At 42.3% G+C, this 40,387-nt stretch carries 31 protein-coding genes and 7 pseudogenes; 22 read left to right on the top strand and 16 right to left on the bottom strand.

Annotated elements, in window-relative coordinates:
- Positions 1-106: 106 nt before the first annotated feature.
- Positions 107-544, top strand: coding sequence for a MarR family winged helix-turn-helix transcriptional regulator (locus JCM14108_RS08415; RefSeq protein ID WP_035180131.1), 438 nt, complete (start codon positions 107-109; stop codon positions 542-544).
- Between the two features lie 66 nt (positions 545-610).
- Here JCM14108_RS08415 and JCM14108_RS08410 read toward each other — a convergent pair.
- The 5 genes and pseudogenes from JCM14108_RS08410 to JCM14108_RS08390 form a co-directional block, all read right to left on the bottom strand.
- Positions 611-1,596, bottom strand: a pseudogene (locus tag JCM14108_RS08410) (choloylglycine hydrolase family protein).
- A gap of 61 nt (positions 1,597-1,657) precedes the next feature.
- Positions 1,658-2,587, bottom strand: coding sequence for a YczE/YyaS/YitT family protein (locus JCM14108_RS08405; RefSeq protein ID WP_035180130.1), 930 nt, complete (start codon positions 2,585-2,587; stop codon positions 1,658-1,660).
- A 228-nt stretch (positions 2,588-2,815) separates the two neighbouring features.
- A complete protein-coding gene (locus JCM14108_RS08400) occupies positions 2,816-3,484 on the bottom strand; it encodes an amino acid ABC transporter permease (RefSeq protein ID WP_420805529.1) in 669 nt (222 codons plus the stop codon).
- Positions 3,485-3,490: 6 nt separating this feature from the next.
- Positions 3,491-4,335, bottom strand: a pseudogene (locus JCM14108_RS08395) (transporter substrate-binding domain-containing protein).
- A gap of 319 nt (positions 4,336-4,654) precedes the next feature.
- The gene (locus tag JCM14108_RS08390; RefSeq protein ID WP_035180126.1) at positions 4,655-5,671 is read right to left on the bottom strand and encodes an aldose epimerase family protein; all 1,017 of its coding nucleotides are present in this window, start codon (positions 5,669-5,671) and stop codon (positions 4,655-4,657) included.
- Positions 5,672-5,861: 190 nt separating this feature from the next.
- Here JCM14108_RS08390 and JCM14108_RS08385 point away from each other — a divergent pair, with 190 nt between their 5' ends.
- From JCM14108_RS08385 to JCM14108_RS08340, 10 genes and pseudogenes are all read left to right on the top strand, one after another.
- Complete coding sequence (locus JCM14108_RS08385) at positions 5,862-6,044, top strand: hypothetical protein (RefSeq protein WP_035180121.1); 183 nt, start codon at positions 5,862-5,864, stop codon at positions 6,042-6,044.
- Positions 6,045-6,141: 97 nt separating this feature from the next.
- Positions 6,142-7,241: pseudogene (locus JCM14108_RS08380) on the top strand (GntR family transcriptional regulator).
- Positions 7,242-7,476: 235 nt separating this feature from the next.
- Positions 7,477-8,849 (top strand): annotated as a pseudogene (locus JCM14108_RS08375) (sugar porter family MFS transporter).
- A 79-nt stretch (positions 8,850-8,928) separates the two neighbouring features.
- Positions 8,929-10,353: an L-arabinose isomerase gene (gene araA, locus JCM14108_RS08370; protein WP_035180119.1), complete on the top strand. Its 1,425-nt coding sequence runs from the start codon at positions 8,929-8,931 to the stop codon at positions 10,351-10,353.
- A 488-nt stretch (positions 10,354-10,841) separates the two neighbouring features.
- The gene (locus JCM14108_RS08365) at positions 10,842-11,402 is read left to right on the top strand and encodes a sugar O-acetyltransferase (protein ID WP_035180117.1); all 561 of its coding nucleotides are present in this window, start codon (positions 10,842-10,844) and stop codon (positions 11,400-11,402) included.
- 14 nt (positions 11,403-11,416) lie between these two features.
- Positions 11,417-12,274, top strand: coding sequence for an aldo/keto reductase (locus tag JCM14108_RS08360; protein ID WP_035180116.1), 858 nt, complete (start codon positions 11,417-11,419; stop codon positions 12,272-12,274).
- Positions 12,275-12,675: 401 nt separating this feature from the next.
- Positions 12,676-13,032, top strand: a complete 357-nt coding sequence (locus JCM14108_RS08355) for a hypothetical protein (protein WP_152536928.1) — start codon at positions 12,676-12,678, stop codon at positions 13,030-13,032.
- A 152-nt stretch (positions 13,033-13,184) separates the two neighbouring features.
- Entirely contained in the window at positions 13,185-13,865 is a 681-nt protein-coding gene (locus JCM14108_RS08350; protein ID WP_081759881.1) for a histidine phosphatase family protein, read from the top strand.
- A gap of 160 nt (positions 13,866-14,025) precedes the next feature.
- Entirely contained in the window at positions 14,026-15,651 is a 1,626-nt protein-coding gene (locus tag JCM14108_RS08345; RefSeq protein ID WP_035180109.1) for an ABC-F family ATP-binding cassette domain-containing protein, read from the top strand.
- Positions 15,652-16,074: 423 nt separating this feature from the next.
- Positions 16,075-17,292, top strand: a complete 1,218-nt coding sequence (locus tag JCM14108_RS08340; RefSeq protein ID WP_035180108.1) for an ArgE/DapE family deacylase — start codon at positions 16,075-16,077, stop codon at positions 17,290-17,292.
- 12 nt (positions 17,293-17,304) lie between these two features.
- Here the strand turns inward: JCM14108_RS08340 and JCM14108_RS15335 are convergent, their stop codons facing one another.
- Both JCM14108_RS15335 and JCM14108_RS08330 read right to left on the bottom strand, forming a co-directional pair.
- Complete coding sequence (locus JCM14108_RS15335; RefSeq protein ID WP_035180106.1) at positions 17,305-18,075, bottom strand: DUF2705 family protein; 771 nt, start codon at positions 18,073-18,075, stop codon at positions 17,305-17,307.
- 2 nt (positions 18,076-18,077) lie between these two features.
- A complete protein-coding gene (locus JCM14108_RS08330) occupies positions 18,078-18,995 on the bottom strand; it encodes an ABC transporter ATP-binding protein (RefSeq protein ID WP_035180105.1) in 918 nt (305 codons plus the stop codon).
- Between the two features lie 135 nt (positions 18,996-19,130).
- On the opposite strand from JCM14108_RS08330, the gene JCM14108_RS08325 reads away from it, so the two are divergent.
- The 3 genes from JCM14108_RS08325 (at position 19,131) to JCM14108_RS08315 (ending at position 22,186) form a co-directional block, all read left to right on the top strand.
- Positions 19,131-19,808, top strand: a complete 678-nt coding sequence (locus tag JCM14108_RS08325; RefSeq protein WP_035180103.1) for a response regulator transcription factor — start codon at positions 19,131-19,133, stop codon at positions 19,806-19,808.
- 12 nt (positions 19,809-19,820) lie between these two features.
- A complete protein-coding gene (locus tag JCM14108_RS08320; RefSeq protein ID WP_152536929.1) occupies positions 19,821-20,708 on the top strand; it encodes a sensor histidine kinase in 888 nt (295 codons plus the stop codon).
- 317 nt (positions 20,709-21,025) lie between these two features.
- Positions 21,026-22,186: an RNA-guided endonuclease TnpB family protein gene (locus JCM14108_RS08315; protein ID WP_035180099.1), complete on the top strand. Its 1,161-nt coding sequence runs from the start codon at positions 21,026-21,028 to the stop codon at positions 22,184-22,186.
- A 70-nt stretch (positions 22,187-22,256) separates the two neighbouring features.
- Here JCM14108_RS08315 and JCM14108_RS08310 read toward each other — a convergent pair whose 3' ends face one another.
- The 3 genes from JCM14108_RS08310 to JCM14108_RS08300 all read right to left on the bottom strand — a co-directional run bounded on the left by JCM14108_RS08310 (position 22,257) and on the right by JCM14108_RS08300 (position 23,866).
- On the bottom strand, positions 22,257-22,520 hold the full coding sequence (locus JCM14108_RS08310) for a hypothetical protein (RefSeq protein ID WP_152536927.1): 264 nt from the start codon (positions 22,518-22,520) through the stop codon (positions 22,257-22,259).
- 68 nt (positions 22,521-22,588) lie between these two features.
- On the bottom strand, positions 22,589-22,837 hold the full coding sequence (locus tag JCM14108_RS08305) for a hypothetical protein (protein WP_035180096.1): 249 nt from the start codon (positions 22,835-22,837) through the stop codon (positions 22,589-22,591).
- 303 nt (positions 22,838-23,140) lie between these two features.
- Positions 23,141-23,866: a surface layer protein SlpC gene (locus JCM14108_RS08300; RefSeq protein WP_235807193.1), complete on the bottom strand. Its 726-nt coding sequence runs from the start codon at positions 23,864-23,866 to the stop codon at positions 23,141-23,143.
- Between the two features lie 266 nt (positions 23,867-24,132).
- Between JCM14108_RS08300 and JCM14108_RS08295 the strand changes: the two genes are divergently transcribed.
- Together JCM14108_RS08295 and JCM14108_RS15330 are read left to right on the top strand one after the other, a co-directional pair.
- A complete protein-coding gene (locus JCM14108_RS08295) occupies positions 24,133-25,425 on the top strand; it encodes an N-acetylmuramoyl-L-alanine amidase (protein ID WP_237745773.1) in 1,293 nt (430 codons plus the stop codon).
- Positions 25,426-25,448: 23 nt separating this feature from the next.
- Positions 25,449-25,991, top strand: a complete 543-nt coding sequence (locus tag JCM14108_RS15330; protein ID WP_237745772.1) for a hypothetical protein — start codon at positions 25,449-25,451, stop codon at positions 25,989-25,991.
- Positions 25,992-26,101: 110 nt separating this feature from the next.
- Here JCM14108_RS15330 and JCM14108_RS08290 read toward each other — a convergent pair whose 3' ends face one another.
- Positions 26,102-26,671, bottom strand: coding sequence for a DNA-3-methyladenine glycosylase I (locus JCM14108_RS08290; protein ID WP_035180133.1), 570 nt, complete (start codon positions 26,669-26,671; stop codon positions 26,102-26,104).
- 327 nt (positions 26,672-26,998) lie between these two features.
- On the opposite strand from JCM14108_RS08290, the pseudogene JCM14108_RS08285 reads away from it, so the two are divergent.
- A pseudogene (locus JCM14108_RS08285) lies at positions 26,999-28,158 on the top strand (RNA-guided endonuclease TnpB family protein).
- A 264-nt stretch (positions 28,159-28,422) separates the two neighbouring features.
- On the opposite strand, the gene JCM14108_RS08280 reads toward JCM14108_RS08285, so the two are convergent.
- From JCM14108_RS08280 to JCM14108_RS08265, 4 genes are all read right to left on the bottom strand, one after another.
- A complete protein-coding gene (locus JCM14108_RS08280) occupies positions 28,423-29,016 on the bottom strand; it encodes an NAD(P)H-dependent oxidoreductase (protein WP_035180093.1) in 594 nt (197 codons plus the stop codon).
- Entirely contained in the window at positions 29,013-29,588 is a 576-nt protein-coding gene (locus JCM14108_RS08275) for a TetR/AcrR family transcriptional regulator (RefSeq protein WP_081759880.1), read from the bottom strand. Before JCM14108_RS08275 ends, JCM14108_RS08280 begins: the two co-directional genes overlap by 4 nt.
- 113 nt (positions 29,589-29,701) lie before the next feature.
- Positions 29,702-31,096 (bottom strand): DHA2 family efflux MFS transporter permease subunit, encoded by a 1,395-nt coding sequence (locus JCM14108_RS08270; RefSeq protein ID WP_035180092.1) that lies wholly within the window; start codon positions 31,094-31,096, stop codon positions 29,702-29,704.
- 101 nt (positions 31,097-31,197) lie between these two features.
- Complete coding sequence (locus JCM14108_RS08265; RefSeq protein ID WP_035180091.1) at positions 31,198-32,061, bottom strand: DegV family protein; 864 nt, start codon at positions 32,059-32,061, stop codon at positions 31,198-31,200.
- Between the two features lie 203 nt (positions 32,062-32,264).
- Between JCM14108_RS08265 and JCM14108_RS08260 the strand changes: the two genes are divergently transcribed.
- Both JCM14108_RS08260 and JCM14108_RS16025 read left to right on the top strand, forming a co-directional pair.
- Positions 32,265-33,611 carry a glycerophosphoryl diester phosphodiesterase membrane domain-containing protein gene (locus JCM14108_RS08260; RefSeq protein WP_304607840.1) on the top strand — a complete coding sequence of 449 codons (1,347 nt, stop codon included), beginning with the start codon at positions 32,265-32,267 and terminating at the stop codon, positions 33,609-33,611.
- Between the two features lie 26 nt (positions 33,612-33,637).
- Positions 33,638-34,078: a glycerophosphodiester phosphodiesterase family protein gene (locus JCM14108_RS16025; protein ID WP_369385532.1), complete on the top strand. Its 441-nt coding sequence runs from the start codon at positions 33,638-33,640 to the stop codon at positions 34,076-34,078.
- 131 nt (positions 34,079-34,209) lie between these two features.
- Here the strand turns inward: JCM14108_RS16025 and JCM14108_RS08255 are convergent.
- Positions 34,210-35,953, bottom strand: a pseudogene (locus JCM14108_RS08255) (phospho-sugar mutase).
- 193 nt (positions 35,954-36,146) lie between these two features.
- Here JCM14108_RS08255 and JCM14108_RS08250 point away from each other — a divergent pair.
- The 3 genes and pseudogenes from JCM14108_RS08250 to JCM14108_RS15880 all read left to right on the top strand — a co-directional run bounded on the left by JCM14108_RS08250 (position 36,147) and on the right by JCM14108_RS15880 (position 40,331).
- Entirely contained in the window at positions 36,147-37,142 is a 996-nt protein-coding gene (locus JCM14108_RS08250; RefSeq protein ID WP_035180090.1) for a LacI family DNA-binding transcriptional regulator, read from the top strand.
- Positions 37,143-37,659: 517 nt separating this feature from the next.
- Positions 37,660-38,226, top strand: a pseudogene (locus tag JCM14108_RS15885) (MMPL family transporter); the annotation flags it as partial.
- Between the two features lie 5 nt (positions 38,227-38,231).
- A complete protein-coding gene (locus JCM14108_RS15880; RefSeq protein WP_272944525.1) occupies positions 38,232-40,331 on the top strand; it encodes an MMPL family transporter in 2,100 nt (699 codons plus the stop codon).
- The last annotated feature ends 56 nt before the right edge of the window (positions 40,332-40,387 follow it).

Below are 40,387 nucleotides of genomic sequence, written 5' to 3'. Positions count from 1 at the left end.
GCATTTTCCGATTTTGAAAAATGGCGGGGGCTTGTTTTACTTTAACTTATTTTAAAATAACAAATTTTCATTTATAATATTGGCATATGGATGGAGGGGTATTCGCGTGAATGATGTTGAGGCTAATCAAATCAGTAGATATGCCAGTATTATTAAGAGATCGGCTTTTGTAGAATTGAAGCGGCAACTGGATCTGGAGGGGTTAACGGCTGCCAATGTTAACTTATTGCTTTTTATCAAAGATGAAAAACGGATAACGGCGCGAACCATTGCCAGCCGGCTGGTGCTTAGTAAAGCAGCGGTTAGTCGGGAACTGAATCGGTTACTTAAAAACGGTTATATTCAAAAGGAACCTGACCAGAAAGATCGAAGAAACAGCTGGCTGACGGTGACGGATAAGGGCGAACAGGTTTGTCGAAAAATTAACAAGCTGATGGCAGCTTGGTGGCGGTCAAAGTTTAAAAGGGCCGGCATCAAAAGACCACAAGTAATGTATCATGAATTGGACAAGCTTGTAACGGCAATTTTAGAAAAAACGGTTTAGAAATGATTATAACCGAAAATAAAAACCACACGCTTCGATTGGGAAGGTGTGGTTTTTGACTGCTGGTTAATTTAATTGATGATAGGTTTGCTCGTGTTCCAACGGGAATTCCACGGGCTGATCCGCATTCATTAAATCGTCGGTCAACGTAACCTTTGAAATGGTTTGATTATCGTAAGGCTGCATGTAATAAGTCAGATTGGCTGAGTCCATATAGCCACGATACTGCGTATAATCAGCTTCCCCATTTTCTTTGAGCTTAACGCCCTTGGGAATTTCAACAGCGTTTAGGATATGGCTCAACACATTAACGGCGTCTTTGCTTTGAGCGCCGGTTGTGTACTGGCGCATAAAGGCAGTTCGGATAAAGCGGGAAGTTGAAGTGTAATCGCCCGGCATTCCCAAGGCACCACTGCCCGGGCCATAAGATGAGATTCGATAACCATGGTAGTCCCGGTCCGGGTGCGGTCCGGGCTGTAACTCGGTATAGTTGTTAAGATTCTTTAAATGCCATTCAAAATCAGGGGAATTAGTCATAACGCCCACGGGATCTTTAAGATAATGAACGCCATCAGCCTGATTTCCAAGACTCGGCAGTCACCGTAACGATCTGAAACGATCCAATGTAACGGTACGACCGTCCCCATTAATTTGATGGGGACATTTACGACGTTCAGTTTTTTGATCAGGTCAGCAGCGTCCGCGCAACTATCTGCATTTCCCAAAAGCCAATTGAGAACTTCATAAGAAGCTAAATTGGTGTGATTAGGCTTGATTTGATCGGCGTAGCTGGCTTCACCGCTGAAATATAGAGCAGCGCCGCTGAATCCTCGTTCATTAACGCCATCGACAAGAATATAACCACTGCCCAAGTTACGTCCCGCACCAACAAATGCCAGCCTGGTATCATAACCGTTTGGGTCAGCGGCAGAGTCGAAGTGTTGGCGACGGGGAATGACAACTGGCCGACCATCTAGTTCAAATGCGAAATCCATTGTCCTGGCGAGAAAATTATCGCCGGTTTCTGATAAAAAGGTTACACTCGTGCACATATTTGATCCCTCCATGTATTGGTAACATACAGAGATTTTGCCGGACAAGTCAAGTGAGTGGTTAGTGTTTCTTACGCTTATCTGCTTCACCCTGCAATAATCTGAGCTGTTTTTGGGTGTTTTCATAGACTTGACCAAGTTCTTTGGAACGACTTCGGGTTCGCGCGATTCGTTCGTTCAACTCTTCGTTTGAATAGTTTGATAATTGTCGTTGGGTTTGTTCGGTTAATTCGTAGGCGTGGCGAACAGTATAATAACCGCTTTTGCCAACGCTTGCTAATTGTCTGCCAGCAGTTGAAAAGCTGGGTGTGGAACTGAAATTAGTGATGCCCTGTTTTATCTTTTCGCTTACATGATCATCCCAATAGGCAATCAGTGGGCCTGTAAAGAAAGCCACGATAATCGTTGCGAAACCAACCGCACCACCAACAAAGAAGGCCGTTGCCATAAATACAACATCCTGGGTTATTCTAGCAGAGCGGTACTTGATGTGCAATCTGGTTGAGGCAATCGGCGCAATGGCATCATAGGGTGCAACGCCCAAATTAGCGCCCATGTAAAGGGATGAGCCAAGCGTAAATAACAGTAGACCAATGATTAAGTCAGTAACGGTTGTAAAGACGTTAACGGTATTGGGTAAAACCATTTTGTACACCGCGGACAACCATTGGATTTCGTAACCAACCAGGGTCATATTAAGAATTGTGCCGATACCGATTTTTCTACGATCCAGAATCAGAATAAAGATGAAAATGACCAGATTGGCCATTAACTGCGCGTTTCCGAGGCCGGTGCCGAACTTGGCCGCTAAACCGGTATTCATGGCGGTAAACGGATCCAAACCAACATTTCCCTCGCGAAGCAGGGTTGTTCCGGATGATAGAATCGCGATCCCAACAAAAGCCATTAGGGTTCGCAAACCAACATCCGCAAATTTATTGAGATGGGTTGAATCACTATCTGAAGAATTTTCTTTGGTGTTACTTAACATCAAACGCTTCCTTTCAAGCTTTCTGAGAGAAATTCTAAATTAGTGTTGATTATAACATTTAACTGAGGTTGTGCAACCGATTGAATGATTCGGGAAGTTGGTTGTTAACGCTTTAATTGTGATAAAAACGGGCAAAACAAACGACATCAAAATCAATTTGTTCCAAGTCGATTTTGATGCCGCTTATGTGACAAAATATTAATTAAAAAATAATTAACAAGCTCAAAATTATGAAGCCAGGTATCGTTCCAGTAGGGACTGTCCCAATGTCAGCAGCCAACAGAAGAACCAATAAATAATTGCCATTACGATGTAAATACTCATGTAGTCCTGGTAGGCACCTGCAATGATTTTAGCGTCCATAAACATCTCACTAACGGTAATCATTGCTGCCAATGACGTACTTTTGAACAGATCCAGTAAAATATTTCCCAGTGCCGGAATTGCAATTCTAAAAGCCTGTGGGAAAATTACTTTGGCGACAACCGTGCGATATGGCAGCCCCAGTGAGTATGCCGCTTCCCATTGACCGCGGTTAACGGCATTGAATGATGAACGGAATACTTCGGAAACAAAGGCGCTGCAATTAATTGTAAAAGCAATCACCGCAGCTGGCAGGGCATTGGCGCCAAAGCCAAAGTAGATAATGAACAGTAGGACCAGCATTGGGACGCCGCGCATAAACGAAATAAAAGCCCTGGCAGGCCAATGCAGCCACTTGACTTGACTCATCTGAGCCAGGGTAAGAAATAGGCCCAGAATCAAAGCCCCAATGAAACTCACACCGGTTAAATAAAAGGACATTGGTAATCCGGCCAGAATTTTTGGGATGGCGTGAAAAGCCAAAGGCGCGTTAAAAAAGTTGGGAATGGAAAAGTAATTGAGAATATTCACTATGTTCACCTATTTGATTGTGAAAGTTTTTGAAATATGGACTTTAGGTTGTTTAGAGACGTCGGCGTGGTAATACTTCATGGACAGCTTTTTCAAGGTACCGTCTTTTTTTAGCTCACTTAGGACTTTATTAACTTGTTTTTGCAATTTGGTATTTCCTTTTTTCAGGATAATTCCGGTTCCCTTGCCGTCCTCATTGGTCTTGAAATACATATTATTAAGAATTTTTAAGCCGTTATTCGGAACTGCAGCCAATGCTAATTTTTGCAGATAATAATCGTTCATGATTAAATCGGTCTTGCCGTTTTTAACGTCTTTCATATAGATATCGTTTGAAACGTTATCATAATTGACCGTCTTGGCATCCAGCTGCTTGGCTAGCCGTTGATAATTTGTACCGGCTTCACCAGCAGCTCGTTTTCCCTTTATATCGGCCCAAGTGTGAATTCCCGAATTGTCTTTTCGGCGAACGATGATGCTGTCAAATGAGTGCTTATAGGGTGTTGAAAAAGTGAACTGCTTTTTCCGGACGGGCGAAACAGCAAAATCGTTGGCGGCCATATCGCTTTGCCGGTTTTAACAGCGGTTAACTGGCCATCCACACTCATTTCTTTAAATGTCACTTTTCGGTTCAATTTTTTAGCAACGGCTCGGACAATTTCAACGTCGTAACCGGTTAAACGGTTACTTTTTTCATCATGAAACGAGGTTGGATATAATGTTCCTGAAGTCGCACAAATAATGGGCCCCTTTGCGTTAGATGCGGATTTGTTTTGACCACAACCAGTTAACAAAATGGTAATAGCGCCTAAAGTACCCAATAACCCCAATAAACGAATCGTAATTTTCTTCAAATTTAATTCCTCCCAGACTAAAAATTAGATAATGTAATTTAATTATAAGGTGATGAAACCGATTTCACAAGCGAGGCCGATTTATTTTAAACAACGGCCATGGTTTGCTGAAAAAGTATTTGCATGATGGTATTTTGCGGCCAAAAAAGATTTGAAGGTTAGTACGGTAAAGATTGTGATTTAGAAATGGATTTTAGAGAATAAAAAACGAATCGTTTGCTGCCCAAGCCGCAAGGACGATTCGTTTGATTAGTTTAAAAGTCGGGTTATTTTCACCTTTATCAAAGCGAAAATAGGAATATTTTTTGTTCAGGAGGGATTAAAACTCAGCTTTATAGCTGATACTGTAGTGCTTTTCTTCGCCTGCCGGTAATAAAATATTACCAAAGCCTTCGTGATTAGGCGTGTCTGGTAAAGTTTGGGCTTCCAAGGCAATGCCCATGTGAGCGACACCGGCGCCCCGTTCAAAGTTAATGCCATTCAGATCATCCGGCGTAAAGACAACCAACGCATTTCGTTTTGAGAAGATTGAAACTTTGCGGCCTGATGTCGGATCGGCCAGGGTTGCAATCGGTGCGTCAGCGGAATGGTCGTTAATGACATAAACTTCATCATAAGTGTGACCGACACTGGCTTTCATGTCGTCAATTCCGTGCTTGATGTTTTGGCCGGCACGAAAATCATAAGCCGATCCGGCAACACTGACCATCTTGCCGGAAGGTGTTTTATCTTTGTTTAATGCCAAATATTTATCAGCATTAATTGTCAGCGAATGATCGTAAACGTTATCGGTGTCTCCTAAATTAAAGTAAGCGTGTTGGGTCGGATTAAACAACGTATCGGCATCACTTTTAGCGCTATAAGTAACAGTGGCAGTATTATCGTCATCCAAGGTCCAAGTGATCTTAACGTCGATATTTCCCGGGAACGAATCGTCTGATGAAGTAATGTGTTTTTCCAAAACAATTTGGTTATCTTCAATTGCGCCGTTCCAAACCTGGGTATTGAAACCGTGAGGACCACCATGAAGCGTGGTGGTACCTTCGTTTTGGGCAACATGGTATTCATGTCCTTTAATGGAGAATGTCCCATTGGTGATTCGACCGGCAGTTCGGCCAATTGCCTGGCAGAAATATTGATTGGCCATAATTTCTTTACTGGAAGCCTGACTTAATAAAACGTTGGCTGATTTACCGGTCTTATCCGGAAAGTTAAAAGCCTGCCAGGTTGCCCCCAGCGAAATGACAGCAATCGATACGCCATTGTCATTGGTTAATGTAAATTTTTGAATATCTTGATTATTATACGTATCAAATAATTCTTTTTTTGCTTGCATTATCGTGAATCGCTCCTTAAAAAAATAAATTTAAGCTTTGAAACCGCTTTTATATGTATTATAATATTTTTTTGTACGGAGGTGCAAGCCGATTTTTAACATTTATCCGTACAATTCTATGTTATTTCTCTTAGAAATATGATATTTTATTGGTAGGGATATTCTAAGGGAAAAAGTGAGAGGGTTTATTATGCAAAACATACTGTACGTTTTATCCGGCATTTCAGACTTAAGTTTAATTGTACTGATCTTTTTGTGGGGATTTGATTTTGCCCGCAAGGAAAAGCCAAAGCATAACCATCATTACGGTCTTTGGACGTTGGCAACGCTGACTGTAACGGTTGTGTTAATGATGGCCGCCAGTGCATCATAGCCTCTTGATAATTTTAATAATTTGAAGAATGCTTCGATCAGAGCGTGCGGCCAAGGCTCTTTTAAAGCTCTATTTAATCGAGTGGGGGGATATAGCAATGGAAACCAAGTATGTAATGGTTAAAAAAAATATTAAGCACCATATTATTAACGGTAAGTACAAGATTAATGAAAAAATCCCCACCGAATCTGAATTAATGGCAATTTATTCTGTAAGTAGATATACGATTCGACGAGCGGTAGGCGACCTTGAACATGAGGGATATATCTATCGCGTTCAGGGCGGTGGGATGTACGTTAATGACTGGATTAACAATAAAGTTCGTTCAGAACGGTCGAATCAAAGTATCGGGGTCATTACGACGCATATCGCAGATATATTTTTCCCAATATTATCAGTGGCATTGATCAGGTTATTTCTGATGCCGGCTACTCATTATTATTAGGGAATACACATGATGAGCACAAGAATGAACGACACAATTTACTTAATATGTTGGATAATGATGTTTTAGGATTTATTATCGAGCCAACTAGAAGTACGTTGGAAAATCCTAATTTGGATGTCTACCAGATGATTATTCAGTCTGGTAAGCCAGCTGTCTTCATTAACGCGCATTACCCGGAGCTGGACTTCCCACATGTTGAAGTCGCTGATACGGCTAGTGAAAAGAAATTAATGGATTATCTTTTGGATCATGGCCATGAACGGGTATTAGGTGTGTTTCAGGTTGACGATATGCAAGGGGTTAATCGAATGAATGGTTTCATCCGGTCTTATCAGACTCACCCACACGTTGCGTCATCCGGTGACATTATGATGTATCGATCGTCTGATAATATTAACGATGTTCTGCGAAAAATCAAGAACCGGGTAGAAGTACCGGATAATGCACAGCCGACAGCCATTGTCTGCTATAACGACCAATTAGCAATGGAAGTTATTGGCATGTTGGGCAAAGAAGGTTTTGATATTCCAAATGATATTTCGGTTGCCGGTTTCGATGATTATGAAATTTCGAAGTATATTAATCCAGGAATTACAACGATGATTCATCCCAAGCGGCATTTAGGAGAAACAGCGGCAGAAATGTTAATTGATATGATTAATAAAAAAGACCGCGAATCTAAAGTCTTTGATGCCGAATTAGTGATTCGAGATTCTACAAAAGCAGTTAATACAACTAAGACCCGTTAATGTTTTTTGAAATCTAAAATAGCGAAAAGGTGGTGATGCTCCTAGTGTTAAGCTCCTTTTCGACTTTTTTTGCAAAAAAATTTTATGCTAATAAATAAAATATGTGTTGATTTATGCGGATAAATATTTTATACTTCACTTGTAAGCGATGTCAGAAACCGTTTACAAGTGCGCGCATTAAGTTTTTGCAATTGTTTTATTAATCTTATTTAAAAAGTCGAATGGGGTGCTTGTTTTGAAAAAAGTTTCCAATGGATTCATATATAGTTTCGGCGCCTTGGGCGGATTGCTTTTTGGTTACGATATTGCATCGATTTCAGGTGCGATTCTGTTTATTGAAAAGCAACTCCACCTAGGACCATGGCAACAAGGAATGGTTGTTAGTTCAGTTTTAATTGGTGCCATTATCGGTGCCTTGGCAACCAGTAAGTTTTTGGATACGTATGGTCGTCGTAAATTACTTGTTTGGGCGTCAATTATCTTCTTCGTTGGTGCCATCACATCCGGATTTGCACCGGATTTCTGGGTATTGTTGATTACTCGAATTGTTTTGGGAGTTGGTGTTGGGATTACCTCAGCTTGATTCCTGCTTACCTGCATGAACTTGCACCAAAGAGCATGCACGGTGCGGTTGCAACAATGTTCCAGTTGATGATCATGATTGGTATTTTATTAGCTTACATCTTGAACTACACGTTTGCTCATATGTATACCGGCTGGCGTTGGATGTTAGGATTTGCTGCTTTACCGGCAGCTATCCTGTATGTCGGTGCTTTGTTCCTGCCGGAAAGTCCACGATTCCTTGTTAAAATTGGTAAGAAAGAAGAAGCCCATGCGGTTTTGATGAACACAAACAAGGGTGATGTCAACGCTGTTAACAAAGCGATGACTGAAATTGAAGAAACAGCCAAGCAAAAAACCGGTGGCTGGAAAGAATTGTTTGGAAAAGCTGTTCGGCCAGCTTTGATTACCGGACTTGGCGCCGCAGTCTTCCAGCAGGTTATCGGTTCAAACAGTGTTATCTTCTATGCGCCAACAATCTTTACTGATGTTGGTTGGGGAGTCATTGCTGCCTTGCTTGCCCACATCGGAATTGGTGTGATTAATGTGGTTGTCACGGTTGTCGCTATGTTATTGATGGATAGAGTTGACCGTAAGAAGATGTTGATTTTCGGTGCCAGTGGCATGGGGCTTTCATTAATTGTCATGTACACCATTTTGAAATTTGATAACGGATCGCAAGCTGCCGCAATGGTTAGTGCGATTGCGTTGACGGTTTACATTGCCTTTTATGCATGTACTTGGGCACCAATTACTTGGGTTCTGATTGGTGAAGTCTTCCCACTTAACATTCGTGGTTTGGGAACGTCACTTTGCTCAGCAACCAACTGGTTGGCTGATATGGTTGTTTCATTAACCTTCCCAATGATGCTTAGTGCATGGGGCCTTGATAACGCCTTTCTATTCTACGCAGTTGTCTGTGGTATCGCTATCTTCTTCGTACACGCTAAATTCATTGAAACCCGTGGTAAGTCACTTGAAGAGATCGAACTTGACCTTCACAAACGTGCTGGTATCAAGGAATCCGATACTTCAACTATTAAATAGTTATCAATGTTTGAGATTTTGATCTCAAATATTAATAAAAATGTTTCATTATATTTTATCAAAGAGGAGAGAAAATACTATGTTACAAGTTCCTGATTATGAATTTTGGTTTGTTACCGGTAGTCAGCATCTTTATGGTGAAGAACAATTGAAATCAGTTGAGAAGGATGCCCGTGATATCGTTGATAAGCTGAACGCTACCAACAAGCTTCCTTACCCAGTCAAGTTCAAGTTGGTTGCAACCACTGCCGACAGCATCACACAATTGATGAAGGATGCCAACTACAACGATAACGTTGCCGGTGTGATCACTTGGATGCACACATTTTCACCTGCCAAGAACTGGATTAGAGGGACTAAATTACTTCAGAAGCCATTGCTTCATTTAGCTACCCAATATTTGAACCACATTCCATATGACACAATTGATTTTGATTACATGAATTTGAACCAAAGTGCCCATGGTGACCGTGAATACGGCTTTATCAATGCTCGCCTTCGTAAGAACAACAAGATTGTTTACGGCTGGTGGGGTGATGAAGAAGTTCAACAGGAAATCGCTGATTGGGAAGACGTTGCAGTTGCTTACAACGAAAGCTTCAAGATCAAGGTTGCCCGTTTTGGTGACAACATGAGAAATGTTGCTGTTACTGAAGGTGACAAAGTTGAAGCTCAAATTCAATTTGGCTGGACCGTTGACTACTATGCTTTGGGTGACTTGGTAGAAGCAGTTAATGCCGTTCCTGAAAGCGACATTGATGCTAAATACAAAGAATTACAAGACAAATATGAATTTGTCCAAGGTGATAACGATAAAGATAAGTATGAACATTCAGTTCGTTATCAAATTCGTGAGTACTTCGGTATCAAGAACTTCTTGGATAAGAATAACTACTCTGCATTTACAACTAACTTTGAAGACCTTTATGGTTTGGAACAATTACCTGGCCTGGCAGCTCAGTTGTTGATGGATGAAGGTTATGGTTTCGGTGCTGAAGGTGACTGGAAGACAGCTGCTTTGGATCGTTTGATGAAGATCTTGACCCATAACCAAGCAACTGCATTCATGGAAGACTACACCCTTGAATTGCAAAAGGGCAAAGAAGCCATTCTTGGTTCACACATGCTTGAAGTTGATCCTGGCATTGCCAGTGACAAGCCACGGGTTGAAGTTCATCCATTGGACATTGGTGGTAAAGCTGATCCTGCCCGTCTGGTATTTACTGGCCGTGAGGGTGACGCATTTGATGTTACCATTTCAGACTTTGGCAACGAGTATCGCATGATTGGTTACGCTGTTGAAGGTCATAAGGCACCAAAGCCAACACCACATCTGCCTGTTGCAAAACAAATGTGGACACCAAAGGTCGGCTTAAAAGCCGGTGCTACCCAATGGATTCACGATGGTGGCGGACACCATACTGTTTTGACATTTGCTGCTAGTGAACAACAAATCGCAGACCTTGCAACAATGTTTGATCTCCCATTTGATGATATTAAGTAGTGAGCGAAGCAGTTTTAGTTTTTAAATCTGCAAACCACTAAAAATGAATGAGGTTAAGGCAATCAATTCGGTTGTCTTAACCTCATTTTGGTATGAAGTGTGCGGAGCAAAACGGGTAATGCCCGGAATATAAGGCGTGAATCTTGGAAATCCCGGATCTGGATTTTTAAGATTTATCCCTTATATGCAGTGGCATTGTTTTGTGGAGCAGTCCTCAACCAGTGTGCGGAGCTAACCTGGGATAAACCGGAATGTAAGGCGTTCATTTCGGAAATCCCGGGCTTGGATTTTTGAAATGAATCCCTTACATGCAGGTTTATGGTTAGCGTAGCAGTCCTCAACTAGTGTGCGAAGCAAAACGGTTAGCACCCGGAGCATAAGGCGCCAAAGCGGGGAATCCTGGGTTTGGATTTTTCAAAATTCAACTTGTCGGCATTTGCTATAATAGATTTAACGAAGAATAACGATAAAGACGGAGGCCCGAGTTAATGGAAATGACTGAAAAGCAAAAAATGCTTGCGGGAATGAAGTATCTGAACACAGATAAGGAACTATCAGAAGATCGTTGGAAAACCCGAAAGCGGGTTAATGAATTTAACGATCTTTCCAAAGAAACACCTGATGAAGCGATGAAGCTGTTAAGCAACGTATTCAAAAAGACCGGTAAAAATTTTAATGTAATGGCCCCCTTTCAGTGTGATTATGGTTACAGTATCACGGTTGGTGATAATTTTTTTGCAAACTACGGTTGTATATTTATCGACGTAGCACCGATTACGATCGGTGATAATTGTCTGTTGGGCCCAAACTGCCAAATTTATACGGTCGATCATGCATTTGATGTTGAAGAACGGAATCGGGGAATTGAGATCCCGGGTAAGGTAACGATCGGCGATAATTTATGGGCCGGTGGCAGTGTGGTAATTACACCTAATGTGACGTTGGGGAACAATGTTATAATTGCGGCAGGCGCTGTTGTCACAAAATCATTTGGTGATAATGTTTTGATTGGCGGTAATCCCGCCCACGTCATTAAAAAGTTAAAATAAATCGGAGGAATTTGATGACTAAGCAAAATATCGGTTCAAAAGTTAAATTGGCAGATGGCAATGAAATGCCCGTGCAAGGTTTGGGCGTTTATCGGATGACGGATGAAAACCAGGTAATTAATTCGGTAAAATCAGCATATCATGATGGCTACCGGTTATTTGATACTGCTCAGATGTACAAAAACGAAGCGGCAGTCGGGAAAGCTGTTAAGGATTTAAATGTTAATCGTGACGATTTGTTTATCACAACCAAGATTGCAGAGGAAAATCAGGGCTACGATAAAGTTATGAGTTCGTTTGAAGAATCATTAAAAAAACTTCAATTAGATTATGTCGATATGTTGCTGGTTCACTGGCCGATTCATACCCATTTCTTTGAGACTTGGCGGGCATTTGAAAGCTTGAAAGAACAAGGGCTGGTTAAGTCAATTGGGACCAGTAACTACGGAATGCTTCATCTACAGTATTTGGCAACCAAGGCTAATGAAATGCCAGTGGTGAATCAATTAGAAGTTCATCCGTACTTATCCCAACAGGCGATGGTCGATTTTGATCGGGAAAATCATATTGTTACGCAGGCATGGGCACCGCTTGGCCGGGGACGGATTTTTGATGATCCGGTAATCGTTAAAATTGCTGAAGCCCACGATAAATCGGCAGCTCAGGTTATTTTGCGTTGGCACCTGCAACGGGGCGATACCTTTATTCCCAAGTCGGTTCACCCACAACGAATTCAGCAAAATGCCGATATCTATGATTTTGAGTTAAGCGATGATGAAATGGAGCAGATAGCTGGTTTAAATCGCAACACACGGATCAGTCAGGAACCGGAAATGGTCTATGAAATTGGGCATCAATATCCACACCATTAATTCACAACCATAAAATAAGTCGATTGACTGTCGCCCCCCCGGGTAACCGATAACGTTATCATGGGGCGATTTTTGGATAGTTAATTTTCTTCATTGGATCAAGTAAGGTTGGCTATCAGATTTACATGTATGCAAGAATCAAGTAAGTCTCGGAAAATGGTGAGTAACAAGTAACAAGTTACAAGTAATAAGTAATAAATTACTTGTAACTGGGAAACGTTGTAATTATGGCTTTCAGGTGGTGAAAGTAATTGGATTTGAAAGTAATTAAAATAATAGTATTGGACTGGCTGTTATTTTTATTAAGTCCAATTCTGATTATTTTGCTCAATAGCATGACTTTGTTTAAAGTAGTTAAAATTGGTAGTGACGTATCGGGCACCTATCAACCCTTTGGAGGAATGATAGTTATCTTGCTGGACAGTGCTGTTGGGTTAGGCGTGATTTTTTATTTCGGTGTTTGGCGATTCACTAAGTTAACCAGGGAACAGTTTGATCGAAAGTCGTTTTACACTAAGGTAACGGTTATTTATTGCCTGTTTGTACTTTTCAGTTTGGGTTTTGTTGATTTGGCCAGGTTTTCAAATGCAAGCGTGGTATTTCTTGACCTAACGGGGGTGCTGGGATTCTCCTGGCTGTTATTTTTAACTTTTGAAACACTGCTGACAGCGAATAAAACGGTAATGGGTTTTCTGATTATTAGTCAGGTCTTGAGTGTTCTTTTGGGATTGAATTCCTTTTATATTTGGAATATATAAAGTCCGAGTATGCTAATAATGCCATTTCCTTTCGTTCATATCAGTCAAAGTGGTGATCGGGTGATCATATCCGTCAATAAGTAATTGCATTTTGATGAATCTTTATCAATGTTTCGCTATACTTGAAGTGTAAGTAGTTGAAAATATAGGAAATGAGGCTGATTCGTGTGAAAAAAGTCACTGCATATCTCGTTAGACACGGACAAACGTATATGAATTTATATAACAAAGTTCAGGGATGGATTGATTCACCGTTAACTGAAAAGGGAATTCAGGATGCCAAAAATGCCGGTGAACGGCTAAAAGACATTAATTTTAACGCCGCGTTTTCCAGTGATTCCGGAAGGGCGATCGATACTGCTCGGCTTATTTTGCGGGCCAACCCTCATAACATGAATATTGTCAGCTATCAGTATCCGGAATTACGGGAGCAGTTTCACGGTTATTTTGAAGGAAATGACCTGAACCAAATGTGGCAGTTCGTTGGTGCTCAAGTTCAAAAAACGTCGGAAAAAGAAGTTTTGAAAGACTTTGGCTTGGAACGGGCCAGAGATCTGATTCATCGAGCGGATTTGTATAATAATGCCGAAAACAACGCAATGTTTTGGGAACGCCTGAATTTTGGGTTCGACAAAATTCGTCAAAATACGGAAGATGGTCAGAATATTCTCATCGTTTCACATGGGATGACGATTCGCTCGATTGTAGATCGATACGCACCTGATTTGGATACGGGTGTGCCGATCGCAAATGGTGCGATTACCAAATTAATTATTACCGATGATGATATTAAAGTTGAATGGGCGAATAAACTGGATGCCATCGATCAGTAATTTGAAATGGTGGCCTTTATTCTAATAAGAAGGCCGTTTTAGGATTGCTAATCCGGCATATGTATGATAGATTAGCTTAAGATGATTGAGGCTGGGACAAGTAAAGTTGCCGCAGCCTCTTTGCTTGATAACGATAGTGAAACGTGAGGAATAAAAATTAATGATTACAATTTCAGAGATGGGTTTACAGCTCTCAGGCAAAAAGCTGTATGAAAATGTGAATTTAAAGTTTACGCCGGGGAACTGCTACGGTGTAATCGGCGCAAATGGTGCCGGTAAATCCACCTTTCTCAAACTTTTGGAAGGCAAACTATCCCCGACTACGGGTGATATTCACGTTGATAAAAACGAACGAATTTCCAGTTTAAGTCAGGACCATTATGGCTTTGAAGATCAAACCGTGATGCAGACGGTTATTCAAGGCTATGAACATTTGTATGATGTCATGCAGGAAAAAGATGCCTTATATGCCAAAGCGGATTTTTCCGACGAAGATGGCATTAAAGCAGCCAATCTGGAGGCAGAATTTGCTGAAATGGACGGTTGGAATGCCGAATCGGATGCGTCACAGCTATTACAGTCCTTGGAGATTGCCGAGAGTCTTCACGAGCAATTGATGAGCGAATTAACAGAAGGGCAGAAAGTGAAAGTCTTATTGGCCCGGGCACTTTTCGGTGAACCGGACATTCTCTTGCTTGATGAGCCGACTAATGGATTGGATGTTTACACAATCGACTGGTTGGAAAATTTCTTGGCTGACTATCCTAAGATTACGATTATTGTTTCTCATGATCGCCACTTCTTGAATCAGACTTGTACGATGATGTGCGATGTTGATTTTGGTGAAATCAGAATGTATGTGGGAAATTATGATTTTTGGCTGCAGTCCAGTCAATTGGCTGCCAAAATGAAAGCTGATTCAAATGCCAAAAAGGCTGAAAAAGTAAAGGAATTGCAAGAGTTTATCGCCCGCTTTAGTGCCAATGCCTCTAAATCCAAACAGGCAACTTCCAGAAAGAAACAGCTTGAAAAAATCACCCTTGATGATATTAAACCATCGTCAAGAAAGTACCCATTCATTAAATTCGAGCAGGAGCGGCCACTTGGAAATGATTTATTGCGGGTGGATAAGCTGTCAAAAACAATCGATGGCGTTAAAATTTTGGATAACGTTACTTTTACGTTGCGTCCCGGCGATAAGACGGCATTTGTAAGCCGAAATGATTTGGCAACCACTACGCTGATGCAGATTTTGGCGGGAACACTGCAACCGGATACCGGTGAGGTTACCTGGGGACAAACCGTTAAAATGTCGGCAATGCCAAAGGACTTTGCTTCGGAATTCAACAATAACGATTTACGGATTATCGACTGGCTGCGTCAATACGCGCCAAAGGGCAGTGATGATGACGCCTTTCTTCGCCAATTTTTGGGTAGAATGTTGTTTTCCGGTGATGATGTTAACAAAAAAGTTAAGGTCTTATCCGGTGGTGAAAAAGTGCGGTGTATGTTGTCCAAGATGATGTTGGAAAAAGGCAATACGCTGTTGTTGGATGACCCCACCAATCATTTGGACTTGGAATCCATTACATCGTTGAATGACGGTTTGGTAGGTTTTCCGGGTGCGATTCTATTCACATCCCACGATCATGAATTTATCCAGACGATTGCCAACCACATCATTGAAGTATCGAATAATGGCCTAATTGATAAGGCTGATACGACTTACGATGCGTTTATTAACCATCCGGATGTTCAGAAGAAATTAGCAGATTTGTATGATTAATTGATTTTTATTTTAAAATTGTCATCTTTGCACCTTCTATTGGGATTCTTTGGTTGACAAATTCGCCAGTAAGGCGTATCTTTTGCTTAACATAAATTGCGATGAAGAGAAGAGTAGTTAACTGAGTAGAAGAGAAAGCGACCGTCAGTTGGTGAAAGGGCGGCTTTGAAAGGTTAATGAAGATGAACTCCGAGCATTAGACACGTGAAAGCGATGCTACGTGAGGACACGTTACGTTCCCGAACTTACACAGCTTAAGTGTGAGTTGCTGAGGTGACGACTGTAAAGTGGTCACGATGAAGGGTGGTAACGCGGAAAATCCGTCCCTGTATTTATTAAAAATACAGGGACGGATTTTTTGCATTTGCAATTAAAATGAGTGAGAAACCGGCAGAAGCGGCAGGTATTTGGAGGCTGACAGCAATGAGAAAAGACGAACAACTTCAAGTTTTAAAAGATTTAATTCAAATTAACACTGAAAATGGTAACGAGCTTGAAACCGCGACGTATATTGGGCGTCTTTTCAAAGCGCATCAAATTCCTTATCGAATTGACCGTTTTGACAATAACCGGGCTAACTTGGTTGCCGAAATCGGATTGAAAGAAACTGATGACGTGTTGGGAATTACCGGCCATCAGGATACCGTTAACGTGAGTGATCAATCAGCATGGACGCATGCCCCGTTTGCGGCTGAAGTTGCGGGTGATAAATTATATGGCCGTGGAGCCGCCGACATGAAAAGTGGTTTGGCTGCCCAAGTGATTGCACTCATTGAATTACATGAACAGCGAGAAATTAAGGGCACACTTCGGTTTATTGCCACTGCCGGCGAAGAATACGGTACTCCCGGCGCAAACCGGCTGTTGGCACAAGGTGTTGCTGACGACTTATCCGCTCTGCTGGTGGGTGAAGCAACCGATGGGCAGGTTGTTTACGCGCATTCCGGTAGTTTGAATTATCGAATTAAAAGCTATGGCCAGTCAGCGCACAGCGCCCGGCCAGCGCAGGGAGTGAATGCCATTTCGGGGTTGTTACAGTTTGCTGCTGAAGAGAAAGCCCTCTTTTATCAGGCACCAAGCGATCCGATTTTAGGAGCTGTAAGGCATAGTATTACAGTTATTGGCGGTGGCGAACAGGTGAATACGATTCCTGATTATGCAGAATTATCGGGAAACGTTCGACCAACGCAAAGCTTTGATAACCAGCAGGTGATTGCATTAATCCAAAATGCAATTGCGCAGATCAATCAACAGACAACTTACCATCTGGAATTCGAATTAATTCACAGCTTTCGACCGGTTGAAACAGCACCAAATAATTCTTTCGTCAAGTTGGTTAACCAGGCAGCAGCCGATGCGTTTGTGGGCCGAAAAGTCGGGTTGGAAATCACAAATGGCGCTACTGATGCCAGTGTCTTTATTAAAGGAAATCCAACCATGCCGGTTGTGATTTTGGGCCCCGATGAAAAAGCGGTTTCCCATCAAGTGGATGAGTATACGACCCTAAGTGGCTTCTATCAGGTGATTGCCGCTTATGAAGATGTGGCGGTCAAGTACTTCAAAGCTGCCAGTCGAACAGATCGCTTAGCAAGGTCTGCTGCTGATCAGCAGGTTCATTCCGCAAGGCAGGCTGCTAGCTAGCCCTACAATTACTCATAGTTCTTTTCGCTTGATGATAGTTAGCGCCAATCCAAAACAAACGGCTAGAATCGCAAAGCTTGTCCAGATATATGGCTGAAATTGATTGACGGTGATTTCTTTTAAACTGATCTTAACAGTAACACTAAAGAAATCAATGTATTTTAACCAGCTCCAGTTAGTGATTGAACTGAGAATCGTAATCAGCATGGGGAAAGCAACGATAAAGACCGCACTTCCAATCAATGAACCCGTTAAAATTAAAATAACAATTGCCATGCTGAAAACGACACTGATGAAGAAAGCAACGATAATGGCCGTTAATAAGGTTGTACTAAAAAGGTTTCCCCAGTCGGTACCGGTTTTTCGACCCATGGCAATGCCGGTAAGAATCCCCGCAATATAAAAGACCAGTACTTGGAAAAAAATATCCAGCAGCATTGTCATAAACTTGGCGATAATAAATCCGGAGCGGGAAATCCCTGAAACAAGGGTGTTTTTGTAGGTTTGCTGGCTAAATTCGTAACCGATTACCATGATAAAAATGCTGATAAATGCATACATTAGTACACTGGAAGAGATGGTTAATCCCCGGGTTCCGGATAATAAAGTCCATTTCATGCCGGCTAAGCGACCCAGGTAATCCTCGGGCGCGCTAACCATAATACCACCAACATTTTTGGAGTAAACAGTGATAATACTGAAAGCGGCGACTAACACCATCAGTAAATAATGCCCAAACGTATGGGTCTGCCGGTAAAAATCAGCTCTTAATTGATTAATCATGGTTATTTACCTCCTTGGTGTTGCAACAGCCGGGTGTAATATTGCTCCAACGAGCCTTCTTGGCGGGTAATTCCGGCAACTGCAATTCCACTGGTTACCATTGCCTGATTGAGTTGAGCGGTATCAATCGAAAGATCATGAAGGAGGACCTGATGATCATTTAGGACTGAAAATGTTCCTACATGATCATTGTCCAGTAACTGAGCGGCCATTTTAACGTCATTGACATCTATTAGAATGCCTGACTGATTTTCTTTATCTAACGCTTCTTTGGTGACTTCTTTAATAAATTTACCATGATGGATAAAGCCAAACTTGGTTGAAACTTGATATAATTCGGATAAAATATGGCTGGAAATAAGAATGGTCGTGTTTCGTTCCTGACTTAATTCTTTTAATAATTTTCGAAAAGCAACAATTCCGGATGGATCCAAGCCGTTGATCGGTTCATCAAGAATCAGGAAATCCGGTTGCGGCAACAGAGCTAGGGCGAGTCCGAGCCGTTGACGCTGGCCCAATGATAAATGACCAGCCTTCGTTTTTTGCTTAGCTGACAACCCTACAAAAGCCACTGTTTGGTCAATCAACTTTTTATTTTGAATGCCATGTTGAATGGCTGCCAATTTAAGATTTTGGCGAACAGTTAGCTTCTTAAAAGCGGCCGGCGTTTCAATAACAGCGCCCACGTGTTTAAGTGCCTGTTGATAATGGGTAGCCGGTTCGCCAAGGAGCGTGATTTTACCTTCAGTAAGTGGTGAAAGGTGGGTAATCAGGCGCATCAGAGTTGTTTTCCCAGCCCCGTTTTCGCCAATTAACCCGTAAATATCACCGCGATTGATTGAAAATGTGACATCATTCAAAGCTTGAAAATGACCAAAATGCTTGCTGACGTGGTCAATCGTCAAAATTGTGGTGTTCATGAGCTTCATCTCCTTTTCAATCTCTATCATACGGGTGGATTCTTAAGTCTGATCATAAGGAAACCTTAATTAAACCTAAATTGTGGCAATCACCCTAAAGCGGTACACTTAACTTATATAAAGGGGGATGTGCTTATGGCTGCTGCAACCATATTGATTGTTGAAGATCATCGGGATATTCGGGATTTATTACGAGATGTTTTAGCTCAGGACTATCAGATAATTGAAGCCGTTGATGGTGTTAGTGCCCTTTCCAAGTTTCGCGAGACACAACCTGACTTGGTAATTCTGGACCTTATGTTACCGGGAATTATGGGAGAAAGTGTCCTAAAAACGCTTCGCAAGACATCTCAAGTTCCCGTTTTGGTATTAACGGCAATTCAAGAGAAACAAAAGATTGTTGAACTACTTGAAAACGGTGCTAATGATTATTTGACCAAGCCCTTTGATATTGATGAGCTGATCGCCAGAGTTAAGGTACAATTACGGTCTAATCGGGCTTCTCAGCCACAAGCTGCCGTATTGACGTATGGGAAGGTTTCTTTGAATCAGAAAACGCATCAGGTATTGGTTGCCGGTCATGAACTAATTCTGCCTAAAAAAGAGTTTGCGCTACTTCAAATTTTAATTGCCCACCCCCATCAGGTTTTTCAAAAGGCGCAACTTTACGAGACGGTATGGGGTGAACCTTACGTGAATGCTGAGAATACGTTGAATGTCCATTTGAGTAATTTACGGACAAAAATTAGTGACTTATTAACTGACTCCCAATATGTAAACGCTATTTGGGGGATTGGTGTTCGGTTTGATTAGGGGGTAGCGATGATGATCATAATTTTGGGGATTATTTGCCTGGGCTTGGCCGGCGCTTTGTTGCTCATTATTATTGATGTTCGGCGGGTAACGAAGGAGCTGATCTATATTAATGAACATACAACAAATGGTTTTGTAACGGCTAATACAAATTTTCCGATTATTCGTGACCTGATTAAGGCGAGTAATCTTAGTCTCAAAGTCAGTCGGGAGCTACAGCAGGACCAAGCCCATCAGGAAAATCAAATTCGAACAATGTTAACTAACTTGACCCATGATATTAAAACCCCATTAACTGTTTCAATGGGGTATGTTCAGTTGATGGCTAAATCGGCAACTTCAGTTCAAAAACCACGCTTAAAGCGAATCGAAAGTAATTTGGAAGCCGTTAACTATTATTTGCGGTATTTAATGGATTTTAACCTCATGCGGGAAAAAAGTATCGTTCTTAAATTAAAATCGGTAAACATTTCGCAGTTATTGGAAAACGAACTGTTTAATTATTATGATGAGTTTACGAAACGTTCCTTGAAAATGACGCTCAACATCAAGCCGAATGTTGTACTACAAACTGATGCAACCTTATTTACCCGAATCTGTCAGAATTTAATCGGAAATATTTTAAAGTACGGCCAAAAACAGGCTCAAGTGACCTTGGCGCCTGTTGATGATACGCATATTAAAATTGAATTTGCAAATTTGGGGGACCATTTGCCTGAGGATCCCGCCCAATTACTGAATCGGTTTTATACGGCTGATCAATCCAGAACCAATCAAAGCGTTGGTTTGGGTTTTAGTATTGTCCAATCATTGGTAACAACGCTTGGTGGGCGACTACATTTAACGAGTGAAGATGGCTGGTTTCGGGTGACAGTGACATTAAAATCATTGCAGACTTGAGAAGTTTGAATTATTTTTTGATATAAGGAAAGGAAACACGTTCTTTTAAGGACGTGATGAATTGCCCTTTTTCGCATTTAAAAAGCGGTTCTAATAATTACTGAATCAATAAAAGTTGAAGATATTCTAAAATATATGTGTGTATCAACAATGACTATATGTTATAATAGTTAAGCTAAGCTTCCTTAGATTAACTAAATAATCGCTTATCGGGATCCGCAATTAAAAGCGTGATATTGGTAAGGGACCAGTCATGATCAAGAATCTTAATTAGCAAGGTCAGCAAGCAAAAAATAGAGAGGAGGTTCGTTCCCCGTATGACGACAGTAGTTAAAGGGATTAAACTACGCTTATACCCCAACCAACCGCAAATCAATTTATTGTGGCAAATGTTTGGCAATGATCGGTTTGTCTGGAATCACATGTTAGCGATGGCTAACCAGCGTTATGAAAATAATCCGGCCAGTCGGTTCATTGGCGAATATGACATGAACTATCTGCTAAAACCGCTCAAGAAAGAGTACCCCTTTTTAAAGTTAAGTGACGCCACCAGCTTTTTGGTGGTTGACCATAACCTCGCGACGTCTTTTCAGAACTTATTCCAACATCGGGGTGGCCATCCCCGGTTCAAATCCCGGCACAGTGCCAAGCAAGCCTATACGGGCCGTTCAACCTGTTTCGTGGAAGCCAGGCGGCGGTTGAAATTACCGAAAATCGGCAGTATTCGGACCAGTAAGACGAGCCGTTTGGCCAACGGTAAAATTAAGCGCTACACGATTAGCCATGATGCCACCGGGCGTTACTATATTTCCCTACAGGTCGAAACTGAAGTTCACGACCTGCCGAAAACCAATCAGCAGGTCGGTTTAGACTTGGGCGTGGCTGATTTAGCGATTGATTCCACCGGGGTGAAGTATGGGACGTTCAATGCGCAGTGGCTGAAAAAGCAAGCCCAGCGATGGCAGGCCAAGTTCGGCCTACGCAAGCACCAGGCTACCGTTGCGATGCGCCAATGGAATCACCATCATAAATTGCTTAAGATGGAACTTAATGATTATCAAAATTGGCAACGGGCGAAAATGACTAAAGCTCGGTATCAGGCTAAAATCGCCAACCAACGCAAGGATTACCTGCACAAGCTCACGACGGCCTTAGTTCGGAAGTACGATGTGATTGTGATTGAAGATTTGAAAACCAAAAATCTGATGCGCAATCACCACCTCGCTAAGGCCATTGCTAACGCCAGTTGGTGTCAATTCCGGACCATGCTTGAATATAAGTGTGACTGGTACGGGAAACAATTAGTGGTGGTCAGTGCCAACAACACTTCCCGAATCTGCTCAGCTTGCGGGCACAATGGTGGCGCCAAACCCTTAGCAATTCGAGAATGGACGTGTCATCAGTGTCAAACCCATCATGATCGGGATATTAATGTGGCAGTTAATATCCCGAAGCGCGGCTTAAAAGCTACTGGTTAGGGACTAGCATGGTAAAAGAGCGGGGTTCTGTAAGTTAGGTGTTCGGCATACCGATGTAACAGCCTAAATACTACTTCGTGTTCCCAGAAGCTCGGCCATTCATGGCCGAGTAGTTCACATAAACCAGCTTGTACGTGCCGTCAGCTTCGCCGGTGCTAAGCAAAACCGGACCACGGGCAACAACTTTCTTTTTGATTGTGTAATCGTAACCCTCAGACTTGTTGATTAGCGTACCGGTTGTTTTCATCATCCGTGGATAGAAGAATATAGCGGCTCGATGCCCGGATTTCACTTTAAAAGTGTATGTCGCTAACACAGCTTTACTGGTTTTCAATTGAATTGTAGTGCCGGCCTTAATAGCGTTTTGTGCAGCTGGATTGCCAACACTAAAATCGGGTTGGATTACGAGGTTGTGGGCGGAAATTGTTTTTGGTCCCTGAACATAATGGGTAACTTGTCTAGGTTTGCTTGGTAAGTTGTGTGGCTGGTTTCTTTATAGGAATATGAACTAACCTGCGGCACATCAAATTGATGACTGATGTGGAAGTCAGCCTTTGCGCTAGCCGTATCCAAATAGAAATGGCCGCCGGTAACTAAAACACTAATCGCTAAAAAGCTGAGAAAAATCGCTTGGTTTCGGATTGGTTTCATTTAACTCTCCTCCAAATTAGTAAGATTGTTTCTAAAATCGTAACACGATGGTACCAATAATTGAAGGTGGCGTTAATTGTTTCTCCTTGATTTTTAAATGCAAACCAAGTTGCTGGTTTCCGATTTTTGAAAACTCGGGATTTTGACCTTGTAAATTAGCGGGACTGGGACAAGCGTAATTTTGTCCCAGTCCCGTGTGTGTAATCACAATGATTATCGGGCAAAAACGCGCACCAAAAGGCAACCTTTTATGCTCGGGAAGCCAACCGACTTTCGTCCCACTCTTAACGCTTACGAATTGTTTCAGTAATTAAAATTTGGTTTAACAGTTGTTACTGCGGATGCTTTCACCCAACCGTTAACTTGAGGGTGGGCAGTGTCCGTTACGTAATAATAGGTTGCGTTACCGTCACGGTTGTTCTGCTTGGTTCCCATTTGCGTGACTTTCAAAGCATCATTTACATAAGCAGTAGTTGCGTTTAGATTGCGACCAACTTTATATTGTGTCCAATCAGGTGCTGTATAAGTTAACGTTGAGGCCTTCGGTGTTGTGAAGTAGAAGGTAGTATCTGTAATAACCGCTGAGGGAGCTTGAGTTTTAAAAGTTTGGACCGGATTTACCCCCTCGGTTACGTGGCTTGAATCGGTTGTTGGATTGGTTGTACCAATGTAGATCCAGCCGCGATAGGTTTTATCGAATGAAACAACTTTCATATAAAATTTACCGTCGCTAGTCTGGGCAACCCGATAACCACGAAAATAGGTTTGTCCCTGATCAGTCGCTGTGGCCTGTGCTTTTAGGTTGGCTGCTTTAACACTGATTTTAGCACCTTGCTGTCCGGGAATTTTGTTATAAAGTGGCTGTGTTCCGGTTGGCAGGTAGTTACGGGTGTTGGTAGCCGTTTGTAACGGCTCGTTTGAGATCACTGTTGATGACGCGGCTGCAGTGGTAGAAAATCCATAACCAGTTACCAATAGAAATACAATGGTAGTTAGGATTACTTGCATACAGGTTAAATGTTTTTTCAAAAGATCTCCTCCAATCCAAATGATAATTATGCCAAAAGTATACACTGAATTTGAATCGAAAGCTATTTTAAATTAAAAGAATTTAATTTTAGGGGCTAATCTACGTCAGCTTACATAACATTTAGGATGCCTGTAAAACCACTTTATCCCCGAAAAATTAAAAACATTCTAATTTTGAATGTATTTTTGAATGAAATCGGTGTATCCTAGTTTTAAACAATCTGGAGTTGTTTAACGGATATCTATTCAGAAAGCGGGGCGTTTTTTTGACAGAAGACAGCGTTTTAAAAAAATGGTATTTAGTTTTTGGCGGCATGTTATTAGGGATAATTTTAATGGTTGGGGTGATGACGACTGCTCGAGCAGATAGTCAATCATCTCTTCAGCGGGATTTCCAAAAAGCGGCTGAGAAATATCAAGTTCCGGTTAAAGTTTTAATGGCAGTTTCCTATAATGAGACCCGCTTTGAGAACCATAACGGCAAACCAAGTGTTGCCGGCGGATATGGGGTTATGCACTTGACGGACGCAGCCAGCGGGGACGTCTCCAACGCTGGTAAAACGACGCAATCGATACCGAACACAGCGGTATTGCATACCTTAAACAAGGCGGCTGCACTTACCGGAATATCGGTAACCAAACTAAAAACCAATGATGCTGCTAATATTGCCGGCGGAGCAGCATTGCTGGCTGATTATCAAAAGAAACTTGGCTATGTATTAAGCAGTGATTTAAATCTTTGGTATGGCGCGGTTGAAAAATACAGTCAGGATACCACTGAAGAAGCTGCGGCATTTTTTGCCGACAACGTTTATCGCACAATTAAGACCGGGGTTACGAAAAATGGCGTTACAATTGCGGCCCAATCGGTAGCACCGGTAAAGAGTCAGTCTGAAAGCTTAAAGCTGGTGTCAATGCCGACTACCACCGATGGCCCGGAAGGTTTACCGATTGAATGGGTGCCGGCTTTATACAAAGAATTTGATAGTCAAGGTGACTATGGTAATTACGATTTGGCAGATCGACCAAATGACGGGTTGAAAATCAATTATATTGTCATCCATAATACCGAAACGACCTTTGACGAAGCGACTAATTTATTTGCGTCAACACCGAGTTATACGTCGGCCAACTATGTGATTAGTTCCGAACAGGGAACAATTGCCGAAATGGTAAAACCCCAAAACGTTGCTTGGCATGCCGGTAATTGGTATATTAATTCACATTCGATTGGCATCGAGCATGAAGGGTATGCGGCGGTTGGCGGTTATTGGTTTACGGAAGCCATGTACCGTTCTTCGGCGGCGCTGGTAAAATATTTGGCTGCCAAGTATCACATTCCATTGGATCGCCAGCATATCATTGGTCATGATAACGTCCCCGGTTTAACACCTGCTAATCAGAAAACAATGCATTGGGATCCGGGAACTTATTGGAACTGGCAGCACTATTTTGAACTGTTAGGTGTTAATTTTAAAGATAGTCAGGGAGATGGGAATGTTGTAACCATTACCCCTGATCCGGCTCATAATCTTACGACTGATTCAGGCAAACGGTAACCGATGATGGGGTTTCTTTGCCATTGAAAGGGTCCAACTTTGTATACCTGTACAAGCAGCCAAGCTTTGACAGTGAGTTGATTGCCGATAAAGATTTTTCAAATAGTACCGTTGGGACAACCGAGAAAGATGATTGGGCGGACAAAGCTGTTACTGGTCAGCAATTCTATAAGGTTGGCCAATCCGGTGATTGGACGGAAATTGATTACGGTGGTCAGGCCGCATGGTTCTATAATCCGGATAATGCCAATACAACGGCCGCAGCAGGTAAACTGGTAACTCCCAAGAATGACAAGGCCATTCCGGTATATGGCAGCGCCTATCCGGACAATTCGATTCTAAAGAAAAACAAGGTTACGGGTACTAAAGCAACTCCGTTATATGAAATGCCGGCTGGTCAAAAATATGTGTTCGGCGGTGAAATGACGGCAGATTACTTTAACTCCCATTTCAATTCCAATACGGCCAAGAATGTCATTAAAGAAAATACAAAGTATGTGCAAGTTCAATTTAATCACCGGATTGGATTTGTAAAGGCAACTGATGTAGATGTCGTAGATCAATAAAGCTGGTTCTATTTTAAATAATGTGAGTAAGGATAATTAAAAGGCAGTCGACCATATCTCATTTGAGACGTGATTGACTGCCCTTTAAATTGGTGAATTTGCTGATAAAGCTAAGACTGCCTGTACAGAAAACAAGTGGTTTCATGGTCATTAACAATCCCGGCTGCCTGCATGAACGAGTAAATAACTACTGGTCCGACAAAGGAAAAACCATCATTTTTCATTTGTTTACTAATGGTTTTAGCCAGCGGTATTGTGGCAGGAATTTCATCGTGACTTTGATAATGGTGCCGGATTGGAACGTTATCGACAAACCGCCAAATGTAATTATCGAATGTCTGGGCTTCATCGGCAAGCCGCGAGATGACTTGCGCATTGTTGATTATGGCGATTAATTTTCGCCGGTTTCGGATAATGGCCGCGTTAGTTAACAGCTCCGGCAATTTTGGCATAAGCTTTCGGACACGTCGATAATCAAAGTGGTCGAATGCTTGATTGAAAGCTGCCCGTTTATTTAAGATGGTTTGCCAACTCAACCCAGCCTGCATAATTTCAAGGGAAAGCAGTTCAAATAATTTTTGACTATCGTGGCAGGGACGACCCCATTCCTGATCGTGATAGTCTTTTAATAATTGATTTTCGGTATTTGCCCATGAACATCGATGGATTTGTTTCACAATATAAAATCTCCCGTAATATTTTTGATATAAGGAAAGGAAACACGTTCTTTTAAGGACGTGATGAATTGCCCTTTTTTGCATTTAAAAAAGCAATTCTAATAATTATCAAATGAATAAATGTTGGAAACATCCTAAAATATATATGTGTATCAACAATGACCATATGTTATAATAGTTAAGCTAAGTTTCTATGGATTAACTAAATGGCCGCTTATCGGGATTATCGGGATTCGCGATTAAAAGCACGTTACTGGCAATGGACCGGTTATGATCAAGAATCTTACTTAGCAAGGTCAGCAAACAAAAAATAGAGAGGAGGTTCCCCGTATGACGATGGTGGTTAAAGGATTAAACTACGCTTATACCCCAACCGAGCGCAAATCAATTTATTATGGCAAATGTTTGGCAATGATCGATTTGTCTGGAATCACATGTTAGCCATGGCCAACCAGCGGTATGAAAACAATCCGGCCAGTCGGTTCGTTGGCGAATACGATATGAACTATCTGCTGAAACCGCTCAAGAAAGAGTACCCCTTTTTAAAGTTAAGCGATGCTACCAGCTTGTTGGTGGTTAACCATAATCTGGCGCTGGCTTATCAGAACTTATTCCAACATCGGGGTGGCCATCCCCGGTTCAAATCCCGGCACAGTGCCAAGCAAGCCTATACGGGCCGCTCAATCTGTTTGGTAGAAGCCAAACGACGGTTAAAACTGCCAAAAATCGGCAGTATTCGCACCAGCAAGACAGGTCGTTTGGCTAACGCTAAAATTAAGCGCTACACGATTAGCCACGAATCTACCGGCCGTTACTATATTTCCCTGCAGGTGGAAATTGAGGTTCATGACCTACCGAAGACCAATCAGCAGGTCGGTTTAGACCTGGGCGTTTCTGATTTAGCGATTGATTCCACCGGGGTGAAGTATGGGACGTTCAATGCGCAGTGGCTGAAAAAGCAAGCCCAACGGTGGCAGGCCAAGTTCAGTCGACGCAGGCACCAGGCTACCGTTGCGATGCACCAATGGAACCATCATCATAAACTGTCCAAAATGGCACTCAATGATTACCAAAATTGGCAACGGGCCAAAATGACCAAAGCCCGTTATCAAACTAAAATTGCCAACCAGCGCAAGGATTACCTGCACAAGCTCACGACAGCCTTAGTTAGGAAGTACGATGTGATTGTGATTGAAGATTTGAAAACCAAAAATCTGATGCGCAATCACCACCTCGCTAAGGCCATTGCTAACGCCAGTTGGTATCAATTCCGGACCATGCTTGAATATAAGTGTGACTGGTATGGGAAACGGTTAGTAGTGGTCAGTGCCAACAACACTTCCCGTATCTGCTCATCGTGTGGACACAATGGCGGCGCCAAACCCTTAGCAATTCGAGAATGGACGTGTCATCAGTGTCAAACCCATCATGATCGGGATATTAATGCGGCAGTTAATATCCTGAAGCGCGGCTTAAAAGCTACTGGTTAGGGACTAGCATGGTAAGAGAGCGGGGTTCTGTAAGTTAGGTGTTCGGCATACCGATGTAACAGCCTAAATACTACTTCGTGTTCCCAGAAGCTCGGTCATTCATGGCCGAGTAGTTCACATGTTATTTAAATGATAGTGAAAACATCACCCAATGATTTTCGGATGATTGAATTTTTTCCCGCATAATAATTACCTCTAAAAGACCCGTTTAAGCTAATTATAAACGGATTCGTAAACTAGTTCACTAAAAATGAAACGCTATTTTTAGCTAAAATCAAAGGTCATCTCACCGCATTTCTTCAAATAAGCCTGTCTTTTGGCGGCCGGAGCATTAGAAATGCCACCAAGATTGTACCAAATGCCGGATTTAATGCCTAACTGTTTTAGCGTGACCTTGATAAAGATTTTCTTAATAGCGTTGCCGCAGCATAATTGAAGATAGAAGGTGGGGGAGGCAGAAGTGGTGAAGACGTATGCCCGCTTAAGGTTAGTCAACTCACCACGAATACCGGTTTTGGTTACCGTATGTGAAAGTCCCTCGCCTTCTTTCATGACCTTATCAATAAAGCCCTTCAGCATGCTTGGCAGTTCGTTCCACCAGATTGGGGTAACAAAGATAATCCCATCAGCACTTTTCAACAGGTTAAGGTATTTGGTTACCAATGGATCGTGGGTTTTACCATCGTGAAATAGGCGTAACTCTTCTAAATCATAGACAGGATTAAAGTGATCGGCATATAAATCGATCACGTCGGTTGTTATGTGTTGGCGAGTTAAATTGTGTAAAAGTTGAACGAAAACAGCATGGTTGAAACTTTGATTATAAGGATGACAGTAAATAAGTACGATTTTTTTCATTTTAGATTATCTCCAATCATTTGTTTGGCAGTAGTAAGCAATAAATTCCGATTGTACTGGACCACGCCGCTTTGAATCAGGATTGCGTAACCCTGGATAAATGCCCAGACTTTAATAAATAGCGTGTCTTCCGAATCATTTGTTGGGTAGGTGTTAATGATTATTTCGATTAATTTTCGGGTATCGATCAGTAACGGAAATTGATCAATTGCGCCGTTTCGATACAGATTTTGGATACTATGATTAAAAAATAGAAAAGTCATTAAGTTGGGCTGCTGTTTGAACTGCATGATAATAAATTCGCCAAGATCAACTAATCGGATCAGTGGCGTCTTTTGAGTATTCCCGTTAGTGGCTTGGCGAGCCAGTTGACTGATTCTTTCGGAAAGTATCGCGGTGACGGTTCGAAAAAGATCGTCTTTGTTATCAAAATGCTTATAAAAGGATCCGGTAGTCAGATGCAGCTTTGCCAGCAGCTTTCTTAATGAGATTGACGCGGCACCATTTTCCTTGATTTCGCGGATTGTTAAAGCAATAATGTCAGCTTTTGTGTGGTTGGTTTTGCCGGCCATATCACCACCTCCTTGTATAATCAAAAGATAACACTGTTATCCTATGCTTGTAAATAATCCCCGGTTAATTTTATGCCGAGGATTATTAATCGTAATTAATATTTAAAATGGCATTATTTCTGTTTTGACCTTTGAATCCGAAAATTAATAACAGCCGCAATCAATGCACAGATACTCAATAGCGTTACGAACAGATAATCATAGTGACCGCCGTTATAAGAACGCTGGCTAAAGGAGCCGGCGCCACTGTTTTGACTAGCCGCCATGATAGCGGCCATAATCCCAACGCCGATAGAGCCGGCAAATTGTTGGAGCATATTGAAAAATGAATTAACATCAGCCGTATTTTTTCTGGGAACATTCATGGAAGCATTGGAAATTGAATTTGAAAAGCCCATATTAAAGCCAAAACGCAACACACAGAAAGCCAAAACTACCAATAGGGCCGTTAACCATTGCTGGGTGATTAAAAAGATTAGGCTGCCAAGTGTTAAACAGCTCAGTCCGATAATAATTGGCAGCGCGTATCCGTGGGAGTCGGCAATATGACCGGCTAGTGGCGAAGTTAACGCACCGATAATCGAGCCCGGTAGTAATGTTAAACCGGCGATCATAGCGGACGTATGTAAGACATATTGACAATAAACCGGAATTACAAACGAGATGCCGATATTGATGAATTGGAGGCTGAAGTAGGTAAAAGCCGAAAGTGATGTTGTTGGCTGCTTAAAAATGCTTAAGTCCATCAGGGCGTTTGTGCCATGGGTATTTGTTAGAATAAATAGTATCAGGCAGATAAATCCGATTAAAATCGGTAGTAGGACGGATAGGCTAAGTAAGCTGGCTGAAGCGGCTTTACTAACAGCGTAAACAAAGGCTGTTAGTGTGCCGGCAAGAAAGAGCAGGCTTAAAAAGTCGAACGATTCATCGGTTCCAAACGGTGCGATGTTAATATAGCGGGTTCCCAAGAATAAGCCAATTAAGACGATTGGCAGGATTAACCAGAAAATCAACCGCCACGAAGTGATTGAGGAAATAACGCCACCATAAGTTGGTCCAAGTGCCGGCGCCAATGAGATAACCATTCCGGCAAGCCCCGTCATTGATCCAATTCGGCTCTTGGGAATTTTGGTAAAGATAATGTGAAACATGAGTGGTGTAGAAAGACCGGTTGCAATAGCTTGGATTAGGCGGCCAACTAAGAGAATTGGAAAACTCGGGGCGATCGCACAGAGCAGATCGCCGGCAAAGAATGCACAAGCTGCAAATATATAGATGCTTTTAGCCCGAAACTTTTTAAGCAGGTAGGCAGTCGTTGCCATCACAACCGTTACCATCAGCAGGTAACCGGTTGTTAACCATTGAATTGTATCAAGCGTCACATTAAATAGCCGGGATAATTCCGGAAAGGTTACGTTCATAGATGTTTCGGTTAGGATACCTGTAAACGAAAGTAATGCTGCTGCAAGTAATGCCAGCAGCGTTTGATGACTAATTTTTTCTTCCAAAGTAATCACTCCATATTAAAAATTGATAATAAAGGACCGCAGGCAAATTTTAGCTTTTGCCGCGGCCCGGTTATATTTAAGAAAAATTGATACTTTAAACATTACATAGCTTCCCAATCATAGTCCCAAACAACGCCCATGGCATTTTTGCCGGTATGAACGGTAATGGCGGGACTGATTCGATAAGTACTGATGGCCGCGTTGGCAAAGCGTTCTTTGATAGCAGCTACCCATTGCCGACTGGTTTTGGGATTGTCGGCATCAGCGACTGAAATGCGAATCTGGCCGTTTAAATCAGGCAGTGATGCTTCGATTTCGTTGAGGATTTTTGCCAGAGCTTGTTTCATCGTCCGGGCTTTTCCAAGTGGTACGATTTGACCGGCTTCATTAAAAGTCAGCATCGGCTTTATGCGCAGCAGATTGCCGACAAAGGCAGATGTATTTGAAATACGGCCCGTTCGTGTCAGGTGATCCAAGTTGTCTACGACCAGTGAAACGTGAATGGAATTTTGAAGTTCAACTAGTCGCGGTAAAATTGTCTTGGCATTTTCGCCACTCTGCGCCATGGTCCCTGCTAATAGTGCCAAATCAGCTTCGCCGGCACTGGCAATTTTAGAATCAAATGGATAGACTTTAATGTTGGTGACGGTTTTGCTATAAGCGACCAGATTGTTGTAAAAACTGGTAATCCCGGAAGACAAGTTAACACAGATCACTTCGTCATAGCCGGCACCACTCAGTTCATCAAAAGCGGCCTGCATTTGATGCATCGTTACCTGGGCGGTTGTTGGCAGTTGATCAGCATCGGCCAATTTTTCGAGAAATTCGCGTGATGTCATGTCGACACCATCCTGATACTCTGACAGACCGAAAATGATGGTAATTGGTAGGACCTTAATGCCATATTTAGCAGCAGTTTTTTGATCCAAATAGCTGGCACTGTCGGTAATGACTGCGGTTTTCATTTAATCCTCCTGTAACGATTTCTTTGAGTTCACCATACCCACTTAGTTTAACCCGAATCGTTCAAGATGTCACAGGAGAGTTTTACCGACAATAAAAAAATATCCCGATCAAAGCGAATTAATTGATTCAACTAAAGCAATCTGTGTATGATGAAACCAGTTTTGAACGGACGCTTAATCGAAGCATTGGGGGATGAATCGAAGTGAAAAGAAAACCACTTTTAAGACGAGCATTTAAAACATTTTTTAGAAATTGGGGTGCCTACACCATCCTGGTGGTTGCAATCAACTTTTTGATGTTGGGCATTGTCGTACCGTTAACCACTTTTTTTACCGGCTTAATCTTACGCTCAAATGGCGTACCGTATTTGTCGTACACCAATGTGGGTTGGTTGTTGACCAAAAAGCCGGTCGCAGTCGGTGAACTGCTGATCTTGCTGGTGATTATTTTGGCACTGGTCTTTTGGCAGTTTGCGTTCTTGTTGTTTGGTATTCAAAACATTGCTAAAAAACAAAATCAACACTTGCCCGGTGTTGCCTGGTTGGCGGTTAAAAACTTGGGGCATTTGAGAGTGGGCAGCTTTCTGTTCTTTTTGGGCTATTTCATTCTGGTATTGCCATTATCCGACATTTATTTGAATTCACCACTGTTATCCAAGGTCCAGATGCCGGCCTTCATTTTTGAAGCTGTTGATAAAAGCTGGCTGTTAATCAGCTTGGTTGGGCTGGTTTATTTGTTGCTTTTTTATTTGGGAATTCGACTTATCGAAGTGTTACCGTTAATGATTTTAAATCGACAGCATGGATTTGCGGCGGCTAAAAGGAGTTGGCAGATGACCCGACATAACAGCTGGCGATTCTTTTGGCGAATTGTCGTGTTGGGGGCAATCAGCGTGTTGACAACAACCCTGCTTTCCGGGGTGCTTTACCAGGTTCAGGTTTACTTTGATCAAAAAGACAACGTTGTTGCTTTTATCAGTGCGGTTATTAATATGGGCTTGTTGTCGATCTGGCAGTATATTATTGGCGCGTTTAGCCTGGTTGTTTTCATTTTGGTGCTGATCTTTAATTTAGATGACCGTGATTTACCAAAATTGTCACCGGCTGTCGCTGATCGTCCCAACCGGCACCGGTATCGTCGCCGGCTTTCAGCTGCCTTTTTGGTTTTGCTTTTTCTGGGCGCGGAAGTTACTTTTAACGCCGTTTATTTACAGGGAGCGCTACTAAATCGCCCGTTAACGATTTCTCACCGGGGCGTTGACAATGGAAATGGCGTTCAGAATACAATTCCAGCGCTGAATAAAACCAGCCGGGAGAAACCGGATTACGTTGAAATGGATATCCACGAAACCAAAGACCAGCAGTTTGTTGTGATGCACGACGAAAATTTAAAAGATTTGGCCGGGGTAAATAAGGCCCCTCATCAGCTGACATTAAAGCAGCTGATAAAACTAAAGGTTCATGAAAATGGGCATTCAGCCACATTGCCGGTTTCGACCAATACTTGTCCGCTGCCGAGCGTGACCACCAAAAACTGCTGGTTGAAATAAAAACGACTAAATATGATAGTGCCAATATGTTGCAATTATTCATTAAACGCTACGAAAAACGACTTTTACGTGACCATGACCGAATTCATTCACTGGATTATCATGTGATCAGCGGCTTGAAGAAGCAGGCCCCCAAGCTGTTTGTCAGCTATATTCTACCGTTTAACTTTTCATTTCCCGAAACCAAGGCCAATGCCTACACAATGGAAGAAACCACTTTGAATCAGGAATTTGTAGATGAGGCCCATGACCGTCACCAACAGGTCTTTGCCTGGACCGTTGATGATGATGACGATATGACCCGAATGATTTTTTTGAACGTTGACGGGATTATTACGGATAATCTGCATGAATTACAGGTTAATCTTGAGACAACGTTTGATCATCCGAGTTATGCCCAGCGTTTGTTGATTTACTCGAACGAATTGCAGGATGTCAGTGATAGTGAAGGGATGCCTCAAAACTAGCGCGACAGACCGGCAAATAGAAAGGCTTCACCGAATCCCCCGGTTTTTACCGATGGTTTTCAGTGAAGCTTTTTGAAACGTTCATGATTATTAACTTAATCTGAATTTTAAATTAGTATGAACGACAGGTCCTAGTGGTTAATCAACTGGTTAATTTCTTTATCTAATGCGTCAACGTAACTATTAAGTTTAGCATCGACGGCTGACTGGTTCTTGTCAACAACTTCCAGATAGAATTTTACTTTGGGTTCGGTTCCGGACGGTCGGACTGCCAACCAGGTTTCATCATCCAACCAGTACTTCAATACATTTGATTTCGGCAGGTTAATTGGTTCCTGGCTGCCGTCTTTGTCGGTGAGTACCGAGGCGTTATAGTCGGCGTGACGAACAACCTGGTGGCCGTTGAATTCAGTCAGTGGGTTTTCACGAAGTTCAGTCATAATATGAGCCATCTTATCTTTTCCGTCGAGACCGTCAAATTCTTTTGCGACAGTCTTTTCAGCGTAATAACCATATTTCTTGAACATCTCTTGAACGCCATCGTACAGTGTCTTACCCTGGCTCTTGTAATAAGCTGCCACTTCAGCCAGTAATAGAACTGTTTGAATGGCATCTTTGTCACGGACAAACGGCTTGATCAGGTAGCCAAAACTTTCTTCAAAACCAAACAGGAAAGTGTGATCGTGTTCGGTTTCATAATGGTGAATCGCCTCGGCGATAAATTTGAAGCCGGTCAGAACATTGTTGGTGGCAACACCATAATCTGCTGCAATTTTAACGGCCAGGTCGGTTGAAACAATTGATTTAACAATTGTGCCGTTTTCCGGCAGAGAACCCGCTTTTTTCTTGGCAGATAGGATATAATTGAGTAATACGCTGGCAATTTGATTACCGCTCAACAATTGATAATTGCCGTCCGGCTGGCGAACCGCGGCACCCAATCGATCGGCATCCGGGTCACTGGCGATTAAAATATCGGCCGATACCTTTTTGCCGAGCTTACGGGCGAGTCGAAGGCTTGTGGAAATTCGGGATTTGGAAATGGTGTGGTTGGAAACTCGGGATCGGCAATGGTTTGTTCGGGAACTACTACATAGTTGTTGAAACCAGCTTCCTCCAAGGCGCGCCGGGCGATTACCTTACCGGTTCCGTGAAGTGGTGAATAAACAAACTTCATATCCTTACCCACGGTGTGGATTAAATCGTGATCGATATTGACGGTTTTGACATTGTTTAAGTAGCAATATCGACATCTTCGCCGATTAACTTCATGACTTTGCTTTCACGCAGTTCCTGTTCGAGCTTTACCTGAATAGCAAATAAGTCACTGTGCTTTCTAATATAGGAAGTGATTAAATCAGATTCCTTCGGTGGCATTTGGCCGCCATCTTCGCCATAGATCTTGAAACCGTTGTATTGTTTTGGGTTGTGGCTTGCCGTAATCATAATACCGGCATAAGTGTGTAAATGACGAACAGCAAATGACAATTCCGGTGTTGGCCGGATATCATCAAAGACGAAAGTCGGAATGTTGTGGTAACCCAATACTTTGGCGGATTCATGCGCGAATTCTTTTGAGTGGTACCGCGAGTCAAAGCTGATGGCAACGCCACGTTTTCTGGTAGCTTCATCCAGTGTGTCCATAAACGAAGCCAATCCTTCAGCTGCCTGACGAACCGTATAGATATTCATCCGGTTCGTTCCGGCGCCCAGGATCCCCCGCATGCCGGCAGTTCCAAAGGATAGGGATGTGCCGAATGCATCTTCTTGTTGTTTTGGGTCATTTTGCAGTTTCTTTAAATCGAGTACAATGTTTTCTGGTAAGTTTGGTTGTTTAGACCATTCTTGGTAAGCGTGTTCAATATTGTCGTTCACGAGATGGACCTCCCTTTATTAGTTCAGCTTCATTATAAAAATTTACGTGCTTTTCGTCAACATTTTTACTAGCTGAAAATGCCAATATATCGCAATATCCTTGACTTATCAAGTAAAAGAAAATATATTTATTTTAGTAAATTATTTTAAAAACAACGATAATTATTTTTTGGAAAAAAGAGGTGGCTTATTTTTGGCAACAATTAAAGATATTGCAAAAAAAGCGGGCGTCTCGATCACGACGGTTTCCCGGGTTTTAAATTACGATAAGACACTGTCGGTTAGTGATACGACCAGAAAGAAGATTTTCAGGGTCGCGGAAGATTTGGCGTACACCAAAAAGAAAAAAGCCGGCAGTGTCAAGGATAATATTGCAATTGTTCAGTGGTATACGGAGCAGCAGGAATTAGACGATCTTTACTATTTATCGATTCGGATGGGAGCTGAAAAACGAGCCGAGCGGCTGCACTATAAGGTGCACCGGTTCTTCGCCAATGATTCCCTGGCAAACATTCGGGATGTCAAGGCAATTATTGCAATTGGCAAGTTTAGTGACCGCCAGATTAAAAGCATGCTGAAAGTTACGCCAAACGTTATTTTTGTTGATTTCGATACTTTGGCCAAGGGCTATGATTGCGTGGTGACTGACTTTGAAAACGCAACCAAAACCGTCTTGAAATATTTTGTTGATAACGGACTGACACGAATTGGGATGTTGTCGGGCGTTGAGTATTCCAGTGATCATCGATTAAAGATCATGGATCCTCGGTTTGATGTTTTTAAGAATTATTTGGAAGATCATTCATTATATGATCCGGCAAACGTTTTTGTAGGCGATTTTACCATCCAATCGGCGTTTGATTTAGTGAACAATGCGCTTAAAGCCAATCGCGAGGATTTCCCCAACGCACTGTACATTGCTAATGACGCTATGGCGGTAGGTGCATTAAAGGCGCTGCATGAAAACCACGTTCGGGTCCCGGAAGATGTCAGTCTGGTCAGCTTTAATGATACCGCTGTTGCCAAATATGTAATTCCTTCATTAACTTCTATAAAAGTTGATACCGGTAAAATGGGGGAGGTTGCCGTTTCACTGGTCGATGCAATCGAAGATGACGAGGATGACAATCATACACCGCAAAAGGTGATTGTTGGTAATCGATTTATAAAACGTGAATCAAGCTTGTAACCATAACACGCCCTGAAATTAATTTTTCATTTATTTTGAGGCGTGCTTTTGTTGTTAGACGGGCACTTGAAGCAGATCTATCATTGACTTATTGGTGATTACAATTATAATTTATATATGTGTTATTGTAACTTAACCAAGCGTTATGATATATTGACAGGTAGGGCGTTTGTTGTTTAATTCGGCCGGCGTAAATGCATCAGCTTTGTTATGCTTTGCGTTATGGCTTATACATATAACTAAGAAATCTTTACCACCGGTGCTTAGGGGGATTTGCTTTTTAGCAGTCGGGACGAATAAATAATTGGGAAGATAAGGAGAAAGACATGAATAAATTCTTCAAAAAATACATTGGTATCATTATTGCTTGGGTAGTTGTCGCGATTGCGGCCATTTTTGTGATGCCGAATTCACTTAATTTGGTTGCCAGTCACGGCCAGACGAAACTACCAAGTCTGCCCAAAGTCAGGCTGCTAATACCCTTAAGGATAACTGGGGTCCAAAGCTCAGCGATACGCGACAGGTGTTGGTTGTTTTCAGTAATGGTAAAACAAAACTGAATGATATCCAGAAAAGCCAAATTAATAACACACTAACCAATCTTGAGAATAAAAAAGACCAGTATGACATTAAAAATATCGTTAAGCCGAGTACTGATTCAGCAGCTGCGATCAGTCAGCCTTCAAACGCGCAGAGTACGGCTGCTGTTCCAAGTTCATCCCAAAGCATGCCCGGCACATCATCGGCATCGGCCAACTCTGACAGCCTAAACAGTGATCCGACTGTTTCAGCTGATTTAAATTCTAAAGACGGTACGACAATGCTGGCACAATTGAATGTTGGCAAGCGGGATTCTGTTAATCAGATGGATGCCAAGTTGAAGCGGGCGGTTCGAACAGCCAGCGTTAAGACTTACATAACCAGCCCCGAGAGTATTGTTAATGACACGCAGCGGGCAACCAAAGCCGGTCTTTTAAAAACAGTAATTATTGCCGTAGTTATTATTCTGCTGACATTAATTTTGCTGTTTAGATCATTGATTATTCCGGTTGTTTCACTTGTTTCAACGGGCATTGCTATTTAATCTCAATGGCAATTGTTTTGAATCTGGTTGCTCGTTACCATTTCCCGTTCTCCAATTTTACGCAGGTTGCCATGCTGATTTTGCTGTTGGGACTGGGAACCGATTTTAGTATTTTGCTGATTACCGAGTTTAAGCAGCAGCTGCGGGATGGCAGTGACCAGTTGGCGGCAACGCTGGCTGCCCGCAAAAGGGCTGGGAAGACAATTTTGATTGCCAGCCTGACACTAATTATCCTGTTTAGTTTATTGGGCTTTGCCAACTATTCACTGTATGAATCATTGGCTGGCATCGCAATTGGTATCCTGGTTCTGTTGCTGGTATCGATTTCGTTTACGCCGTTCTTCTTATTCCTGATGGGTGAGAGCCTTTTCTGGCCGTCGACGAATTTGGATGCCCATAATTACAGTCGTTCGTGGGGCTTTCTTTCAACTAAATCGGCTGCCCATCCGGTAATTGCCTTGTTAATTGCAATTATTATCGCAACGCCGTTTGTTTTATTGAACCAGAAACATTTGAACCATAATGCCGCAGCTGAGATTACTCAAAAGTATCCAGCCAAGGCCGGCTATCAAATTGTTAATCGACATTATGCCAACGGGATGAACGCGCCGGTTTCGATTTATATTAAATCCGATCATGGGTTACGGAACCAAACCGATTTGCAGCAAATCGAAACGATTACCCGGCAGCTACGCGATCAAAAGGGGATTCACAGTGTTAATTCAGCTACTGAACCTCATGGAGAACCGTTAAAACAACTCTATGTCAATCAGCAGCTGAATACACTAACCGGTGACAATGACGCTGTTTCAAGCGGGATGAGCGATACCTCTAAGAAGTTGAAAGATACGTCGATTCCAACGGACGGCTTGGATTCACTGACCGGTGACGCGCAATCAATTACGTCGATGGTTTCGGGGATTCAAAACGACTTTAACAACAGCGGCGTCTTCTCAACACCGGCCCAGGTTGTCGACGAGCTTCAACAAAAGCTGAAGAGTCAACACAGAAGACGGCTAACCAGAGTGCAGCGGATAGTTGTGACAGAGGCTTTGAGTCGGGCACTGAATGATCAGCAGCAGCAAACCCAAATGAACAGTGCCTTATCCAACATTGGGTTGAAGACGGATTCAATTAATTCAACCACCAATTCGTTTAAATCTGAATTACAAAATGTTCAAAATCAAGTTCGTGGCTATGCATCTACGCTGGATAGCTTGAATGGCTCCCTGACAAACTCGAATAACTTCCTAAAGGCTTTGGCTAAGTCTTCAGTTGGCGATACGATTTATATTCCGGATAACGTCATTAACGCAGATTATTTTAAGACGTTAATTGGTGAATATCTATCCGATAACGAGAAGACCACTCGGATTGATGTTGTTTTAAATGCCACACCGGGTTCCAAGAAATCAATTGATTTGGTTCAGGATTTGGAGAACCAGGTAAATTATGATTTAAGAGGAACTCAGCTGAAGGGCGCGACGGTTGCGACCGGCGGTTATTCATCGGTAGTTGCTGATAACCAGCAGATTGCTCATGCCAGCTTTAAACGGGTTGCCATCATACTTGGCATCGCGGCAGCACTAATTTTGATGCTGGTAGCCGGATCAATTTTACAGCCGGTTTATCTGCTTGGCTCGTTAGCCGTTACCTATTTGATGGCGCTTGGGTTTACCAGATGGTTCAGCCAGCAATTCCTTGGCCAGAAATGGTTAACTGCCGATATGCCGTTCCTGACGTTTATGATGTTATTGGCTTTCGGCATTGATTACAGTATTTATCTGTTAATGAAATACCGTCAGACCGAAGGCACCGGTAAGTCAGCTGGTAGAATGATCAACGCCGCCATTTTAATCGGAACCGTGATTATTTTTGCGATTGTAGTGATTGGCGTTACCTTTGCTTCATTGATTTCTTCAGGTGTCTTGACGCTGATTCAAGTGGCGATTGCGGTAATCTTTGGACTGATTATTTTCGGGGTCGTCGTACCGTCGATTATGCCCGGACTGATGAGGTTAACGTATGAAGGCTTTAATTTCAAACAACTTCATTTCAAGCATCGACAGACAACCCGTTCTCAAAATAATGTAGATAAACCATAATAAATAAAATCGGTTGACAGAGCCTTAAAGATGGTTTCTGTCAACCGATTTTAAAT

The organism is Lentilactobacillus farraginis DSM 18382 = JCM 14108 (genome assembly GCF_000583655.1).
Classification (GTDB): domain Bacteria; phylum Bacillota; class Bacilli; order Lactobacillales; family Lactobacillaceae; genus Lentilactobacillus; species Lentilactobacillus farraginis.
Note: the sequence above shows the minus strand (reverse complement) of the source record. Positions and strands in the feature narration are given on the sequence as shown.

What these genes read in the sequence shown, in the direction of transcription:
- JCM14108_RS08320 (WP_152536929.1), top strand. Translation starts at nt 19,821, where the DNA reads ATGATCATAATTTTGGGGATTATTTGCCTGGGCTTGGCCGGCGCTTTG.
- JCM14108_RS08365 (WP_035180117.1), top strand. Translation starts at nt 10,842, where the DNA reads ATGGAAATGACTGAAAAGCAAAAAATGCTTGCGGGAATGAAGTATCTG.
- JCM14108_RS08265 (WP_035180091.1), bottom strand. Translation starts at nt 32,061, where the DNA reads ATGAAAACCGCAGTCATTACCGACAGTGCCAGCTATTTGGATCAAAAA.
- JCM14108_RS08350 (WP_081759881.1), top strand. Translation starts at nt 13,185, where the DNA reads ATGAGGCTGATTCGTGTGAAAAAAGTCACTGCATATCTCGTTAGACAC.
- JCM14108_RS08390 (WP_035180126.1), bottom strand. Translation starts at nt 5,671, where the DNA reads ATGCAAGCAAAAAAAGAATTATTTGATACGTATAATAATCAAGATATT.
- araA (WP_035180119.1), top strand. Translation starts at nt 8,929, where the DNA reads ATGTTACAAGTTCCTGATTATGAATTTTGGTTTGTTACCGGTAGTCAG.
- JCM14108_RS08305 (WP_035180096.1), bottom strand. Translation starts at nt 22,837, where the DNA reads ATGAAACCAATCCGAAACCAAGCGATTTTTCTCAGCTTTTTAGCGATT.
- JCM14108_RS08280 (WP_035180093.1), bottom strand. Translation starts at nt 29,016, where the DNA reads ATGAAAAAAATCGTACTTATTTACTGTCATCCTTATAATCAAAGTTTC.
- JCM14108_RS08355 (WP_152536928.1), top strand. Translation starts at nt 12,676, where the DNA reads ATGATAGTTATCTTGCTGGACAGTGCTGTTGGGTTAGGCGTGATTTTT.
- JCM14108_RS15880 (WP_272944525.1), top strand. Translation starts at nt 38,232, where the DNA reads ATGGCAATTGTTTTGAATCTGGTTGCTCGTTACCATTTCCCGTTCTCC.
- JCM14108_RS08405 (WP_035180130.1), bottom strand. Translation starts at nt 2,587, where the DNA reads ATGTTAAGTAACACCAAAGAAAATTCTTCAGATAGTGATTCAACCCAT.
- JCM14108_RS16025 (WP_369385532.1), top strand. Translation starts at nt 33,638, where the DNA reads ATGTTGCAATTATTCATTAAACGCTACGAAAAACGACTTTTACGTGAC.
- JCM14108_RS15335 (WP_035180106.1), bottom strand. Translation starts at nt 18,075, where the DNA reads ATGATTAATCAATTAAGAGCTGATTTTTACCGGCAGACCCATACGTTT.
- JCM14108_RS08360 (WP_035180116.1), top strand. Translation starts at nt 11,417, where the DNA reads ATGACTAAGCAAAATATCGGTTCAAAAGTTAAATTGGCAGATGGCAAT.
- JCM14108_RS08325 (WP_035180103.1), top strand. Translation starts at nt 19,131, where the DNA reads ATGGCTGCTGCAACCATATTGATTGTTGAAGATCATCGGGATATTCGG.
- JCM14108_RS08315 (WP_035180099.1), top strand. Translation starts at nt 21,026, where the DNA reads ATGACGACAGTAGTTAAAGGGATTAAACTACGCTTATACCCCAACCAA.
- JCM14108_RS08385 (WP_035180121.1), top strand. Translation starts at nt 5,862, where the DNA reads ATGCAAAACATACTGTACGTTTTATCCGGCATTTCAGACTTAAGTTTA.
- JCM14108_RS08345 (WP_035180109.1), top strand. Translation starts at nt 14,026, where the DNA reads ATGATTACAATTTCAGAGATGGGTTTACAGCTCTCAGGCAAAAAGCTG.
- JCM14108_RS08275 (WP_081759880.1), bottom strand. Translation starts at nt 29,588, where the DNA reads ATGGCCGGCAAAACCAACCACACAAAAGCTGACATTATTGCTTTAACA.
- JCM14108_RS08340 (WP_035180108.1), top strand. Translation starts at nt 16,075, where the DNA reads ATGAGAAAAGACGAACAACTTCAAGTTTTAAAAGATTTAATTCAAATT.
- JCM14108_RS08330 (WP_035180105.1), bottom strand. Translation starts at nt 18,995, where the DNA reads ATGAACACCACAATTTTGACGATTGACCACGTCAGCAAGCATTTTGGT.